The sequence below is a fragment of the Shewanella sp. GXUN23E genome (assembly GCF_050865035.1).
Classification (GTDB): Bacteria; Pseudomonadota; Gammaproteobacteria; order Enterobacterales; family Shewanellaceae; genus Shewanella.
Window position 1 is genome coordinate 1 of record NZ_JBOZWP010000028.1, and the last position, 57,671, is coordinate 57,671.

Here is a 57,671-nt window from a genome sequence, read left to right on the forward strand (position 1 = left end):
GTCAGCGTAGAAGCCTGGCAGCGAGTGTTCGGAGATCATACGGCCCATAAGAGTCATATGTTTCCAGCCCTGGCCCTGGACCCACACCATGTTGCCATCATCGGTCACGTTCATCCCCATGGCATACCCCGCCTTTTCATAAGACTTGGAGTCATGGGTTTTTTTGGCGTCCATATACCAGCGGACATCACCGGCGGTATCCAGAATATAGAAGCCTGGTACACCATCCCATGAAAACGCACCATGAGCCTCAGGAGTGTTATGGGTCAGTTGCGCTACCTTGCCGTCAGCCCCGGTCCAGTTGATGAAATACAGGCGGTCTTCAAAACCCTTATCAACTTTTTTAACGTTAATAACAGGGTGCTTAGCCCACTGATTGGCACCAAACACATTGACCACATCCGGCGTTAACATGCTGTAGGTATGAGACTTGGTCTTACCACCCTCTTTAAAGGTGACAGTGAATTCGTTCATATGGTCTGGGTACAGACCAAAAATAGGCACACCGCCCTCATCCTTGATACGGTTGTCAGCGACTTCATAATCCAGCTTGGCACCGCCTTTTTTGGGCTTGATGCTGACTTTAACATCGCTGATTTCTTGACTGGCAGACTTTAGGGTCACTACCGCAGTGAGAGGAGCGTTGTCATACGGGTCATGAATAATATAACCCAAGGGTTGGTTAGGAAGATTTTTCGGTTTCATGCCTTCCAAAGAGGCACTGGCATGCCCGGCCAATAAAACGGTAGAGACAGTAGTTGCAATCAATAACTTTTTAAACATCAACAATTCCTTCTGATTATATTTAGGAGGTATAAACAAACGCATTTACAATATATAAAGAAAACCAGCTATATAATCATGACGCAGTGGCTATATCATGATGTCAAGCAAACCTAAAATGCATAGCTTGCACTTAGAGTAAGATATTCACCGTCTTTACCATAACCAGCGAAATTGTGTCGGCTCGTACCGCTAATGCCGACATTGAAGTTTTTGGTAATAGCAGCTTTCATACCCAGCTGTATGTCATAGGCGTAATCATCTACAGAAAAAGACTCTTTAACATACTCATCATCATAGTTTCCATTATACGTAGCTTTCAACTCCGCTATTAAAGGAATGCCAACCATGAATACGCGTCTAATATCAATACCAGCTGACCAACCATTAAAATCACTAAATTCAGCTTTATGCCCGGTATTTTTTTCATATGGGGTAAAAGCCAGCAGATTAAAGTAGCTCACACCCAAACGCGGGCGGATAGAGAATCCAGCATAATTTAAGTCATAAGACAACCCGGCAAACATCTCATTCTCGACTATGACTCTATTAGCGACGGTAAAGTTTTGTACCCATAAATTCAATCCCTGCCCATCCTCTCCAACCAAATTATAATTAACATCGAATATAGTTCTGACTGTCGAGAATGGTTCACAACCTACTGGGTGATCTTTATTTCCATTACCACTGATAGTGTAATCATCAAGATGTAGGATAGCAGCGAAATCTCCCCAATCAGCATGAGTTAGATTTACCATTGAAGCCCAACCTCTATCGTACTTACCACCATTAGTCTCTGAAGTGGAATTACTGTGAAAATCGTAATGTACGCCGAATATCGTTTTATTTGAGACTACTTCTGCTTCTGCGCTAGCTACCCCCGTCAATCCTAATGATGACAACAACACAGCTAACGTTATCTTATTAAATTTCATCATCAACCCCATAGTATTTGTTGGCCTATATCCGTTTGGCAGGTTGATATTATTTACAATTTGAAATGATTTTAGTGAATACAGTCCACTTTAATGTGTAAAATTAATACTACTTGAAATGCGAGACTCAAAATCATACTCACAAAGAGTAATTTTACTATTGTGTTTACGCGACTGCCTCACATCCTTACAAATTATAAGGATTGCACTATCATCTAACAGATTTATTCAACCTATATCTAGTCTCACAATAGTAAGTTTTTTATTACGTCAACAATCACTAAAACACCGCTAGATAAGCCATTCGTCTCGTTTTCAACAATAATAAGCCCTGGTTGAATTAAATATTGACCTGTTGCACAAATTTCAAATACCTGATTGCAATAAACTCAAATTCGAATTCAATCAGATGGAGATATTTATGATGAAAAGGACAGTACTAGCAACTACCTTAATGTTAACAATGGGCACAGCAATCGCAGCCGGTTTCCCATCGGCACCACCGGCGGGCAATGCAATACTTGGTGCAATGCAGGTTGACCCTTATGGTCACTCGCCTTTGACTGCTCTGCTCGATCTAAATAGTAAAAGGCCTACAGATGTTCAGGTTACTGTCCATGGAAAAGGAAAGCAGGGTATTGATATTATCTATAATGTCGGTCAAGCGACTTTAAATACACATGATGGTATTCCTGTTTTCGGCTTGTATGCTGATCACGACAACAGTGTTACCGTTTCATTCACGCTGAACGGCAAGAAATACAAAGAAAACTATAGTGTTTTAACATCACCTATCACTAATAAATACCTGGACAATCGAGACAAATTTGCTATTCCAAAAGCTCAAGCGAAAATAGTCGCAAAAGGATTTGAAGACCGCCTATATTTGGTCAATACACATACCCATACGACTCAGGGTTCCGATCTGGGTTGGATGGCCGCGAAAAATAAAACTGATAATGGTTGGGGCGCTCCGCCAAGCGGAGGCTCCTTACCATTCGAAGCCGCTCCTCAAACCTATGTAGTCGACACCCAAGGAGAAATTCGTTGGTGGCTGGATCCTGACGCAGTATACGACGCGAAAGCAATTGATGTATCCAAGCGCGGCTATTTGATGGGATTCCATGACAATGGCAAGGGTGGGATCACCTTTGTGCAGGGCCAGCGCTACGGTACCTTTAATCTATTGGGGCAGTTCGACGCAAAACGCCTTCCCCGAGGCTACATTGATGCATCTCATGAACATAATCTAATGCCAAACGGTCACTCATTAATCCGGGCTGCAAAAGCAAACTATATCAATCAGGAAGGCGACAAAGTTCACACAGTTCGCGACCATATTTTGCAGATCGATGAAAAAGGCAACCTGATAGACGTTTGGAATCTTGGTGAAATTCTTGACCCCTACAGAGATTCCTTGCTCAAAGCCCTGGATATTGGTGCGGTTTGCGTAAACGTTGACCTGGAATCTCAGGGGCAAACAGCAACAATCGACAAGAACGAGCCATATGGTGATATTCCAGGTGTAGTGTCGGGCCGCAACTGGGCACACGTCAACTCTATCGAATACGATCCGAAAGATGATTCTATCATCCTGTCTTTCCGCCATCAGGGGGTCGCCAAAGTGACCCGCGATAAGAAAGTGAAATGGATTCTCGCTCCATCAGAAGGTTGGAACAGCGAACTATCCCATAAGCTACTTAAGCCGGTAGATTCAAAAGGTAAGCCTATAAAGTGCACGGAAAAAGGAGTATGCGAAGGCAACTTTGACTTTACTTACACCCAACATACTGCATGGCTGAATGATAAAAATGGCAGGCTAACTGTCTTAGATAATGGAGATGGCCGCGGTTACGAGCAGCCTGCACTGCCTACTGACAAATATACTCGCTATGTTGAATACAAAATCGATGAAAACAAAATGACCGTAGAACAAACCTGGGAATACGGCAAAGAGCGAGGTTATGAATGGTTCTCTCCGATCACGTCCAACGTAGAGTATCGTACAGACCGTGACACAATGTTTGGCTTTGGAGGCTCTACAAGTCTTTATGAACGTGGCAAGCCAACAATTGGCCGTATCAATGAAATTGACTACCAATCTAAACAAGTAAAGGTAGAAATTGATGTATTATCGACCAAACCAAACAGTACCCACTACCGTTCAATCATTGTAGAACCCAATAGTTTGTTCGGGTTTTAAATAACGATACTAAGGTTATGTAATTTATATTATTCAAATCTGATCTATGTCCAAAAAAATTCACTAGGTCAGATTTGAATCAACTTGTGCAACCGTTAAATTACCAATTTCAAATATAACTTAATGATAAGGACGACTTGAGGAATACATCACGGTCGCGTTGTTGCCTAAATCAGCGGAACCTTTTTAGTACTCCATGATCTTGCAGTAATATTACCTTCCCTCATTGCTATCTTCAGTCAACGCCATTCCCAAGAGGCACCATAATGGTCTGGATTTTCTACTCATATTTGGTCTGCACTGTTTATTACTTACCCGACCAAATGCCATCCCCCTGGAATGAGAGCCTGTTCTTTCCAATCAACACCGGTCTGCAATTATTACAGTTCAAAGCTCAGATAAATACATCCACTAGTTCATGTGACGAATCGCTCAAATAATTCGCCCTCCCAAAATCAACAGCAATGCAAAAGTGGTCATATATTAGCCTGTTTGCTTCTATCCCTCAACCAAACATTATCCTCTCACCCCGTATCCATTTTATCACGTGGATACTAGTCAATACATCAAACTAACTCATTTTCTGTTCGATACATCTATTTTTAAAAGAATTCATACAGTTCCACTTTTAAACTTTAGTCGCCATCACCATTTATATTATGATTTCAAATATTCAATTTTCATATTATTAATATCTTCAACTCTCACAATTCACCTCTACAAAACCACATGAAAACAAAATAGATAGCATATTGTAAGCTAAATTTAGGATATTATTATGTATAATAATAAGGACGGAATTCACAATTTTTACAAATGCAAATGGAAATAAAAATTTTATGACTGCATGATAATTAAAAATAAATGGAGGTTGCATATGACGAGAAGAACAATTAGTCGGGAAGAACGTAATCGCATTATAATAGAAAATGCTAAAAGCCTTATCAGGAACCAAGGTATTGTATCATTCAAGTTTTCAGATTTAGGGAGAATTTCAAACTGCTCAAATAGCACTGTTTATGACCTGTTTAACTGCAAAGAGGACGTGATAGTGACTATCTTCAACAATAATTTATCTCGTATGTATGACTTCAACTGTGCCTTAATGAAGTATCAGAAAGCATCACCTAAACAGAAATTGTATACTATACAATTACAAGAATTATTTAGCATAAGCTCCACACATAATGCCGATTCAATTTGTAATTTCTTTGGTGTCAGTCAATTCGTATCTGACCATGCGGATCCTTACCTCACTTCAGAAACTTTCAGGCTATTAAAAAGGCTGCGTAGTCAGAGGGAAAGCATTCTTAGAGAGGCCATCATCTCAGGTGACTTGCAGATGACAGAAGAAGATATTGAGAGTAGTGATTTTGAACTGCTGTCTATGTTGAGTTATCGAGGAATGGTGGCACTCTGCATGAATAAGTTCAGCAATGAGTTATCTCTGGATATTACCGAGGAAAAGATGCACAAGATAACTTCTAATAATATCGAAATGTTACCTTGGATAAGTAATGAAGTACCCAGTTTAGAACTGATTAAGGAAATATTTGAAGATCTTAATTGTGGACCTATAGAATCTTAAAATGAAAACATAGGACAACTAACACAAATGCTAGTTGTCCTATGTTTTTCAAATTAATGATAAATAGATAGTGTTAACTAACTCAACTACACTCACTACATTTACTTCTTTTTTGTCGCCATCAACTTTGGTCAAAGAAACATCTGGCTCAATATCGAATTGTTCAGCATCTTCTCTTGAAATATATTGTGGGACATCCAAATGATAAATATCTCCTGATTCTACATCAAAGCTGACGAATGCAGGTTTTGAACGATACCATGAGACTGAATCAGAATATTCATCACCGAATATTTCGGCATACCTGATCTGAATTATATTTTTACCAGGTCTCAGTTGAACAGCATCAACCTTATCTGCTCTTACACCATTAACAGCCAATATTTCAATGTCATCGCTATACGTTAAAGTTCCGGCGTGAGCATAAGAACTAAGAAGTACCACCAACCCTGCTATTAATTTTCTCATGAAAGTATACCTCACCATTATTGTAATTTAGGAAGAACAACATCCTTGTCGTATCTTCCCATTGGAAAGATAGGGAGCAATAATACCTTTCCAGTTTGTGCATCTCTGCCTGCACGGATATAAAAGTACCATCCTTAGCAATTTTTACAGTGATACCACTCAAGCAATACTGGTAGTAAAGAGTTTATTTAAAAGTAGCGTTTGTATTGGAGTAGTGGGCTCTTACACTAACAACATGTATGCCTGCATCCGGGATTTGACATGATTAATGAAAGGTTTGTGAAGGTTCAAAAAAAATCCCTATCTAAAATCTTGATAGGGATTTGTGTACGTCATTCATATCTTGTCTGGCAGGAACAAATCGCCAATCTTTCACCTCACCTTGTCTTTCAACCCGATATTATCCATCCAGCTGTCGAAATCGACCATGTTGGCGGGCAGGATCACCCGGTTGGAGTCTTTGGACAAGCCATCGAGTTGCTTGAGGTACTGCTCGGCGAGCTGCATCCGCAGGGCGTTTTGTCCGCCTGGGGCGGAGATCACTTCGGCCAGGGCTTCGATAGACTCAGAAGTGGCCTTGGCGATCGCTAAAATCTCCTCGGCGCGGCCTTCGGCTTCGTTGATGCGCTTTTGCATCTCACCTTCGGAGAGGTTGATCATCTCCGCCTTGATACCTTCTGAGCGGTTGATTTTACTTTGCTTGTCACCTTCACTTTTGGCCAGCAGGGCGCGGCGTTCACGCTCGGCATTGACCTGCATTTCCATGGCGTTTTTCACGGTTTCCGGCGGCGTGATGTTTTTGATCTCATATCTGTGTACCCGAATGCCCCAGGTAGCACCGGCGTGATCCAGTACCTCCACCACCTTGGCGCTGATGATGTCGCGCTCTTCAAAAGTGCGATCCAGCTCCAGGGTGCCAATCACCGAGCGGGTGGTGGTTTGTGCCAATTGAATGGCGGCATAGCGGTAGTCGGTCACGCCATAGCTGGCCTTGACCGGGTCGACCACAGAGATATAAATCACCCCGTCTACTTCCACGTTGACTTCATCGCTGGAGAAACACTCCTGCGGCGGCACATCTATGGTTTCCTCTTTGAGATCATGTACGTAAGCGACTTTATCGACGAAGGGCACCAGCGCATGAAAGCCCGCATCCAGGGTACTGTGATATTTACCCAAACGCTCCACCACATAGGCAGACTTGGTTGGAACCAGGCGGATGGACTGCAGCAACTTGATGACAAACACTGCGAAGATCAATCCCCAGATCGCCATCACAATCAGATCTTTATCCACTCCTGCAATCATTGCTGACCTCCTTTTGCTGCTCTGGTGACTTCACCCATTCCGGCAAAAAATCCTTCCAGTTTTGCCAGCTCAGCCGGCACCACAGACACATCAGCCTTTTCCAGCACTTTGCCGAGCTGATCGATAAACTGCTCTTTAAGCTGCATATTCATGGCATCCGTACCGCCTTTGGCCGCCAGCGCCTGCGCTACCATGGCCATGCCCTGAGCCTGCGCCCGGGCAACAATGGCAATCTCCTGGGCAGTCCCCTTGGCTTCGTTGATGCGCTTCTGCTTCTGGCCTTCGGAGATATTGATGGCCTCCTGCCGCTCCCCTTCGGAAAGGTTAATCATGGCTGCCTTCTCCGCGCTGGCCAGGGTGATCTCGGCACGCTTGCGACGCTCGGCTTCCATCTGCTTTTCCAGCGTGTGGATCACGTGATGAGAAGGCGTAATGTTCTTGATTTCATAGCGCAGCACCTTGATGCCCCATGGATCCGACGCTTTATCGATTTCCCGTACTATGGATTCGTTGAGTTTTTCCCGCTCAGAGAAGGTTTCACTCAGGGTCAGCTTACCTATCTCGGAGCGCATGGTGGTCTGCGCCAGATTCACCGCGGCCATGCGATAGTCCTCAATACCATAGCTGGCCAGCTGGCCGTCCATCACCTTGAGGTACACCAGTCCATCCACGGCCAATTGAGTATTGTCTTTGGAGATACAGCTTTGCGGCGGCACATCCAGTACCTCTTCGCGGGTGTCGTGGCGGTAAGCCACCCGATCAACGAAGGGAATGAGGAAGTGGAAACCCGGCTGCAAGGTAGCGCGAAACTTCCCCAGCCGCTCCACTACCGCGACTTCGCGCATGGGCACAATCAGCAGCAGTTTGTAGATCAGAAACAGCACAACCAGCAGTGCCAGTGTCAGTTCAAACATAGTTAGCTTCCTTCTTATTTTGCCGACCACTAAAAGCAGAGATCAGTATTCCTCCGGCTTCAGTGGCTCCACCACCAAAGCAATGTTTTCACGACAAATCACTTTTACCGGCGTACCGGGATGGATCTCGCTGCCATCCCCCAGCGCCGGCCATTCGGTTCCCTGAAACTCCACCCGTCCCTGTTGCTGCCCCGGGCCTATGGTTTGTTTTACCAGCGCGGGCTTTTCAAACAGGTCGAGTTCTTCATCGGTATTGTCCACATGGACATCACCGCCGATCAGCTTTTGTGTCAGGCTGCGAAACGCCAGCATCAGGATGATGGAGGAGATGAACCACAGAGTCAGACTCTGGGCCAGACCGCTGACCAGACCAATAGCCGTAGCCGCAGCCACAATCAGACAGGCCGCGCCGAGCAGCACCACTATGCCGCCGGGAATGATCAGCTCTGCCAGCATAAGGATCACGCCGGCAAGCGCCCAAACAAAGATAGGATTGGATAATGTCATAGTTCCCCCAAACCAGACCGGGCTGCTGCCCAATGAATGCGAACCAGAGAGTGAACTTAGTGCAACGTTTGTTACTGACTATCCGTTCGCCAATGGACATAATATGTCACATAAATTTCCACCCGCCTATCAAAATTTAATCAGCAGCAAATTTGTTCATCTTGTGCGAGCAAAAAACAAAAGGCGCCATTGGCGCCTTTTGCAATTAACTAAACTGACCTGTTAATTCAGAAGCTTACGTGCAGCATCTACCACAATGGAGACAGCGGTGGTTTCCGTTTGCTTCATCGCCGCCTCATCCGGGATCTCCTGCTGAGTACGGTTGACGATAACACCGGCTACACAGGCTGCGCGCCAGCCATTGGTAGCACACATAGTAAACAGGGTGGCGGACTCCATTTCATAGTTGAGTACGCCCATGGCCTGCCACTCTTTCATGGAGCCGACAAACCTGCGGGTCACACGGCCACTGACGGTATCGTAACGCTCCTGTCCGGGATAGAAGGTATCTGAAGAAGCGGTCACCCCGATATGGGGCTCAATTCCCGCGTCACGGCAGGCAGCAACCATAGCCGTGGTGCACTCAAAATTGGCGACCGCCGGAAACTCCATGGGCGCAAAGTGCAGGCTGGCACCATCAAGGCGCACAGAAGCCTGAGTCACGATCACATCACCGACTTTAACCTGAGGCTGAATCGCCCCCGTGGTGCCCACCCGCAGGAAAGTAGTAATGCCCAGTTGCGCCAGTTCCTCTACGGCAATGGATGTCGAAGGACCGCCAATACCGGTTGAACAAATCACTACAGGCTTACCATCCAGATATCCCAGATAACTGGTGTACTCTCTGTGACTGGCCAAAAAGGTAGGGTTATCCATCAATTGCGCAATACGCTCAACCCGCTTGGGATCGCCCGGAACGATTGCCAATGTGGCGCCATCCAGCATGGCCCTGGTTAATCCGAGATGAAAAACGTCAGACATAATACTTGCCTCTGTGAAAACACTCAGTGTCCTGACTCTAGCGATTTCAGCATCGCCTAATTGTTATTCAGGTCACATTTTGTGGGATGGAATTAACCCGCAGCCTATCAGACTCAACCGCAGCGGCACAGGCCTTTGGCGCTGTTTAGCGCAAATAGCAGGCTAATACGACATAACACTCGCCACACTTTCACCGAGTATTTTGATCATGATCACGTAAATCAACAGGATGGAGGCGTAGGGTAAGAGACAAGAAAGCATTGCAACAATTGTTAAGGGGAAGAACAATGTTTCCAGAATACCGCGGTCTGATCACCGAACTGAAGAATAAAGACCATCACTTTCAGCACCTGTTCGACAAGCACAATGAACTCGATGAGAAAATAACTGAACTGGAAAAGCATCCTGCCGAATTTACTGAAGAATTACATACCATGAAGCAGGAAAAACTGGCACTGAAGGACGAGTTATTCCAAATTCTGCAGAAATACGACAAATAAGCGTTTCCGCAAACCCAAACGACATACGCAAAGGGCACCATCAGGTGCCCTTTTTTCATTATGGCTGCAGCGCACTGGTCAACGCTTCGGCGGAATCAAAGTACTGAATATCTGTGACTTTCAAGCCATCCAGCTTAATCAGTGCAGCCTTATCCTTCTCAGACGGCAGCGCCGCCGTCGCTTCACCTTCGCGATCCAGTGCGATGGCAAATGGCAGTTGCTGCAACTGTGGGATAGCCACGAATTTGGCAATCAGTCCAGGCATACGGCTGATATCGGCCACATACACCAGATCGCCGGGGATCTTATCGCCCATGGCTTCCAGACTGGCCTGAATGATCTCACCGCCCTTCATATCGCGGCTGAACAGCAAAATGGCCGTATCGGCATTGACCTGGCGCATCTGCTCATGTTGATCAGCAAGTTCAATGGCTGTGACGCTCTGTCCCTGAGTCAGGGTCGCAGCATTGGCCGCCATGGCACACATCATTCCCATGGCCAACAGTAATTTCTTCATCAATTCCGCCTCCCGGGCGTAGGTTATATTTGTCTGTCCCAGACCACTTTATTGCGGTTGGCTGAAGCCAAGCTTATCCAAAACCCCCGACAGGCTCATCTGCATTACCCGGTAAACGGATCTGACTCACATTTCATGCCGTTACCGACCAGATCAATCAACAGAGTTGCGGGTGCACTTACCTCAAATTATGGGTAGAGTGTGTCGGCAACTTGCGGTGTAAAAAGGATGAAATTATGGACCAGGCAGGACTGGATAAGGAATTGGCACAACTGCAACAGGTTTACCAGATGGTGACCGAATTTTTGGTGAACTACAGCTTTCAGATGGTCGGCGCCGCCATCATTTTTGTACTGGGTCTCTGGGTCGCCGCCAAAGCCGGCAACCTGGTCAAAAAGAAATTCGAAACCCACAGGATAGACCAAACCCTGGGCAACTTTGTCTCCAATCTGGTCAGGGTACTGATTATCATCATGGCCGGGATCATTGCTCTGGGTAAACTGGGGATCAGCATCACCCCCATGGTCGCCGCCATCGGTGCTGCCTCTCTGGGGGCCGGTCTGGCCATTCAAGGCATGTTGTCCAACTACGCCGCTGGCGTCACCATCATAGTCACCCGCCCGTTTGTAATCGGCAATACCATTGAAATCAAAGGGGTATCAGGTGTTGTTGAAGACATTCATCTGGGCTTTACCGAACTGACCAACGAAGAAGGTGAGCGCATTACCATTCCCAACAAACACATAGTGGGCGAGATCCTGCATAACTCTCAGGCCTGCAAGTTGGTAGATACCCGCTTTACCATTAGCTATGGCACTGATGTCGAAACTCTTGTGGCACTTTTGCACGATCTGTTGCAAAACAGTCCGCAGGTAGCCAGAGAGCGAGGTGTTCAGGTGGGGATCAATGACTTTACGCCCATGGGCATGGAGATAGGGGTGCGCTACTTTGTGGCCACCACCCGTTATCACCAGGATAAATTTGAAACCAATATGGCGCTGCTCAAACAGCTGAAGCAGTCCGGCGTCGAGATGGCCTGTCCGCTGCGGGAAATTCATGTGGCTCCCGGGGCAAACCTGTGATCCCCTGGTCCGGCAAGAGTATCTGACGGCTAAGCAAACGGGAATACAAGCAGCTTCAGCACTGGATCACCAGCGACAGCCCTTCAGGCTGTCGCGGTAAATCACTTGCTGTAGATCATATCCAGATGAGGAATACCATCCTCCAGGTATTCCTCAGAGGCCCGGGCAAATCCCAATCCGGCGTAAAACCCCTGCAGGTAAGATTGGGCACCGATTTGAATGCCGGCATCCGGCCATAAGGCTTGAGTGTGGGTGATGGCTTTGATCATCAACTCCTGCGCCAATCCTTTGCCACGGGCGGGCATGGCGACCAATACCCGGCCAATGCTGGCCTGAGGATAGCTCAGCCCAGGCGGTAACAGGCGCACATAGGCCAGCACCTGCCCGGCGTCATCCTCGCACCATAAATGTCTGACCTGAGGCTGTTTATCCTTGTTATCCAGCTCGCTGTAGGCACACTCCTGCTCGGTAACAAACACATCCACCCTGGCTTTGAGGATGTTGTAAAGCTCATCCAGTGTCAGGTCATTAAAAGCTTTAAACTGCCAAATCATTAGGTTACTTCCAAAATTCAGGCCGGGATCAGCGCCACCCCGGTAATGTAAGGATGCAGGAAAATGACCACCAGCATGATCACCAGACTGATCACCAGCCCACGGATTTCACGCAACCAGGAGCCCACTTCCGGCTTGACCCAGGCACCATCGCGGCGGTTGATCAGCAGGATCTGCACCACAGCCCATAATCCCAACCCACCGAACAACACCAGCGAACGGCTTTCACCGTTGGACAGCAGATGAGCAATTGCCCACACCACCACAGACAGCAGCATAGGGTGACGGATAATTCGCTTGATGCGGGTAGGATACATGGACGCACCAAACAGGATAAAAGCAACCAGCATCAGCCCCATAGTGGCATGACGCATGCCCATGCCGCTGGCATACAGATACTCCACCGGCGCATGCCGCCAGCCGTACACAATCAATCCCAGCGACACCAGAATGGCAAGGGTAAACATGCCCTTGTACAAACCGGTACTATTTGCCATTTGTGCCTGACGCCAGGAAGGTGCCAATGAGGGAATAAAATGGGTAAAAGACCACAGCAACACCCCAAGGACCAAATAGATCATCTTGTTTTCCTTAATCGTTATGATTCGCCCGCCAAACCGGCGGGCGATATTTTTACAGGTAGGTTTGCAGGAACTTCAGGTACGCTTCCGAGGCCGCGATCCGGTTTACCTTCTTGGTAAAACCATGACCCTCGTCCTCAAACAACACATACTCAACCGGCACTCCATTCTGGCGTACTTTTTCAACTAATTCATCACTTTCTACCTGCAGCACTCTGGGGTCGTTGGCCCCCTGGATCACCATCAGAGGCTGGCTGATATTGCTGGCATGAAACAGGGGCGAAATCGCCCGGTGGCGCTCGCCATCGGTGGCCGGATCGCCCATTTCATCGTACAGGGCTTTTTTGAAGGATTCCCACCAGGGAGGAATTGACGTCAGGGTGCGAACCCAGTTGGTCACGCCAAAAATATCTATGCCTACCTTGAAGGTGCCCGGTTCAAACGCCAGCGCTGCCGCCGTCATATAGCCACCGTAACTGCCACCCATGATGCCGATCCGTTCATCGTCCACCCAGTCCAGCCCCTGCAGATATCGCTTACCCCACACCATGTCCTGCAGATCGCCCTCGCCATGCTGCTTGTCATCGAGATGGAAGAAGGTTTTGCCATAGCCTGAACTGCCACGGTTGTTGATGGCAAAAATGCCATAGCCCTGATTGACCAGATGTTGAATGGTGGGGTTATAGCCGCTGCGGCTCTGGCCGCCCGGGCCGCCGTGTACCCAGATCATCACAGGCGCGGGCTCATCCTTGCTGGCCCCTTTGGGCTGGTACAGCAACCCGGGGATCTCAAGCCCATCGAAACTGGCGAAACGCACCACCTCGCCCGGCACCAGATTGTCACTGCTCATGGCGGGATTCAGCGCTTCAGTCAGCTTGCGCGCAGCGCTCTCTCCCAGTGTCCATACGTACAGATTGGAGGGCGAGGTGTCGGAATTGAGATAGAAAGCCACCTGAGTCTCATCGTCGGAGAAATTCACCCCACGGATATCTCCGGCTGGCAGCGGTGGCAAGGCCAGCGGCTTGCCGGTGCTGGTATCCACAATCGATACTTTGCTGGAGGCATCGGCATTAACCCCGGAAACCCGATAACGGCCGGAGTCGGAAAAGGCAATAAACGTCACATCCCAGTCATCGCTGAGCACAGGTGAATGGCTGCCGGTAGCAATGTCGTACTGCCAAATCTGGTTGAACTCACCTTTGGCATCGGTGCCGTAATACAGGCTTTTGCCATCTACGGAAAAGCCTTCCGGGCCGTAGTTGGCAGGCTCAGTATGGGCCGAAATCAGCTCTGGCTCAGCCCGCTTGCGCAGATCCAGCAAATACACATCGCTGTCGCGGTTGGTATGGGTCTTCCCCAACGCCACCAAGTGACCTCTGGGGCCGACATCGCCGATATCAAATCCCCTATCATTGGTGAACACCCGCTGACGTGAATAGTCTTTGCTGTCGTAACGGTAGAGATCCATAAACCTGGGATCGCGCTCGTTGGTCGTCACAAAGAAGGCGCTGCCATCCCGGGTAAATCCCTGAAAGCCTGCACGGGTTTCCTCACCCGGGGTTAAGTCCCGGATGCTGCCATCAAGCTCCCTCACATACAGGTGATAACGCTCATTGCCACCACTGTCTTTGGTAAACAGCACGCGATTGTCATGGGGAAACCAGCCCACCGGATAACTGGTGTCGGTGGAATCGGTTAAGCGGGTCTTTTGCCCACTGGCCACATCCAGGCTGTAAACATTGTAAATACCGCTCTCATCTGAACCGAGCAGGATCAACCGGCCTTCATGGGAAAAGTCTGACCCAAGGTAACTGGTGGTTTCATAAAACGTTCTGGCATCATAGCCGGGAGGTTGCGTGGTAACCGGCGATGCAGCTGATGAATGCTGCGGCTGACTGGCGCAGCCTCCCAATAACGTGGCCAACACCAATACCGACAGTCCGGCAGCGACTGACTTGCTCATCTTTGATCCCTCAATGAATTTTTCCATCCCCAGTGTTCTTTGCCACGGTATGAAAAACAAGCATTAGTCCACAAAATTTGTAAACAAATTCAATGTGCCTGTTGAGCTATGGCTCATCGCCTGGCATGTATCAACGACAGCAAACTAAGTTAATGAATTTATTTCATTTTATAAGCGCTTTTGAGCTTGATGTGGATCAACACCGTGTAACCGCCGTGTACTACACTTAGCCGGCGAACTCCCGCCTTTTTGTCCTTTCGAAAAGTCACAACAATAAGAATCCATCATGACAATTAAGCCACTGAGCCTGCTGATCGCCGGATGCCTGCTGGGCAGCCCTGCGATGGCGGCTGATGTAAAAGACGAACTGTTTATCAACAAATTTGAACAGGCTAACTACAGCCAAATCGGCGCAGCCCAGTGCCGTGAATGCCACAAAGACGCCATGCAGGGCTTTTTAAGCTCTATCCATGGCAACAAAACTCTGGCAGGCTCTCCCGCCGCCGGCATTGAATGTGAAGCCTGCCATGGACCTTTGGGACAGCACGCGGATGAGCCACAGGCCAACCCTATGCTCAGACCCGGCCCGATGACTCAGGCCAATGCCAGTGCCAAACTGCAGAATCAGCTGTGCCTGCGCTGTCATGGCGATCAGTTCCCGCTGGAAACTACCCCCTGCGCCGCCTGTCACACCGGCCTGCACACGGACAACGCCATTCCTGACACCCAGAAACAAACCCTGGCTTGCCTGGAATGTCATCCCCAGCTGCAAAAGCAGGTACGGATGAAGTTCACCCATGGTCTGGTGGATGACCATGGCAACAATATCCAGCAGGGCTGTTCAACCTACTGCCATGCCGCCCATGGCAGTAAATGGGAGCCGGCCTATCAGACGCCGGCACTCAACGCCCCCTGTTTTGAATGTCATATCGACAAACAGGGACCCTTCAAAACCGAGCATACGGGATTCAAGGGCAACTGCAGCCACTGCCATGACCCGCACGGTACTGAAGATGAGCATTTGCTGCGCCCGAACATTGGCGAAATCTGCGCACAATGCCACGGTGAGCAGGCCGTACTGGAACAGGCCACCTCGGCACAGGTCCACGGTCACAACTGATCTTCCGCCCAAAAACACAAAAGGCCACATGATGTGGCCTTTGCTTGATACTGATGGATCACAGTCCTGTAAAATTGTAATGGGTATCTTCCCCGGCAACCACGGTCAGATTGCCGCTGGCCGCAAACATCTTGAATGGGGCATCAACATCATCCGCATTGTTGTCAGCGTCCGGATCATCATTCTGCGCCAGACAGGTATATCCCACAGTGTAAGTGCCGGCAGCCACAAAACCGAATTCATAGTCATAGCTGGTTGGCGTGCTGTCATCCTGCACCACCCGGGCAGAGGCCAGAGGTAATTGCTGCCCCAACTCCACGGCGCCACTGCGGAAGTCACTCATGCTGTCCAGACCTGTGTTCTGCGGATACAGATATACAGCCGGGCTGAACACTGAACCACCGGCATCGGCTTCGCACTGAGCCATAAATTCAGCGGTTACATCACCGTCAATGGAGCCTACCTCAACGGTATTTACCAGTTGAACTCCGGTGGGCTTGAGAGTGTAGTAATCCTTATTTCCATGTGGCGACTGCAGCACTTTGGCCAGATCAAACTCCACAACGAAGTTATTGTCCCCGGCAGCAATGGTAAATGCTTTATTGAAGAACAGACGACCGGTGCCGGGCTCATCGGCAGTAACACCCGCACAGCTCCCCTGACTGTTGGTATCCAGTCCCAAACCATTGCCATTTGCATCGATAACAAAAGAACTGGCAGCGTCATACTGCTCGCGGTTTTCCATGAAGATGCACATCTGGTATTCGCCAAATGGCAGCTCCTTGCCGTTTACCAGTGGCGCAATATCGCCCCCCTGATAGTTAAGCAGGTTGACCTGAAGCGCGCCGCCCTGATTACTGGCAACTTCGTAGTTGTAGGTTTCACCATTCTGGCCTTTCAAAACCACCTGCTTGAAGGCAATGGTAACGTTCTGAACTGACGCAGGACTATCTGACACGCCCAGACTGAAACGGCCTGATGTTTCTACCTGTGTATCGTTACTGCTGCCACCACAGCCAACCAACGTGACACTGGCAACCGCCAGCGCCGCAAAAGTCAATTTAGCGTTCATCTATTTCCCCACCCACTTTGTATAAACACAGCAGCTGATGATAATCCATGACACAGATGAACACAGCCTTAACAAAGATCACCCCTGGCCGTTCTGCCGACAGTGACCGGTTTAACGATATTGCCTCACAGGCGGCTCAGGAGCAGCAATCCCGCTTGGGCGCCCTGAATGGCAACATCTGCCACAGTACCCGGCCCATCAGGAAGGCCAGCAACAGCCCGGAAGCAGCAACCACCCAATCCGGCAACAGTTCATAGTGTTCACCAATTTGCGGCTTCACGATAAAACCAAAGGTTGCTACCAGATAATTCACCAGCACACCTGACACCAGCGCCACCCCCAGCACCCCACCGAGATAGCCATATAGTGCGCGTTTGCCAAGTTCTCTGGATACCACCCCCAGCGTCGCGATATTGGTGGCTGGGCCAGCCATCATAAACACCAGCACGGCGCCGGGAGATACACCAGCCAACAACAAGCCCGCCGCAATCGGTGTCGATGCCGTGGCGCAGATATACATGGGCACAGAGATCACCACCATCACCAGCATCGCCAGAATGCCATCGCCCCATTTAGCCAGAAAGTCACCCGGCACATAGGTTTGCACCAGCGCCGCAAAGAACAGTCCGATCAACAGCCAGACTGTGGTGTCTTTCACCAAATCGGTAGCGGCATAATGCAGCCCCCTGAAGATTCGGTAAGACACTGAGGTCCCCTGCAACAGGGTGGCGGTATCTTCAGTGCTGCTGCAACAGGCCCCCTGCTCATGGTTATGTTGTTGAGGACGATGACCCAACTGGCCATGACTGTGATGCTCCCCGTGATCGTCATGAGAATGCAGATCCGATGTCGCTGATTGACAGCAGGATGCAATCTGCGACTTTGTATCTGACTGTGCATTTGCGCTGCTTTTAGATGAGCAGCAACTTCCGCTGGCTGGCTCAACCGTGGCAACAGGGGCAACCAAAACTGATGACGAACTGCAGCAGGAGGTCACCGGCTTCATCACCAGCGCCGACTCAGGTTGGCTGCAACAGCTGCTCTGCGCTGTTAACCGGGGCTCACCGCCTGAATGAGATGAACAACAGGACGATAACTCGCTGCTGGCCTGTGTTGGAGAAGGTGACGATGTCTGCATCTGCGCCGGTTTGCCATCGTCATCATCCCGACCCACCAGCAATCCCGCAACCACAGCACTGATCACAGCAGCAATCGGGCGGACTATCGCCATAAAAGGCCCAAGCAGCACATAAGAAACACTGACCGAATCAATGCCTGTTTCCGGCGTGGACACCATAAACGACGTGGTCGCCGCCTTGGAAGCCCCGGCGCGGCGCAGCCCCACCGCCGCAGGAATCACACCACAGGAACACAGGGGCAGCGGCGCTCCGAACAGGGCCGCCTTGATGGTGGTCTTCAAACCATGACCACCTAGCTGCCTGTGCATCCAGGTCATGGGCACAAACACCTTTAGCAAACCAGCCAATACCAACCCGAGTAACAACCAGGGAGCAGACTCCAGAAACAGCTTTAAAAAATTCTCAAATAACATAGTGACTTCCAGCTTTCGCCTGGTTACTTATCATGATCACAGCCACAGCCATGCTCCTCACAGCGCACCTGAGTCAGGGATGACTCCAGCGCCTCCAGAATGGAGCAATGCTCGGCACTTTCATTGCCGCCGCAACAGGCGCGGGACAGGGTCTGCAAAGTAGTTTGAAAAACCGTGAGCTGAGCGATACGCGCTTCAACCTGCGCCAGTTTGTCATCCACCATGCCTTTAACGTCCGCACAGGCCCACTCAGACTTATTCAACTCAATGGACAACAGCTCGGTGATCTCCCCCAGGGTAAAGCCCACCGCCTTGGCCCGCAGAATAAACCTGAGCCGATTGGCGTCCTGCTCGGTATACAGGCGATAACCTGAATCGGTCCGCAGTGAAGGCGTCAGCAGCCCATGCTTTTCATAAAACCTCAGGGTATCGGCCTTGACGTCACACAAACTGGCCAGTTCACCAATGCGATACATGCACATCCTCCTGTATCCACTTAAGCCGGAGTATAAACCTTGGAGTTTAATCCAAGGTCAAGGATTCAGGTAAATAAGAATTGATCTCAAATCACATTTCCATGATTCATCCCCGACCAACGCCAGTGCAACGGCCTCACATCAGCAAACACTGCGCAGCAATCGGAGGCGGTGTTCGCCATCAGTCCCCCGGTGTTCGCATATCAATATTGTGAAATTACACATAAAAACCCTGAGCTCTGAGCATCTCATGTAAAATACGCCCGCCTGAGGAGGTCGTCACATGCACTCTCCTCTACCCCAGTGGCAATCTGTCCACTCCGGTTTGTCCCTGTTGGATAAGGGACTTTTGGAAAGCAGCGCCGGCTCTGTGTTTGAGTCCCAGCGCTGCTTTCCGAAAGATCCTTGAACTTAAAGGCATCAGTCTGCCTGCCTTAGGGCCGGAATAACTGACTGCGCCTCAAGAAAGACCACTACAAACTGGACCCTGTAAACCCATGACAACTCCAAACCCTATCCGCCGCGCGCTGCTCAGCGTGTCCGATAAAACCGGTATCCTCGAATTCGCTGCTGCCCTGCACCAACAGGGTGTGGAACTGCTGTCCACTGGCGGCACCGCCAAACTGCTGGCCGACAATGGCATTCCGGTTACTGAAGTGTCTGATTACACAGGCCATCCGGAAATCATGGACGGTCGGGTCAAGACCCTGCACCCCAAGGTTCATGGCGGTATTCTGGCCCGTCGCGGCATGGATGAAGCTGTGATGGCCGACAACCATATCAATGCCATCGATCTGGTTGCGGTTAACCTGTACCCCTTCGCAGCGACCGTTGCCAAGCCAGGCTGTACGCTGGAAGATGCCATTGAGAACATCGATATCGGCGGCCCGACCATGGTGCGTGCCGCAGCCAAAAACCACAAAGACGTCACTATCGTGGTGAACGCCAAAGACTATGATCGCGTGCTGACCGAAATGGCCGCCAATGACGGCGCCACCACCCATGCCACCCGCTTCGATCTGGCCATTGCCGCCTTTGAGCACACTGCCGCCTATGACGGCATGATCGCCAACTACTTCGGCAGCATGGTACCGGCCCACTCAGATGATGAGTGTGCCGCAGACTCCAAGTTCCCGCGCACCTTCAACACCCAGCTGCTCAAAAAGCAGGATCTTCGCTATGGCGAAAACAGCCACCAGACTGCGGCTTTCTATGTTGATACTCAAATTGATGAAGCCTCAGTGGCCACTGCCGTGCAGCTGCAGGGCAAGGCATTGTCTTACAACAATATCGCCGACACTGACGCGGCGCTGGAGTGTGTCAAAGAGTTCGACGCCCCTGCCTGCGTAATCGTTAAGCATGCCAACCCATGCGGTGTAGCCCTGGGCGACAACCTGCTGGACGCCTACGACCGCGCCTTTAAAACCGACCCAACCTCCGCCTTCGGTGGCATCATCGCCTTCAACCGTGAGCTGGATGCCGAAACTGCTGCCGCCATTGTTGAGCGTCAGTTTGTGGAAGTGATTATCGCCCCTGTGGTGAGTCAGGCCGCCCGCGATGTAGTCGCCAAGAAGAATAACGTGCGTCTGCTGGAGTGTGGTCAGTGGAACACTCAGACTAAATCACTGGACTACAAGCGGGTTAATGGTGGCCTGTTGGTGCAGGACAGAGATCAGGGCATGGTCGGCTTGGATGACCTTAAAGTCGTTACCAAACGTGCGCCGACTGCGCAGGAGCTGAAAGACCTGCTGTTCTGCTGGAAAGTGGCCAAGTTTGTGAAATCCAACGCTATTGTTTATGCCAAAGACGGTATGACCATTGGGGTCGGCGCAGGCCAGATGAGCCGGGTGTACAGTGCCAAAATCGCCGGTATCAAGGCTGCTGATGAAGGCCTGCAGGTTGAAGGCTCAGTGATGGCATCCGACGCCTTCTTCCCATTCCGCGATGGTATCGATGCTGCAGCGGCCGCAGGCATCAGCTGTATCATCCAGCCAGGCGGTTCGATCCGCGATGAAGAGATTATCGCGGCGGCCGATGAACATGGCATGGCCATGGTGTTTACCGGCATGCGCCACTTCCGTCATTAATCGCCATAAGGCAGTCGTACAGACTGCCTTTTACATTCAGGATTTAAGGAATTAGCAGATGAAGATTCTTGTAATTGGTGGCGGCGGCCGCGAACATGCACTGGCCTGGAAGGCTGCTCAAAACCCTGCTGTGGAAACCGTGTTTGTGGCACCGGGTAACGCCGGCACGGCACTGGAACCCAAACTGGAAAATGTCGCCATCGAAGCGACCGATGTGCAGGGACTGCTGGCGTTTGCCAAAGACAATAACATCGCGCTGACCATAGTCGGCCCGGAAGCGCCACTGGTTCTGGGTGTAGTCGATGCGTTTCGCGCAGCTGACCTGACTATTTTCGGCCCGACTCAGGCCGCCGCGCAGCTGGAAGGCTCCAAAGCCTTCACCAAAGACTTTTTGGCGCGCCACCAGATCCCGACTGCCGATTATCAGAACTTCACAGAGATCGAACCGGCCAAAGCCTTTGTTGCCTCACTGGCAGCCACAACCGGCTTCCCTGTTGTGATTAAGGCTGATGGTCTGGCCGCCGGTAAAGGCGTGATTATTGCCCAGAACCAGCAGGAAGCCGATGCCGCCATTGATGACATGCTGGCCGGTAACAAGTTCGGCGATGCCGGCAGCCGGGTGGTGGTGGAAGAGTTCCTCAGGGGCGAAGAAGCCAGCTTTATTGTGATGGTGGATGGCAGCAATATCCTCGCCATGGCCACCAGCCAGGATCATAAGGCGCGCGACAATGCCGACAACGGCCCCAACACAGGTGGTATGGGCGCTTACTCTCCGGCGCCAGTGGTCACTCAGGAGGTACACGACTGGGTGATGGCGAATGTGATCCGCCCAACCGTGGATGGCATGGCCGCTGAAGGCAACACTTACACCGGCTTTTTGTACGCAGGGTTGATGGTAGATAGCCAGGGCAAATCCAAGGTGCTGGAGTACAACTGCCGCTTCGGCGACCCGGAAACCCAACCCATTATGATGCGCCTCAAGTCAGATTTGGTGGAGCTGTGTCTGGCGGGCTGCCGCGGTGAACTGGATAAAGTGACCGCTGAGTACGATGAGCGCGCTGCCCTGGGCGTGGTACTGGCAGCCGGTGGTTATCCGGATGAATACCGCAAAGGCGATGTGATCGATGGCCTGGATCTGGGCGACAACAACGCCAAAATTTTCCATGCCGGCACCCAAATGCAGGACGGCCATGTGGTCACCAATGGCGGCCGGGTACTGTGCGCTACCGCACTGGGCCACACTGTCACCGAGGCGCAAAAAGCCGCCTACGCACTGGTCGACCAGGTTCACTGGGATGACGTGTATTTCCGCACCGACATAGGCTACCGTGCCATCGCCCGGGAAAATCAATAATCCCAAGCGCACTGCAGCACATATCTGATCGTCAGTTCTGGCGATCAGCGTCAACGCCCCGCCAACTTGGCGGGGCGTTTTTATTTTTGACACCCGCCAAAACAATGACGCATATAACATTGTTTTTATTGAATTTTTATTATTTATTTAACATCCAACACCGCTATAATAACCACTTTGCAGCAACAGCCAATTAACAAGGATGGCTCATGAAAAACTCTCTGATGTTCAGTGCAATCGCACTGGCACTGACAGGATGCAGTGGCGGCGGTTCAGAAGGGGATGGCAACACGACCGGGCCCACGCCTCCTCCGGTCAGTGTTTACCAGGCCAGTACCCAGACAGACAATGGTGGCAAGCTGGCCCCAACCAGCCTGAGTGTAGAAGCCGGCAAGCAGGGCAGCTTCAGCGTTGAAGCAGCAGCAGGCTATGTGCTCGACAGCATCAGTGGCTGTGGTGGCAGCCTGTCCGGCACCACTTACATCACGTCGGCCATCAATGCCGACTGCACGGTTTCGGCCAGCTTTATCACTCACGCCAGCCACGCCATCCGCGAGCGCGACCACAGCCTGGCCAGTGCCGATGAATTGATCACGCATGCCAGAGAGGCGATCGTCACCAGCGAGCAGACCCGCAAAGCCATGGTGGATCAGATTTTCAGCGGGATCAGCAGCTTAAGCTGGCATCCCAGCCATGACTCCATCACCTTCACCAGCTTTTTGCCGGAATCGACCCTGACCCTGCTGCCCTCCAACATCAATGGCAATGGCGATCCGGCCGTACGCGGCTTGGTGATGACCGCCGAGCAGCAGGACTATCGCTGGGCAGCCATGGGCTCCAACCTGTTTTCAGTCAGCACCAATGCCGAGACCGACAGTGTTCTCAAGGGGCTTATCAGCTGGCTGACCAAGGGCCAGGATAAGACAGATGGCCTGGTGCTGGTCACCGCTCAGGTGCCCAGTCGCGCCGACAGCTGGTACTTCCCCCACAATGAGGGGATACGTAACTGGCTCAATGCCCATTTTGCTGGCAGCCACAGTATCAACGAGGCCAACGCCTGTGACTACTCGGCGCTGAGCGAGTGTATCGACACCCTCAAGCCGGATCTGATTGTGATTTCCGACATCGATCGCCAGGGCCTGGGCTTTGCCGGTATCGAAGCTGCGGTAGCCAAAGCCAAAGCCGCTGGCATCCCCATTCTGCTGTCTAATTACCGCCGGGATGCCAGTGCCATGCTCACGCCGCTTTACCGGCAGATGGGCCTGGTCGCCTGGGGCAACTACTGGCAAAAATTGCAGGTCAGCGATCTGGCCGTCGCCACCATCAAAAGCGATGATGCCAACCTCAAAGCGGTCGACACTCTGCTGGCCAATCTTGCCAGTGGCAACTTCAGTACTGAACTGCTGAGCAGCTGTGGCGGCAACTTCATCAACTGTGGCGTGACCGGGTTTCAGGAAAACTTTAAACAGGGCGCGGATTGGCTGCGCAGCGCGCTGATCACCCTGGACCGAAGCGCAACTGACAGCTTCTCCCTTGACGGTGCCGATACCCTCAAAGCCAGTGTATTGTTGGCAGACAAATACCGTCAGGCCATTGATTACCCCATCGCCTGGGAAGATCACACTGCCTGGCAGCAGGCGCTGCTGGCCGACTGGCTGGTGAACTACGCCCGTGCTGATAACGCGGCCCAACCGGATCTGGGCGAGTTTGTCACCCACAGAAACAATCTTGCCAAGGGCAGCAATGCCGACTATCCGCATCCTGCAGTGAAAACTGACCGCAGGGCTATCTCAGTGCCCTACCCCAATCAGTGGACCACCACAGGCTGGTACGTATTGCCGGGACAAACCGTTACCCTGACCCGTCACGACAGCTCATCGGCCAGAGCGGAGGTGAAACTCAACTACCACAGACCCAACACCAATCGGGCGTTTGAGCAGAAGGTTTACCGTGGGCCACTGGAGCTGGCCACTCAGCGCCTGCCGCTGGCCGCCGGTGAGTCAGTCAGTTTCTCCAGCCCCTATGGCGGCCCGCTGTATCTGTATCTGGGTAACGGCGATGGCGAGCTGACGGTGGATGTCAGTGCCAGCGGTATTGTCCATCACCCGACTGTGATGGATTTTTCCGATCCGGCGCAGATCCTGCGCTTCAATCAACTGATGGCTGACACCCAACTGCCCCATGTGGATCTGCGCAACGACGGCGCTGAGCAACATATGCGCCGGGACAAGTTTGAAAACGCCATTGGTGGCTCAAATATCACTGCGCTGCTCAAAAGTGTGGCCGAGGATCATATCAATACCGTCTACACCCTGGCGGGCCTGAAAATCCAGGGCCAAACCCTGCAGCAATCGCTGCCGGCTGATGTGGCCAATAGTTGCAGTAACCTGCTGGGCGAAGAGTGCTTTGATGAGTCGCTGCACACCCGTCGTATCATCCAGCACGCCAACTATGATCAAAACGCCCATTGCGGCTGGGGCTGCAGCGGTAACCCCTGGGATGCCGGCTGGGATATCAGCCCGACCGGCTGGGGTGATAACCATGAGCTGGGGCACAACCTGCAAACCAATCGCCTGAACGTGCAGTATGCCAGCGCAGCTGATGCCGATAACTGGCCGGGCTATGGCAGCCGCGCCGGAGAAAACTCCAATAACATCTTCCCCTATGTGGTGAAGTGGCGAGCTCACTATGTGCGCGACGGCGCCACCAGCCAGATCACCGATGGTCACATGAACCACAAGGATCTTTTCTATGTGTTCATGTCAGATGCGGCCAATGTACAGGATTCGGCAGGCAACCGGGTCGTGCTGGGCGCCAGCTGTAATAAATTGGATAACGGCGCCAGCCGCTATGAAGCCCCCTGGGCAAGCAACGCCTACGCCACCCACAATGGCTATCGCATGGCATTTTATATCCAGATGGCGCTGCGTGCTCACGGCATGACACTGGCGGATGGTACCCGTCTGAGCAATGGTTTCAGCATCTTTACCTTGCTGTACCAGCATCAGCGTATTTTCGGCGCCGTCTCCGGCAGCGCCGCCGACTGGGATGCCAACAAGGATCGGCTGGGCTTTGGCCTGTTCCCCTATGAAGGTCATGCCGTTTACGGTGGCCGCAGGGTCAGGGACATTCCTGGCAATGATTTTATGCTGGTGTCTCTGAGTAAACTGACCGGGATGGACTGGCGCAGTCATTTCGACCTGCTGGGCCTGAGGTATTCCTCTCTGGCCGCCACTCAGGTACAGACCAATGCCACCCGCGGCAGCCTGCCAATGGGCATGTATATTCTGGAAACGGATCTGCCACCGGCGAACATGAGCGAAGGCCTGACCTTCCTGCCGCTGTCTCCTGCTGATGGTACAACCGTGTGGCGCGATGGCAACAGTCCAGCCGGTTGCCCTGTGCCTCAGGCGTGATTGTAGCGGGTGATTAATGGTTTGATGATTGATGTGAATACGCCCGCGCTTTGCGGGCGTATTTTTAACGATTGTTCACTTGCCCAAGACCCGCCACAGGCGGAGTATCAGCTTATCAGTTAACGATTTTGGGGAGGTTAAAGTCATGTCCAGAGACATAGATAATCTGATTTACAACGGCGAAAAAGATGGCATACATAACTGGGAAAGCATTTCCGGCATGCACTTCTACTGGCATCCTGACTGGCTGCATATCGCTGAGGATATGACAGGCCATAAAGCGGCGATCAGCATCAACAAAGACAATGCCACCCATCACGATGCAGCGCAGGCGCTGTCAAAACATCTGAGCAATCAGGCAAAAAAATAGGCTGCCCCAGGGCAGCCTTTTCTTTACCTTGCGTACACCAACCGAAGAGCAGTTACAGGCTCTTGGTGAAAGTACGGGTAACGACGTCACGTTGCTGATCAGGAGTCAGCGAGTTGAAACGTACCGCATAACCGGACACGCGGATAGTCAACTGAGGGTACTTCTCAGGGTGAGCAATCGCGTCTTCCAGCGTTTCACGCTTCAGTACGTTAACGTTCAGGTGCTGGCCACCTTCGCGGGCAACTGGCATCTCAACTTTAACTTCACGGGACTCAAACTCGCCCAGTTCAGCGTAAGCGGCAACGTTATCTACCATTTCCTGGTTCTTGGCAGCAACACAGCGCACAGTACCTTCTTGCTGATCGTGCAACCAGATGGAGTTGATCAGTTCTTCGGATGGTGATTGAGTAATTTGGAATGCAGAAATCATAATGAGTTCACCTAAATTAACCACAGAATAATGTGCTGGATTGTAGATGCTTTTAAGCAAACTCAACAGCTTTTTTTGTGTTAATTTTGCGATACACACACTACATCTTGTGTTTTGAGTGAAATTATTAATTTCAATTTCCAGCAGCAGACTATCCTGCAGATGCCAGTGATTACTTACTTGTATCACTGGCAAACAAATAAAATAAGGTGAGCAGTGATGCCCGCTGGCAGGCGGCGATGGCCCGATAGTGAGCCCGGTGCCGGGATCATTTACGCTGGGTAATCGCTTTCATGGCGACCCAGTCCAACATGGCTGGCCAGAGCATTTTCAGCCACTTGCCCAGCCTGCCGCGGGTAGAGGTCAACAAATCCCTGCGCCGTGCCAAAATAGCGGGCACCATTAAGTGTGCACACTGCTGCGCCGTCATCAATTTATCCTGCTGCATGGGTGAATGACCCAATGGATTGCCTCTGGCATCCAGCGCCCGTTTATGGATCTCTGACAACACAAAATCCGGATAAATCTGAGTGATGGCGACGCCATGAGCTGCCAGTTCAATCCGCAGCGAATCAAAAAAACCGGTGACCGCATGCTTGGATGCGCAGTAACCGCTACGCTCAGGCACACCGGTTAACCCGGCCAGCGAGGACACCACTACTATTTGCCCCCTGGCGGTTTTCAGAGCCGGCAATGCCAGCTTGGTCAACTGTACCGGCGCCAGATAATTCACCCTTATCAGCTTTTCCATCACTTCCAGATCTGCAAGTTGGTCGAATCTGGACCACATGGTAATGCCGGCGTTATGGATCAGAATATCCAGCCGCCCCAGTTCCACCTCGCACAGAGTCACCAGATCGGTACAGCTCAGGCGGTCGGTAATATCCATGGCAAAGGCCGTTGCCACTCCGCCCTGGGCATGAATCTCAGCGACCAGCGATTGCAGACGTTCCTGATTGCGGGCACACAGCACCAGGTGACACCCCAGCGGTGCCATCTCCAGGGCAAGTGCCCGGCCAATCCCCTCTGAAGCTCCGGTAATAACTACAACTTTATCTTTTAAGTCAGCCATTTAGTTTCTCCGACAAGGCGCATTTCAAACTCTCACAGCCGGACTATGAACGCAATCAAATGTGATAAATTTGTGAGATTTTGGCGATAACAGAGTGATTTCCCCTTGGCACAGTAGCAAACGCATATTTGTTAAAACCGTCCAGGAGAACCCCAATGAACCCAAGAGTCATCTCTGCCGCAGCACTGCTGTGTGCCCTGACAGGTCTGCCATCTCAGGCCGCCCAAATCGATGTACAGCTTGCCAACCTGTCCCACGGAAATTACTTCACGCCTTTGCTGGTTGCCGGTCACAAGAATGACATTGCCCTGTTTCACACCGGCGAAACCGCCAGTGCCGCGCTGCAGAAAATGGCAGAGGGCGGCGACATTGCAGATCTGTCTGCAGCAGTGACCGGTGCCGGAGGTGCGGTGCTGGAAAATCCGGCTGGCGGCCTGCTGGCGCCGGGCATGACAACCGAATTGAAGTCGCTGGATACCGGCGACAATGGATATCTGTCTGTGGTCGGCATGATCCTGCCGACCAACGATGGTTTTGTCGGTCTGGACAGCTGGAAAATACCAACAACCGCCGGAACTTATACTCTATATCTCAATGGTTATGATGCCGGTACCGAGGCCAATGATGAAATCGTCAATGGCGCCGGCGCACCTGGCATGCCGGGCATACCTGCCGCTCCGGGGGGCGCCGGAGGGGAAAATGCCACCGGCATCAACGACACGTCGACCAACGACAAAGTCCACATTCACCCAGGTGTGCTGGGAGATATGGACAGCACGGGAGGCCCAAGCGATCTGAACAGCCAGGTGCACCGCTGGTTAAACCCCATTGCCAAACTTACGGTCACAGTGAAGTAAGGAGTACGCCATGGCTATTTATCTTCAGCGTCGGAATTTCGGCATCCAACTGGCTTTGATGGCGTCTTTGGGGTTGTTGCTGGCTGCCTGCTCAGACAACAACAACGATACACCACCACCTGAACCACCTCAGCCGCCAGCCGCGATGTCACGCAGCTTTGAGGTGACTGTGACCAATCTGACCGCCAATCAGCCTTTGTCCCCGATAGGCACCTTCCAGCATACGGACAATGTGCAATTCTGGTCGGCAGGCCAAGCAGCCAGCGTCGCACTGGAAAAGCTGGCAGAAGGCGGTGATACCAGCGAGCTGGCGACACTGCAGGGCGTCACGGCGTCGACAACCGGCAACGCACCTGTTGGCCCCGGCGCCAGCGAGACACTTACCCTGGAAGTCCCTGAGGCAAAGGTTGCTAATCTGGCGGTCATGTCCATGCTGGTGAATACCAATGACGCTTTCAGCGGGGTGCAGAGTGTGGATGTCAGACAGCTTGGTGTTGACCAAAGCCTGAGTTTTAAAACCATGGCTTACGATGCCGGCACCGAGGCCAATTCTGAGGCCAAAGGCAGCATACCTGGCCCCGCTGACGGCGGTGAAGGTTTCAATGCCGCGCGCGATGATGTCAACAGGGTTCATATTCACCCCGGCGTGATCAGTGCAGACGACGGGCTCAGTGATTCAGTACTGAGCGCCTCACACCGTTTCGATAACCCGGTCATGATGGTGACAATAACACGCACCAAATAACCGCCGCAGGCGACGATGAAATATGTTCCTCTTTTCGCGGGTCAACTAACAGACCCGGCGAAGGGAGGAACCTATGAACACGCCTCACAAAGAAGCAACTCACAATCCCCAGTCCATCCTGTTGGTGGAAGATGAGCAGGACTTATCCCAGTTGGTACAACTCAATCTCAATGCGTTGGGTTTTCGGGTATTTCATGCCAGTACCCTGCAACAAGCCAGCCAGCTAATGACCGACACAGATATCGATCTGCTGCTGATTGACCGAACCTTACCCGATGGTGATGGTTTGATGCTGTGCCAGCAGCTGCGACTGCAGGGGGTGCAGCTGCCGATAGTCATGCTCACCGCCAAAGACAGCGAAGCCGACATAGTACTGGGGCTGGAAAGTGGTGCCGATGACTATGTCACCAAGCCATTCAGCGTGCTGGAGCTCAGAGCCAGAATCAAAGCACGCCTGAGATTCGTCGATAAACCAGAAGATAAGTCGTTACAATTCAACGGCATTACCATTAACTGCGACACCCGTGAGGTGATTGCTGACAATACTGAACTGCAACTCACTGCCAGAGAGTTTGATCTGCTGACGTTTCTGGCCAGCCACCCCCAGCAGGTATTCAGCCGAATGCAATTGCTTGAGGCAGTATGGGGCCTTAATTACGAAGGCTACGAACATACGGTCAACAGCCATATCAATCGACTGCGCAGTAAACTCGCCCACCGTCCACGTCTGGCAGACACAGTCAAAACCGTCTGGGGGGTAGGTTACAAATTTTCCCCCCCGGGGAAAGAGGTACATGCCTGATGACCAGTATGTTCAGCCGACTGATGCTGACATCCTGCCTGCTGGTGCTGGCATTGCTTATGTTGCTCTGGCAGTGGCTGGAGTACAGCCATGAGGCCAATGTAGATCTGGTGCAGCAGTCTTTACACCGGGAACTGGCGGAGCACATGGTACACCTCAATCCCATGCTGTCCCGGGGAGTGACTTCCAAAGAGGCGCTAAAGGAAGCTTTTCACGATTTTATGTTGCTGGGCCCCAGCTTCGAAATCTACACCCTGGATCCCGGCGGACGGGTCATCGCCTATGATGCACCATCGGAAAAAATACTGTCTCCCCAGGTTGATCTGGTCCGGGTTCAGGCCTTTCTCAATGGCCAGCCTCTGCCGCTGTTTGGCACAGATCCCCGCGGTTCAAAAACTGAAAAAATATTTTCTGTCAGCGAGTTACGCGACAGTGCTGGCTCGCTGACCGGCTATTTGTATGTGATTCTCGGCGGCGAATCATTTGACCATTGGCAGGCATCGGCACAGGCGCTGCATCAACAACGAACCTGGCTGGTAAATCTGCTTATCTTCGGACTGTTTACGCTGCTGCTGTTGGCGTTGATGTTACGGCTGCTGACCAGACCGCTGCGTCGCCTGTCCGGTGATCTGGCATCACTGAGCCAAATGCAGCTCGGCGACAGGCCGCCACAACTTCCCGGACACTATGCTGGTGCCAGTGAAGTGAGCGTTCTGGCCGGTGAAATCAATCAACTGCTGACTCAGCTTGCCCGTCAACATCAGCTGCTGAAGCAGCAACAACAGGCCAGACAGGACTTTTTGCTGCATCTGTCCCATGATCTGAAAACACCACTGACTTCCTTGCTGGGTTTTATCGAAACCTGGCGGCTCAGTCCCAATGACAGTAACCGGGATCACATGATTGATATGGCAGCCAACGCCGGTTATAAGCTGCAGCAATTGCTGGCACAGCTGTTGGAACTGTGTGCCCTGGAAAATCAGCAGCTCAGTGCCCACAAAACCAGAATCGATCTCGACAGCTATTTGCAGGAAATACAGCAGAGCTTCGTCGCCAAAGCCAGGCAGGCAAAAATCACCCTCGAATTTTCCGGTGCAGGCGCCGCGGTTAACAGTGACCCTCAGCTGCTGATGCGCATTCTCAACAATTTGCTGGACAATGCTCTCAGATATACGCCTGCCGGCGGTCGCATCACAGTGAGTTCGGTCTGGAAGGAAGGTAAATGGCAACTCAAGGTGCAGGATACCGGAGCCGGGATGCACCAGCAGCAACTGGTGGCACTGTGCACACCACAACCCAAAGCCGCGAGTTTTGAGCAGAACAGCCCGCTGCCACAGCTGGGTGTCGGGCTGGCCATCGTTCGCAAGCTCACCTCAATATTGAAATGCAGCCTGAGCATCGACAGTCGCCCCGGCGAAGGGTGCAGTGTCTATCTGGCACTGCCCTTTATTCTGCCGCCAAAAGCAATAGGGCACCGCCAAGCGGTGCCCTGAAAGTCGAATAACGGACGACTTACTTGTGGTACTGAGCAGACAGCTCGTGTACCGACTTGATGAAGGCGCCTGCGTGCTCTGGATCCACGTGCTGGTGAATACCATGACCCAGGTTGAACACGTGACCAGTGCCTTCGCCGTAACCGGCCAGAATAGAAGCTACTTCTTCGCGAATACGCTCAGGAGATGCATACAGCATGGAAGGATCCATATTGCCCTGCAGTGCCACCTTGTGACCAACGCGACGACGGGCATCGGCGATATCCACAGTCCAGTCCAGACCCAGCGCGTCACAACCGGTTTCTGCCATCGCTTCCAGCCACAGACCGCCACCCTTGGTGAACAGAGTCACAGGCACCTGACGACCTTCGCTGTGACGGGTCAGACCGTCTACGATCTTCTGCATATAGCGCAATGAGAACTCGCGGTAAGCCGCATGAGACAGCGCGCCGCCCCAGGAGTCAAAAATCATCACAGACTGAGCACCGGCCGCGATCTGGGCATTGAGGTACAGAGTCACGGAATCAGCCAGCTTGTCCAGCAGCATGTGCAGAGCAGCAGGCTCAGAGTACATCATACGTTTGATCTTCTCAAACGCTTTGCTGGAACCGCCTTCAACCATATAAGTGGCCAGCGTCCATGGAGAGCCGGAGAAACCGATCAGCGGCACTTCGCCCTTCAGTTCACGACGGATGGTACGCACAGCGTTCATCACATAACCCAGCTCATCTTCCGGATCAGGAATAGCCAGCTTTTTGATGGCTTCAATAGTGTCAGTTGGACGCTCAAAACGTGGACCTTCGCCCGCTTCGAAATACAGGCCAAGACCCATGGCATCAGGAACAGTCAGAATGTCAGAGAACAGGATAGCGGCGTCCAGTTCGTAGCGACGCAGTGGCTGCAGGGTGACTTCACAAGCCAGATCGGCGTTACGGCACAGAGACATAAAGTCACCAGCCTGGGCGCGGGTGGCACGGTATTCAGGCAAATAACGACCGGCCTGACGCATCATCCATACCGGAGTCACGTCTACAGGTTGCTTCAATAACGCGCGTAAATAACGATCATTCTTCAATTCTGCCATTTGGCTATTCCTACACTTGTTAATTTCCGGCACCTGGGAGGAGTACTGGATGACCGGCAAAGCACCGGGACAAATTCAGGCCTGCGAGTGCAGGCAGTACTCACCCCTGAATCGAGGTTATTCTCGGTTCCTTCAGAGAGCGCCTAGTTTAGCATTTGCGCGATTAAAATAACGATCCTGACGCAATTTCTGTGAACTTATCCCTATCATCTTGACAAGGTTTATAAAAGTTTTCACAAGTTGCAAAAATTCCTCAGATTTTGCGAACAGTCGCACACAGCCAGTTCTGTGTGACAAAAAAATGTTGCATGGGTTCCGCCCCTTTGGTATAAAAACTCTGCGCTAGCAAGAACAATCAAGAAGCTCGCCACATCGAGCCCTGAAAAACTTCATTTACCCGGTTGCAGTTACTGCCACCGGGTTTTTTATTTTCCGCGCAATAACAGTGCGTTTTTATTCACCCGTCACAATATTTAATTCATCAACAATTAGTGATGAACCTCATACTTTTGAATGAGTAGATTCACAAGCCACTATTTATCATCACTTTTCATCTGGTAGCAGCACTCAATTCTGCTGCACTTTCAAAACAACAGAGTGGTAGACCTATTCTCACGCTTTTGCTACCAAAAACAGCAAAATCGACTGAAATCATACAAAGCGTTGAACTGCGTAAAAACAGTTGATCGATCCTTTGCGGGTGGCCTACATTAGTTTCAGGGATGCTGAAAACTACGAGGCTTGCCATGCTGATCAATTTGGAACAGGCGCAACAAAAATGGGGTGGCTCCAACAAGTTAATCGACCAATGGTTGAACAATCGCCGGGTTTTGTTGGTGCAGTACTGTAAAATTGCCGGATTGGCACCTTATGAAGCACCAAGTCGCACACTTCCCCCATTGGAAGAGGTCAAAACCTTCTGCGATCTTCTGGTTGATTATGTTTCTGAAGGCCATTTTGAAATCTATGATCAGGTGGTCAGCGCCTGTGAGAATATTTCAGAAAACTGCCGTACCAAGGCTCATCAGGTCGTCCCCCGCATCAGTAAAACCACAGACGCCGCGCTTGATTTCAACGATAAATATTCCGAATCCGATGACGACGAACTGTTGTACGATTTGGACAAAGATCTCGGCACGCTGATGGAAGCCATGGAAACTCGCTTCGAGCAGGAAGACGAGTTATTGGAGATTGTTTATAGCTACTCCGAAGAGGTTGTTGAAGTTCAGTGAGCTCAACACGTTCAGTGTATAAGGTCGGTAATATGCTGACCTTTTGCGTTTCCGGCATCACCGTCATGCTGTTGACAGAAAAGTCACTTCACCCACTTTACTGATACTGAAATCAAATCTGATCCAAATTCTGCCCGCGACAATTTCAAGCCGCATCAACCTCGAGTCACTAATACCTCCAGCGCGCTATCAAACACCATTGTGATCAATGGAAACAGAGCCCTTACCAGCGACCGCTAAACATATTCACCGGAACCAGCCTCCACCGAACCGCCACTTACACTGTAAATCAAACTGATGACAGATTATTGAACTGCAAGTCATTTGCAGGCACCATCAAACATGTTGCAATTAAGTTGCTGTATTTATGGATTGCGGCAACCAACCACAACAGACACAGCTTCGAAGCCGGACAGTGACGCAACCACAGAGAAATAAGTCAGGGTCTTCACAGCGCGTCTGCATGTAAAGAAATCATTGAGCTCCATCGAACCCACAAAAAATCGGGAGAACAAATGCGCACGACTCTATTTCTGATATCTGGCCTGTGTTTGATGGCATCGCTGCTGATCCTGGCAAAACTGTTCAGCGAGCACTTTCGTTCGGCGCCAAATTGGGCTCTTGGTTTAGCGTCAGTAGTTTGGTTGGCGGCCACCCAGGCAAACATGTGGACGGGTGTGGTTAAGGCAGGCTACTCCGTTATGGAAGAGCTTCCTGTCATGCTGCTGTTGTTTCTGGTACCTGCAGCAATAGCCGTGCTTGTGCGCTGGCGGTATCTGTAATGGAGGGTTTGCATATGGGTAAAGGCAGATTAGAAGCCTTCAGTGACGGGGTACTGGCAATTATCATCACCATTATGGTGCTCGAAATGAAAGTGCCCCATGGCGATACTATGGGCGAGTTATTGCCTCTTGCACCTGTGTTTTTAAGTTATGTGCTGAGCTTTATTTACGTGGGTATTTACTGGAACAATCATCACCACATGCTCCATGCCTGCAATAGGGTCAGTGGCGGGATCCTTTGGGCCAATCTTCATTTACTGTTTTGGCTGTCGCTGTTCCCATTTGTTACCGGCTGGATGGGGGAAAACCATTTTGCTGCTGTGCCTGCAGCACTTTATGGCTTTGTGTTGCTGGCGGCTGCACTTGCCTATTGGCTGCTGCAACAAACCATCATCAAATCCCAGGGCACAGATTCCAGGCTAAAAGTGGCAATTGGCAACGACTGGAAAGGCAAGATATCGCCGGTGCTGTATCTGCTCGGCATTGTATCTGCATTTTGGTGGAACGGAGTTGCGCTGGCGTTTTATGCCCTGGTCGCGCTGCTGTGGCTGGTGCCGGACAGAAGAATAGAAAAATCTCTCGAAATGTAGCCAGGTGTCGGAAGCTATTCTGGATGTCACCACTCTCAGATACGACCGCCTAAACAACATCAGATTGTTGAAAACAAAAAAGCCGGCTTGCGCCGGCTTTTCAACTCACGAAGCGACAGTACTTAGACCGCAGATTGGAAGATCACTGCACCGGCTTTCTTGGTGTAGGACTCAATCTCATCGAAGTTCAGGTAGCGGTAGGTATCGGCCGCAGTAGCGTCGATTTCCTTGGCGTAAACCTGATATTCCTCTGGCGATGGCAGACGGCCCAGCAGGGCGGCTACGGCGGCCAGTTCGGCTGAGGCCAGGTATACGTTCGCACCGGTACCCAGACGGTTCGGGAAGTTACGGGTAGAGGTAGACACCACAGTGGCACCATCGGCTACGCGAGCCTGGTTACCCATACACAGAGAACAGCCCGGAATTTCGATGCGGGCACCGACGCGGCCGAAGATACCGTAGTAACCTTCTTCGGTCAGCTGGTCCTTGTCCATCTTGGTTGGCGGGGCAATCCACAGACGGGTTGGCAGGCTCTTGGCGAACTTGTCCAGTACCTTACCGGTAGCACGGAAGTGACCTATGTTGGTCATACAGGAACCGACGAACACTTCGTCAATCTTGGTGTTGGCAACGGCAGACAGCAGCACGGCGTCGTCCGGATCGTTAGGGGCACACAGGATTGGCTCTTTGATTTCGTTCAGGTCGATTTCGATAACCGCTGCGTACTCGGCATCCTTATCAGCTTCCATCAGCTCTGGGTTCTTCAGCCACTCTTCCATGCCCTTGATGCGGCGCTCGATGGTACGGCGGTCACCGTAGCCTTCAGCGATCATCCACTTGAGCATGACTATGTTGGAGTTCAGATACTCGATGATAGGATCTTTATCCAGCTTGATAGTACAACCGGCGGCAGAGCGCTCGGCAGAGGCATCAGACAGCTCGAACGCCTGTTCAACTTTCAGGTGTTCCAGACCTTCGATTTCGAGAATACGGCCAGAGAAGATGTTCTTCTTGCCCTTCTTCTCAACAGTCAGCAGACCCATTTCGATGGCCTTGTGCGGGATGGCATGCACCAGATCACGCAGGGTGATACCAGGCTGCATTTTCCCCTTGAAGCGCACCAGTACCGACTCAGGCATATCCAGTGGCATTACGCCGGTGGCTGCGGCGAAGGCTACCAGACCGGAACCGGCCGGGAAGGAGATACCGATTGGGAAACGGGTGTGCGAGTCACCGCCGGTACCTACGGTATCGGGCAGCAGCATGCGGTTGAGCCATGAGTGGATAACACCGTCACCTGGACGCAGCGAAATACCACCGCGGTTCATGATGAAGTCAGGCAGGGTGTGGTGGGTGTTCACGTCCACTGGCTTTGGATAAGCAGCGGTGTGACAGAATGACTGCATGGTCAGATCGGCGCTGAAGCCCAGACACGCGAGGTCCTTCAGCTCATCACGGGTCATAGGACCTGTGGTGTCCTGAGAACCAACGGAAGTCATCTTGGGCTCACAGTATTGACCGGGGCGAACACCGGCCACGCCACAGGCTTTACCCACCATCTTCTGGGCCAGGGTGTAACCCTTACCAGTGTCGGCCACGTCCTGAGGACGAACGAACTCGGCAGACGCGCCCAGACCCAACACTTCACGGGCCTTGTCGGTCAAACCACGACCGATGATCAGCGGAATACGGCCACCGGCGCGTACTTCATCGAGCAGCACGTCGGTCTTGAGTTCAAACTCAGAAATCACTTCATCGCTGCCATGGCGACGTACCTTGCCCTCGTAAGGGAAGATATCAATCACATCGCCCATTTCCATCTTGCTGACGTCCAGCTCGATTGGCAGAGCGCCGGCATCTTCCATGGTGTTGAAGAAGATAGGGGCGATTTTGCCGCCCAGACAGAAACCACCGGCGCGCTTGTTTGGTACGAATGGGATGTCATCACCCATGAACCACAGCACTGAGTTGGTGGCAGACTTACGCGAAGAACCGGTACCGACTACGTCACCCACGTAAACCAGTGGGAAACCCTGGGTTTTCAGCTCTTCAATTTTCTTGATTGGGCCAACTACACCTGGCTCATCGGGCACAATGCCGTCACGGGCGTTTTTCAGCATTGCCAGGGCGTGCAGCGGGATGTCCGGACGAGACCAGGCATCCGGTGCCGGAGACAGGTCGTCGGTGTTGGTTTCACCGGTGACCTTGAATACGGTCAAGGAAATCTTGTCAGCCAGTTTTGGACGGCTCAGGAACCACTCGGCGTTGGCCCAGGATTCAACCACTTGTTTGGCGTGAGCATTGCCAGCGTTCATCTTCTCAACCACATCGTGGAAAGAATCGAACATCAGCAGGGTGTGTGACAGGGCTTTTACAGCCAGCGGGGCCAACTTGTCGTTGTCCAATTGATGGATCAGCGGCTCGATATTATAGCCACCCTGCATGGTGCCCAGCAGCTCAACGGCACGCTCAGCGCTCAGGATGGGGGAAGTGGCAGTGCCCTTGGCGACGGCATCCAAGAAACCGGCCTTCACATAGGCAGCTTCGTCAACACCGGGGGGGATACGGTTTTCCAGCAACTCAAGAATAAAGGCTTCTTCACCGGCAGGTGGGTTCTTAACCAGTTCAACCAGCTCGGCAACCTGTTGTGCATCCAGTGGTTTAGGGACAACGCCCTCGGCAGCACGTTCTTCGACGTGTTTACGATATGCTTCTAGCACGGCAACATTCCTCTCTGTTTTGGCGCGCTGCGCCAATCCGTTTCTTTACCGGGACCATCAGCAGGGGGATCGGGTTCATCAATGAACCCCAAACACTTTCGGTCTGCAGCCTGTAGGGCACAGCTGCCACCATCCGTGGCACTCAGAGATGAATGCTTCTGGGTACTTATCAGTTAAGTAAAAAGTGTTTTAAGACCCGTCCTACCTGAGCACAATGGGACTCGCCGGGTGAATTTACCGCCGGCCACACCGATTGGGACTCCGTCAGGTCACACTACTCACACTTTGATTGCTCTTTCACCGCCCCGGAGAATCCGGGCTGGCAGTGGTTCGACCATTCTTGCGGTCGCAGTATACAATAATCCGGGAAAAGTATGAATCAGATCACAACCTTGCGCGAATAAAAAGCCACTGCCGCTGCAAAAATACTCTTTCGCCTGCACAGCGAACATTAGACCATAGTGGCAAACACGCACAAAATTCATTCAATACAAGCCTCTGAATGAGTTCATTACTGTCTTGTGCCCGGACTTTCATGGCATGATGACGGCCTCTTTGGCCACCGGGAACTCAGTGTGACTATTGCATTATCTGCCGTCATCTTCGATATGGACGGTGTATTAATTGATTCAGAACCTTTATGGCAACTGGCTGAGCTGGATGTATTCCATGCACTCGGCCTGCCACTGACACTTGAAGAGACCCATCTCACGACAGGATTGAGAGTCGATCAGTTGGTTGAATACTGGTATGCCCGTATGCCCTGGCCTGACTATGACAATGCCGCTACTGCAAATGCCATAGTGGATGCGGTGGTGCAGCGAATAATGCTTGAAGGCGACGCCATGCCCTTTGTCATGGAAGCGCTGCAGGCTTGCCGGCAAACGGGGTTAAAGATCGGCCTGGCCACCTCGTCACCGATGAAATTGGTCAATGCTGTGCTCGATAAACTGGCAATACGTCACAATTTCGATGCCATTGAAAGCGCAGAGCGGCTCAAGTACGGCAAACCACATCCAGAGGTCTACCTCAACTGCGCAGCCAAGCTGGGGATTGCTGCCACCCAATGCCTGGCAATTGAAGACTCCTTCAATGGTTTGATTGCCGCCAGAGCGGCCAATATGCAGACACTGGTGATCCCACCGGCCGAGCAGGCCTCACAGCCCAGATGGGCCGCCGCTCATCACCAGTTTGAGTCACTGAAGCGGTTACCCGAGTTACTCAACGAACGCTGAACAGACAAAACAATAATGCCGGGCAGTTGCCCGGCATTATGATTCTGAATCAGACCCTTACCAGATCTTGACCCGCTCTTCAGGTGGCAGGTACATCTTATCCCCTTCCTTCACCTCAAAGACTTCGTAGAATTCAGCGATGTTTCTTGGGGTTCCCATGGCACGGAAATGACTGGGTGAATGCACATCTGTCAGCAGACGACGACCCATTTCTTCATCCCGGTATGCCCGGCGCCAGATCTGTGACCAGCCAATAAACAACCGTTGCTCGCCATTCAAACCATCAATGACAGGACTTGGCTTGCCATTCAGGCTCATCTCGTAAGCCCGCAGTGCGACAGTCAGCCCGCCCAAGTCACCGATGTTTTCACCCAGCGTCATATCGCCGTTGACAAATTTGCCGGGCAGCGCTTCATATTGACTGTACTGCTGACTGAGTTGCTTGCCACGCTTCTGAAACTCCTGCTTGTCCTTGTCTGACCACCAGTTGCGCAGGTTACCATCGCCATCGTACTTGGAACCCTGATCATCGAAACCATGACTGATTTCATGGCCGATCACCGCGCCAATACCGCCATAATTCACGGCATCATCAGCCTCCATATTGAAGAATGGCGGTTGCAGAATAGCTGCCGGGAAGACAATTTCGTTGTTGACCGGATTAAAGTAAGCGTTGACCGTTTGCGGAGTCATGTGCCACTCAGTTCGATCAATGGGTTGCCCAAGTTTCGCCAGCATCTCCTTGTATTCGAAACGGGCATGGCGCTCATAGTTACCCACCAGATCGTCGGCTTTGATCTCCAGATCGCTGTAGTCACGCCATTTATCGGGGTAACCAATCTTGTAAGTGAACTTGGCCAGTTTTTCCTGAGCCGCCACCTTGGTTTCAGGGCTCATCCATTCCAGCTCATCAATGCTGACTTCAAAGGCCTTGATGAGATTCTGGATCATCTGCTCCATCCGCTCTTTGGCCTCGGGCTTGAAATGCTCAGCCACATAGGCCTCACCCACCAGCTCACCGATGACCTGATCCGCGGCATCCACGGCATTCTTCCAGCGTGGATTCTGGGCTTCAATTCCCATCAGTGTCTGGCTGTGGAAGGCAAAGTGCAAATCAACAAATTGTTTGCTCAGCAGTTCGGCATAGCCATCTACCAGATGGAAAGTCAGGTAGTCCTGCCACATGCGCACCGGGAAGTTGCCGAACTTCTTGCCAAAAATATCCATGTAAGAGGGCTGACGAACAATCACATCCTGAGTTTTACCCGCCAGGCCAGTTGCCTTGGCGAATGCCTGGTAATCAAAGGCGCCCAGCATTTCAGCGAATTTCTCGACGCTGACCTTGTTGTAACTCTTGTTGGCATCACGGGTTTCAGTGCGACTCCACTGAGCCTGTGCCAGGTGGGTTTCAATCACCTCAACACTGAGCGCTGCGCGGCGGGCGCCATCATAATCCGCGGCGTCGAGCAGCTCTGCGACATACTTGCCCAGCGCGGCACGGGCATTTTTAAACTTCTCATCTGACTTCAGATAATAATCACGGTCCGGCAGCGTCAGCCCGGACTGATTGAAATACACCGCATACTGGCTGGAGTTTTTGGCATCATTGTTGACGTAAAAGCGCAGTGGACCGCCGGTGCCATTGATCAGCAGTTTGCCCATTACCGCAGCGATATCGTCATGGGTTTTGGCTGCAGCAATGTCATTCAGCAGAGGTTTCAGCGGCGCGATCCCCAATGATTCGACCAGCCCTGTATCCATATAACTGGTATAGAAATCACCGATCTTCTGCTCAGTACTGCCGACCTTTTTGTTTTCTTTGGCAGCAGCCTGCTCGATGATTTGCTTCAGGGCATTCTGACTTTGCTCATACAGTTCGGTAAACGTCCCGTAATTGGACTTATCTGCCGGAATGGGAGTATTGGCCAGCCACTTACCGTTGACGCTGTAATAAAGATCATCCTGATGACGCACTTGCGGATCGAAGTGCTGACTGTCTATTCCGGAAACCGGCTCGGCAACGGATGTAGTGGAAGGTTGGGTACTGCAACCTGCAATGCCCAATCCCAGGGCAATAGCAAGCGCCAGATGACTGACTTTCTTCATGAATCTCTCCATATTCTGGATCATTTTTATTATCTGAACGGTATTTTTTATCAGGATTGGCTACCGCTGACAGCAGTAACTGGTCTGGACGCGACAGAGATCACGCCAGACCATTGAATTACTGAATCTTTAAAAGTTTTTGCCGAGGAACAGATAGAAGGCCTTATCCCCGGTATCTGCCAGACCTATCCCCAACGCGGCAGGCCCCAGCACAGTATCAGTGCCCAGATACAGACTGGATGCGTAAATGAGGTCATTAAGCTTTATTTGCTCCGCCAGCTGCCATACATTGCCGGCCTCCAGACTCACCCCCAAATACAGAGGGAATTCAGTCATCCCCAACGCATCACGGCCCAGATCGTACTGATAAATCATCGCCCCAAACAGCATATGAGGCCCCAGCAGTGCATTCTTGTTGTAACCGGACAGATTGAGGAAACCACCAAGTTCAGACTGGTGCACTGAATACACCCCATCCTTGCTGATGGTCGAAAACGCCAGCTTGCCCACAAAGGCATGACTGTTCACGCTGACAGCCCCTTTCCAGTCGCCATCGATCTGCAATGATACATCTGAGGACTTATCAACCAGGTCACCACTGAGCTCGTCACGGCGCCAGTACACATTCATGTTGAAACGATTGCCACTGGTGGGAAAGCTGATGGAATCGAGCGTGTCATACCCCAGCGACAGATACCCCCCCCAGGAGTTGTAGTGGAAGGTTTCCCGCTGCAGACTTTCGTTTTTAATCTCTCCCCACTCCGACAACACACCCAGTTCCAACTGCCCGGCGGTAGCATAGTTGTAACCAAGGCCGGCAAAGAGCTCAAAGCTCAGCTTGTCGAACTTGGCAATCCGTACATTGTCTTCATACAGTTCCCAGTTGTTGATGGCATATTCGGCGGTAGCCTGGGTATAAAATAATTGCTCAGACTCCAGTGGCTGATAGAACTGGGTACCGATCAGTTTTTCAGAACCCAATCTGAGTTCATTGTGCCATTGCCCACCATTTTGAGTGATGTCCGTCAGGGTATACGCCATATCCAGAGTAATGGTCGAGTTCTGGGTAAAATCATCTTCCCAGTTCAGGCCAAGTTTGAAATAGTCCGGTCCCCAGGATTTTGCCCGGGTCACCATCACTAACTCCCGGCCGCTGGGAGTGTCCCTGAATTCAGCATTCACCCGCTCAAAATGATTCAGGGCATAGACCCGCTCGATACCCGCATCGAGCATGGATTTGTCAACCACCTGCCCCTGCGTCAGGCCCAGAGTATCCAGGATCAGCGTGTCACTGACGCGGGAGTGATTCTCCAGCACTACCCGCACCAGCGGCAGTTTCAAATCCCGCTGCCACTGCGCCCTTCGCTGCAGCTTTTGCTGCAAATATTGCTGATAGTCTTCGTCAGATACGCTCAGCGTCATTAACTTCCTGTGCTCGGCAAGTGCGGCAGTAATCCCCATGGGCAATACCTGCGGCATGATGGTGAAGTCAGTGGTACTCATTTGCCCCACATCCGGGCGTATCAGAATATCCCGGTCGGTCAGTAATGCCTTTTGCCGCTCGGTACTGGCATTGGTCAACATAGTGGAAAGCTGGTTAAGCACTGCCACTGTACTGTCCAGTTGGTTTTTGCCCACCAGCGCAGAGCCGATGTCCACCGCGATAACTATATCTGCGCCCATGGCTTTCACCACATCCACCGGCATGTTATTGGCTATCCCGCCATCCACCAGCAGATGACCATCGACCTCCGCCGGCTGCAGCGCACCAGGGACGGTGGCAGATGCCTGCATGGCCGCTACCACACTGCCCCGTGACAGCACGAAAACGTCGCTGGTCACCAGATCGGTTGCTACTGCCCGATAAGGGATCGCCATATCACTGAAACTGGTGTATTCAGGCACCAGATTGGTGGCATTGCGCAGCAGGATCGACATGGTTTGCCCCTGCAACAGACCATTGGGCACCTTCACTTCACCGTCGCTGTAGCCGACATTGATAGGGATGTTGTACTGATCGCGAAACTGTTTGTCGCGGTAACTGAGGTCCTGTCTGGGAATGGTGTCTGAGTAGCCCTCTGCCCAGTCAGTCCCCATCATGATGGCTTCAATCTCGGTCGCACTGTATCCCAGTGCATACATGCCACCGACGAAAGCGCCAATACTGGTACCGGCGACATAGTCCACCGGGATCTGGTAGGCTTCCAGCACCTTGAGTACACCTATGTGAGCGGCACCTTTGGCACCGCCACCGCTGAGTGCCAGGCCTACTTTGGGGCGCTGGTCCTGAGCCAGGGCTGGCAGAACCTGTACCATAACCAGCAACGAGACAATAAACCGGCACAAATACTTCATAGGGGCTCAACATTGGGTGGAAGAATAGTCAGGCATTGTAACGACTTGCCATCGGTGCGCAAATAAGATGCAGCAACTTTGCACTATGCCCGGTCAGACAGGGAAGAAACCGACAACCGTTTCAGATAAGCATCCATCTCTATGGCTGGCATGGGTTTGGAGAAGTAATAGCCCTGAATCGTGTAACAACCGCGAACATAGGCCTGCTCCAGCTGTTCATGAGTCTCAACCCCCTCAGCCACCACATCCAGCTTCAGGTTACGGGCCAGTTCCACAATACTGGATACAATCGCCTGATCCGACACATTGTGGACAATATCGATAAAGAAAGTACGGTCAATCTTCAGGCTATTAACCTCAAAATGCCGCAGGTAAGCCAGCGAAGAGTAGCCAGTGCCAAAGTCATCAATCGCCACTTTGACCCCAATCTCAGCCAGCTTGCGCAAATGTTCCTGAGCCAGCGCCACCTCTTTCATCAACACCCCTTCGGTGATTTCCAGTTCGAGGTTTTCCGGCAACATGCGGGTTTCTTTGAGAATACGTTTGACCCCCTCCACAAAATCCGCTGAACGGAAATGAGCAGCCGAGATATTCACTGCCACATACAGGGGAACCGCCAACAATTCACACCACTTCTGTCCCAGCGTGCAGGCTTCCCGCAGCACCCATAAATCCAGTTGTTTCACCAGGCCACAGGACTCCGCGATGGCAACAAAGATATCAGGCCGGATAAACCCCTCTGTCGGATGCTGCCACCTGAGCAGAGCCTCAATGCCCACCAGCTGCTCCTGTCCGTCACGAATATTAATCTGGGGCTGAAAGTACAACTCAAAATCGGCGTTTTCCAGCGCGCGCCTGAGTTCAGCTTCAAGCCGCAGATGATAAAGCGCCTCGGCATTGCGCTCGGAAGAAAAATACTGAAAGTTGCCCCGGCCTTCTTCCTTGGCGTGATACATGGCCTGATCCGCGTATTTGATCAGCGCCTCCGGCTGGGACGCATCGTCCGGCCAAATACTGATACCAATACTGGCTGACAGGTAAAACTCTCGACCATAAAGCTCAAACGGCAACGTCATTTGCTGCAATATGGTTTCCGCCAGCCGATTGATCCCGTCCAGGTTACCCGCATCCCGTGCCAGCACCACAAACTCATCACCACCAAAACGACACAGGGTATGCTCAGATTCCATGCATGCCTGCAACCGCGAAGCGGCCTCGACCAGCAACGCATCTCCCATACCATGCCCATAGGAGTCGTTAACGTGTTTAAAGCGGTCAAGGTCTAGGAACAGCAGCGCCAGTTTCTCATCTGTCTGGCCGGCCTGCAGCATGGCCTTCATCAATCTGGCACCAAACAACGTGCGGTTGGGCAACCCGGTCAACATGTCGTAATTGGCCAGGCGGCGAAGGTCTGCCTCACTGCGCTTGCGCTCACGAATATCGGAAAAAACCACGACATAATGCACTGTGTTTTTGCTGCCATCACTCATGGCTGAAGCGTTCAGCCACACAGGGCAGGCACCATCCGGCACCGCCAGTTCAAGCTCACCGCTCCAGCCACGCTGCCCATTCACTTCACGGAACAATTCGTCATCCAAATTGGCGATCGTCAGCAAACTGCTGAAACTGCGCCCTTCCAGTCCTTCCCCCAGCAAACTCAGCGCCGAGCGGTTGGCTACCGTAATATCCCGTTTGTCATCCAGAATAAGCACACCTTCTGCGGTGTATTCAAAAGCACTGGCCAGCAGTTTTGCCTTGCTCTGTAAATCACGGATAGCACTGATATCACTGTAAATACCGACAATCCGCTGCAATTGTCCCTCATCATCAAGCAGGCTTTTACCCCGGATCCGCATCCATCCGGCACTGCCATTGCTCTGCATAAACTTGAACTCAGACTCAAACTTGGAAAGCTCACCATCGCGTAAACGCTGACATAACTGAAGAAACTCCTGCTGATCATCCGGATGCAATCTGAGCGACTCGGGACGAATCTCGATGGTTTGCTTCTGGCTGCCCAACAAGCCACTGCGATTGCTCACAAACGCCTTGTCGACATCTGCATGCCATTCCCACAATTCTGAGTCGCTGCCATCCAGCGCCTGCAACAGCTTCTCTTCACTGGCTCGCAATCTGGCGTTCAGGGATCTTGCCCGGTTCAATTGCTGTTGCCGCACCCATCCCAAAGAACCGAGCAGCAGCAGTACCACTGCCACCACCAGCACTCTGAACCAGAATGACTGCCACCACTTAAACCCAATACTGAAACTGAACAACTGCGGCTTATCAGACCATACGCCATCCAGCCGTTGCAGCACTTCCAGTTGATAGTCTCCTGGCTGCAGGTTATTCAGGGTCAACTGAGTTTGTCCATAAAGGGGCAGATATCCGCCCTCCCCCTGATTGCGGCGACTCAACAGACGATACTTCAACTCCAGTGGCTGAGCATTCCAGAAATTATCACCCGTCAACTGGATACGTACGACCTGAGTACCGGGCGCCAACATAACCGGTTGGCGGGGCAAAAACTGCATTTCGCTGCCATCAGCCCCCAGCACCTGCACAGACTCAAGCAAAAGACGGTTATCCCGGCTTTGTACCGGCATGCGATCCAGATCCATCAGCATGACGCCATCAGTGGAACCTACATACACCTTGTCATCTTCAACGTGCGCCAGCGCTCCCTGATTAAACTCGGAAACCGGCAGGCCATTCCTGGGACTGATATTCATAAACCGATCGCCCCCCTTGCGCTGCCATACCAGCGTCCGGGTACAACCAATCAGGTTGTAATTCAGGGTTTGCCCCATGAATAACACTGAACTGCAGGGAATAGCGGCAGCCAGCGGTGTCAGGCGTTGTCCATCAAATACCTGCACACCTTTCTCATAGGTTCCTATCCAGAGTTGGCCGGGCGAAGGCTCCAACAGCGCAGAAGGCGTCAACTCCTCATCCCGCTCAAGCAGTGTGCGCAAAGAGGTAAACTGAGTCAGTTTGCGATCAAAATAGCCAAGCGTTTTTTCACCACCTATCCAAAGCCGTCCCTGACTGTCACGGTTGATGAAATGAATTGTCAGGCCGGTAAACCCCTTGGGATCATCTGCCAGCTCATAACGCATAACCTGATTGGATGCCGTGTCCCAATAAAACACACCATCAAAACTGCCAATCCATATCCGTCCGGGAATCACAGGATCGTTATAGAGCAAGGCGGACGCCTGCAGCCCATCAGGCATATCGGTCTTGAGCCAGGACGCCAGCCTCTGCCCCTGATAAGTAGCCTCATCAACCCGGTACAGCCCCTGAGTGGTTGCCAGCAGCAGTGTCCAGTTATCCAGGCGGGTAATACCGTAAACCGAATCCTCCCGGGACAAATCCGGCAGACTTATGGATAGCCGCTGGCGTCGCTGGCGGTCTACGTAATGAGCACCGCCTTCGGTGCCAAGCCACAGATTCTGCCCCTCAGGCAGGATCCACCAGGCCGTATTGTTGGGCAATTCATAGGGAGTCTGATTGTTAATACTTTCAAGCAAATAATCAGGTTCAGGTGCCATCAGCACCACTCCGTCGCCATTGCCTCCTGCCCAAATCAACCCTGCCGGGTCCCGCGCGATGGCGTATACCGAACTGATTCCAGCCCGGCTGACCGCCAGCTCGGCATAATCCCGGGCAACCTCCTCACCGGGACGCCAGGTGAAAAGGCCATTGCCTGAGGCCAGCCAGATTTTGCCTTCCCGATCCTGGGTCACCCCATACAGGCTATCCTGAACCTCGGGCTGAAACTCCAGCGCCTGACTGCCGGGATCCAGCCTCGCCAGCCCCACAGAGGTGGCAATCCAGACAGTACCGTCGGCGCCCTGATACAGGCTGCGCAGACGAACCTCCTGAGACTGCCACAGTGTTTTCTCAATCTCGCCCTCAGCCGATACCAATTGCAGATGGTGTTGACTGGCCATCAACCAGGCCCCTTGCCACTGTTCCACATCCAGCCAACGCTCATAGGGATTGACCGCAGGCAGAGTGAAGCCTGAGTCCAGAGATAGAGTCATCAGATCCAGTTGCCAGAAATGTCCATCTTCAGTGATCAGCGCAAATCGCCCATCGGCGAGCACTTCCACATCGGCCAATACGCGTTTGCCAAATTCAGGCAGCAGTGTTTCCCCCAGTGGCACGAACTCGTTGCGATCGACATGAAACAGCAGAGTCTGTTCGTTGGTCGCCACCAGCAATGTTGAAGGGGTCAGCGGAAATACCCGCCAGAAGATATCACCACCAAAGGAGTACAGCTTGTCACTGCTTTGCTGCCGGTCAACCCGGCGGGTTTGAGTTTGACTGACCCTAAACAGGCCATATTCAGAGGCGATCCAGGCATAACCCTGCTGATCGAAGTTGATATGCTGCACTATGCCATTGAACAGCAAGCCATCGCGGGGCCCTATCACCCGATGCACTTTGTTGTACGCCCATACCTGGGCTGAGAGGATACTTGCCAGAACAAGAATGAACAGTGGCAATCTGGAAAATCGCATAGTGTCCGGTCGTGGTTATTCGAGTCCGTGCCGTCAGGCATTGTCTTTGGGTTCGGCAGATCTAAGCCAATAATCGCTTTAACCTGTAAAACCTTACTCACTAAACATTAGGCGATAATTCAAAGTTTTTCTGAAAAAAAAGACGCTCAAATGAGCGTCTTTTCAAAGTGTGCAATCAATCGATTACTTGTTCTTTTTAGCCTTTGGATTCGGCAGATCGGTAATCGAACCTTCATAGATTTCAGCGGCCAGACCCACAGACTCATGCAGCGTTGGGTGAGCATGAATGGTCAGAGCGATATCTTCGGCATCACAGCCCATTTCAATCGCCAGACCAATTTCACCCAACAGCTCGCCACCATTAGTACCGACGATGGCACCACCAATGATGCGATGGCTGTCTTTGTCGAAAATCAGCTTGGTCATGCCGTCAGCCGCATCAGAGGCGATGGCGCGGCCACTGGCAGCCCATGGGAAAGTCGCGGTTTCATAGGCAATGCCCTGCTCTTTGGCTTCCTTCTCAGTCAGACCCACCCAGGCCACTTCAGGATCGGTATAAGCAATGGATGGGATAACCTTAGGATCGAAGTAATGCTTCATACCGGCAATCACTTCTGCAGCCACATGGCCTTCATGCACACCTTTGTGTGCCAGCATTGGCTGACCCACGATATCGCCGATAGCATGGATATGAGCCACATTGGTGCGCATCTGCTTGTCTACCTTGATAAAGCCACGCTCATCCACGTTAACACCGGCTTTTTCGGCGTCGATCAGCTTGCCATTTGGCGTACGGCCAATGGCCACCAGCACGGCGTCATAACGCACAGGCTCTGAAGGGGCTTTCTTGCCTTCCATCGACACATAGATACCGTCTTCTTTGGCTTCAACCGCAGTGACTTTGGTTTCCAGCATCAAGTTGAATTTCTTGCTGATCTTCTTGGTGAAGGTGCGAACCACATCTTTGTCGGCAGCCGGGATCACCTGATCCAGCATTTCCACCACGTCGATCTCAGTTCCCAGAGCATGGTAAACAGTACCCATTTCCAGACCGATAATACCGCCACCCATCACCAGCAGCTTGCCAGGTACTTCTTTCAGTTCCAGCGCATCGGTAGAGTCCCAGATACGTGGGTCTTCATGAGGAATAAATGGCAGTTGGATTGGACGGGAACCGGCAGCGATAATAGCGTTGTCGAATTTCACTGTGGTCACAGTGCCGTCTGCAGCAGTCACATCGATGCTGTTGGCACTGGAAAACTTACCCAGACCGTTGACTACTTTGACTTTACGCATCTTGGCCATGCCACCCAGACCACCGGTCAGCTGACCGATAACCTTTTCCTTATAAGCGCGCAGCTTATCCAGATCGATTTGCGGTGCACCGAAAGTCACCCCGTGCTCGGCCATCACATGGGCTTCTTCAATCACTTTGGCAACGTGCAGCAACGCCTTGGAAGGGATACAACCCACATTCAGGCACACACCACCCAGAGTGTTGTAACGCTCAACGATCACAGTCTCCAGACCGAGATCCGCCGCGCGGAATGCCGCAGAATAACCGGCAGGACCGGCACCCAATACCACTACCTGAGTTTTGATTTCGTTACTCATGATTTCCTCTAATCTTTATTCATTCCGTTTAGCGGCAGCACCTTAGTCACTGATTTGCCTGCTGGTAAGGTGTCCGCATTTTAACCCTTGTTTGATGCCGATCACAATCATTGCCGGAGTGCATCGGTCAAACAAATGGCTGCCATTACTGGCAGCCATTGGAAGGTCACGGTTACAAAACGAGCTTGCGTATGTCTGAAAGTACACCGCTCAGGAAGGTGACAAACTTGGCACCCTCAGCACCATCAATCACTCGGTGATCATAGGACAGGGACAGCGGCAGCATCAAACGAGGCTCAAACTCTTTACCATTCCACTTGGGTTTGATGTCTGACTTGGACACACCCAGAATGGCTACTTCGGGCGCATTCACAATCGGCGTAAACGCTGTGCCACCCAAACCGCCCAGGCTGGAGATGGTAAAGCAACCACCCTGCATATCTGCCGCGGTCAGCTTGCCGGCACGGGCCTTTTTGGAGATTTCCATCAGCTCGCGCGACAGCTCGTGAATACCTTTCTTGTTCACGTCACGCACCACAGGCACAACCAGGCCATTGGGCGTGTCTACCGCGATACCTATGTTCACGTACTTCTTGAGGATCAGGTTTTCACCATCTTCAGACAAAGACGCATTGAAGGATGGGAAAGCTTCCAGACCTTTAGCCACTGCCTTCATGATGAACACCAACGGGGTGATCTTCATACCGGAATCCTTTTTGGCTTCCGCGGCATTTTCAGACTTGCGGAAGTCTTCCAGTTCGGTAATATCGGCTTCATCGAACTGGGTCACATGAGGGATCATCACCCAGTTGCGATGCAGGTTGGCACCACTAATCTTTTTGATGCGTGACAGTGGCTGAACTTCGGTTTCACCAAACTTGGCAAAATCGACCTTAGGCCATGGCAACAGCCCCAGACCAGCACCGTCGTTACCTGAGGCAGACGCAGCGCCGGATTCCAGACGCTTGAGCGCGTCTTTGATGTAGGTCTGAACGTCTTCCTTCACCACCCGACCTTTGCGACCGGTACCTTTGACCTTCGCCAGGTTCACCCCGAATTCACGGGCCAGACGACGGATAACCGGCGAGGCATGGGCATACTCAGTATTGGCCACAAAGCCTTCATCGCCCTTGGCCGCACCGGCAGCCTGAGGAGCTGCGCTCGCCTGTGGGGCAGACGCAACCACAGGTGCGCTGACAACAGCCGCAGGAGCGGCCGGCGCACTGCCTTCAACGGTAAAGGTCATGATCAGTGAGCCGGTTGACACCTTGTCACCTGTGCTGACTTTAATCTCTTTCACTATGCCGGCAAATGGCGCGGGAACTTCCATCGAAGCCTTGTCACCTTCCACAGTGATCAGCGATTGATCGGCTTCGACCCGATCCCCCACAGCCACCATCACTTCAGTCACTTCCACTTCATCGCCACCGATATCAGGCACATTCACATCCTGAACACCGGCAGCCACCGCAGCCTGAGCCACTGGCGCAGGGGCTTGAGCGGAGGCGGCAGCTGGCGCAGCGCCTGCCACAGGGGTGCCTGCCACTTCAAATACCATGATCAGCGATCCGGTAGACACCTTATCTCCCGCCGCGACCTTAATCTCTTTCAGCACGCCGGCAAACGGTGCTGGCACTTCCATTGAGGCTTTATCGCCCTCAACAGTGATCAGCGACTGATCCGCGGCAATGCTGTCGCCAACGGCCACCAGCACCTCGGTCACTTCCACTTCATCGCCGCCGATATCTGGCACATGCACTTCTTTTTGCTGCGCAGCCACTGGCGCTGCGGCTTGTGCAACCGGAGTGGCCGTCTGTGCCACAGGGGCCGCCTCAGCGACAGCGGCACCTGCCACGTCAAACACCATGATAAGAGAACCGGTAGCGACCTTGTCACCCAGATTCACTTTAATTTCTTTTACAGTCCCGGCCACGGCGGCAGGAACTTCCATGGAGGCCTTATCACCTTCAACAGTGATCAGCGGCTGCTCCAGTGCAACCTGGTCACCAACACTGACGAGGATCTCAGTGACTTCAACCTCATCACCGCCGATATCAGGTACAAAAATTTCGATAGCCATGAATGTGCCTCTTATGCGTACAGTGGGTTCATTTTCTGAGTGTCGATACCGAATTTGGCGATGGCATCTGCCACAACCTGCCTGTCGATTTCGCCACGCTTGGCCAGTTCAGTCAGGGCGGCCACCACCACATAGCTGGCGTTCACCTCGAAGTGACGACGCAGATTCTCACGGCTGTCACTGCGACCGAAACCATCAGTACCCAGTACCCGGAATGATGCTGCCGGTACAAACGCCCGCACCTGCTCAGCATAATTTTTGATGTAGTCAGTCGCCACGATGGCAGGCTCAGTACCCATCACAGTAGCGATGTAAGGCACCTGCTCAGCAGCCAGCGGATTGAGCATGTTGTGACGCTCACAGGCCTGACCGTCGCGGGCCAGCTCGTTGAATGAGGTGACGCTGTACACATCACTGCCCACACCATACTCTTCGCTGAGGATCTGCGCAGCCTTACGCACTTCATTCAAAATAGTGCCTGAGCCCATCAGCTGTACCTTGCCCTTACCACCGGCCAAAGTTTCCAGCTTGTAGATACCCTTACGGATACCCTCTTCCACACCCTCAGGCATAGCAGGCTGGGCATAGTTCTCATTCATCAGCGTCAGGTAGTAGAACACGTTCTCCTGATCCGGGCCGTACATGCGGCGCAGACCATCCTGCACAATAACGGCCACTTCATAGGCATAAGTCGGGTCGTAAGAGATACAGTTAGGGACGGTACCGGCCAGAATATGGCTGTGACCATCCTCATGTTGCAGACCCTCACCATTCAGCGTGGTACGACCGGCGGTGGCACCCAGCAGGAAGCCGCGGGCCTGTTGATCACCCGCCATCCACGCCATATCGCCCACACGCTGGAAGCCGAACATGGAGTAGTAGATGTAGAACGGGATCATCGGCAGGTTGTTGGTGCTGTAAGAGGTCGCAGCAGCCACCCATGAAGACATGGCACCCAGCTCGTTAATCCCTTCCTGCAGTACCTGACCTGAGGTCGCTTCTTTGTAGTAAGAAACGATATCGCGGTCCTGCGGCGTATAATTCTGACCGTGCGGGTTGTAAATACCAATCTGACGGAACAGACCTTCCATACCGAAGGTACGGGCCTCATCGGCAACGATTGGCACTATGTGCTTACCCACGCCCTTGTCTTTCAGCAGCACATTCAGTGCCCGCACAAAGGCCATGGTGGTGGAGATTTCGCGCTTCTGCTCTTCCAGCAGCGGCTCGAACACTTCCAGCTCAGGCATCACCAGTTCCTGGGAGAAACGTGGCAGACGCTTGGGGGTGTAACCGTGCAGCGCCGCGCGGCGCTCATGCAGATACTTGTGCTCGGCACTGCCCTCTTCCAGGGTCAGGTAAGGCAGATTGTTCACGTCTTCATCGGTCAGCAGATCCTGCAGACCCAGACGGTTACGCAGCTGCAGAACATGGCTCATGTCCATCTTCTTCACCTGGTGAGCAATGTTCTTGCCCTCTGCGGCATCACCCATGCCGTAACCTTTCACGGTTTTCGCCAGGATCACGGTTGGACGATCTTTGGTATCCTGCGCGGCCTTGAAGGCGGCAAACAGCTTGGATGGCTCATGACCACCACGCTTGAGCGCGAAGATCTCATCATCTGTCATGTCGGCAACCAGTGCCGCCGTTTCAGGGTACTTGCCGAAGAAGTGTTCACGCACGTAAGCGCCATTCTTGGACTTGTAAGTCTGATAGTCACCGTCAACGGTTTCGTTCATCAGCTGCAGCAGCTTGCCAGTGGTGTCTTTGGCCAGCAGCTTGTCCCAGCCACGGCCCCAAACTACTTTGATCACGTTCCAGCCGGCGCCTTTGAACAGACCTTCCAGCTCCTGAATGATCTTGCCGTTACCCATTACCGGGCCGTCCAGACGCTGCAGGTTACAGTTGATCAGGAAGCACAGATTATCCAGCTTCTCACGGGCGGCAAAAGAAATCGCGCCACGGCTTTCCGGCTCATCCATCTCGCCATCACCCAGGAAGGCATATACCCGCTGGTTGGAGGTGTCTTTCAGACCACGACCATTGAGGTATTTCAGGAAACGGGCTTGATAAATAGCAGAGATAGGACCCAGCCCCATGGATACGGTCGGGAATTGCCAGAATTCAGGCATCAGCTTGGGATGCGGATATGAAGGAATCCCCTTGCCATCCACTTCCTGACGGAAGTTATCCAGCTGCTCAGCGGTCAGACGACCTTCCACAAATGCGCGGGCATAAATCCCCGGAGCGATATGCCCCTGGTAATACACCAAATCACCGCCATCCACGTCATTGGGGGCGCGGAAGAAGTGGTTGAAACAGGTCTCATAGAAAGCAGCTGAAGACTGGAACGAAGCCATGTGGCCACCCAGTTCAAGATCTTTCTTGGAGGCGCGCAGCACTATCATGATGGCATTCCAGCGAATGATTGAGCGAATGCGGCGCTCCAGATTCACATCACCGGGATAAGCGGGCTCCTGCGCAGCAGGAATGGTGTTGACATAATTGGTGGTAATGCCGGTAGGCATATCCACACCGTCAAGGCGGGCCTTATCCAGCACCTGCTCCAGCAGATACTGGGCACGCTCGACACCTTCTTCACGGACCACGGATTCAAGAGCGGCCAGCCACTCCCGGGTTTCAGTTGGATCAAGATCTTGCAGCAAATGTTCAGACATGAGACTGTCCTTATTTACACGTATTAAGTGGAATTGACGACTGCCCTGCTTCCCGGCGGATTACACACCGCCCTTCATGCGACGCAAACTGCGCTGCAAACGACTGTCTTCTTCTCTGACAGCGAGCATCACCTCTTCGATGTAGCTCAGGTGTTCGTTTGACGCTTCACGTGCCGCATGGGGGTCACGACGAACAATCGCTGCCAACAGGCCGCGACGGTGTTCATTGGCAATGGTGGAAGCTTCCTGGCGACGGCTCAGAAGCTCCAGGTTCTGCGCTATGTTCTTTTCAAGCACAGTGGATAAACTCAATACCAGATGCAACATGGCCACATTGTGGGAGGCCTCGGCAATGGCGCGATAGAAACGCACAATCGCTGCGGCTTGCTCCTCAATACCCTTGGCCGCTTCCACTTCGAGGATCATCCGCTTGATATTCTGCATATCGGCATCAGTTCCCCGCAGGGCAGCAAAGTAGGCCATCATACCTTCAGTGGCATGACGGAACTCCAGAAGGTCATACTGACTCTCAGGATCGTTGTGCATCAGTTCTACTACGGGATCGGCAAGACTCTGCCAGAGCTGTTCCTTAACATAGGTACCACCACCCTGGCGACGACTTAACAAACCTTTGGCTTCCAGTTTCTGGATGGCTTCGCGCAGAGAAGGACGGGATACTTCGAACTGAATGGCTAACTCACGCTCAGGCAAGAGTTTTTGCCCTGGCTGCAAGCTGCCTTCGAGGATCATCCGCTCCAGTTGCTGCATAATCACATCTGAAAGCTTGGGTTGGTTAATTTTGCTATAAGCCATTTGGGCCTCAGCTCCTTTGTCAATTGGTCTTACCAATTTATATGAGTGAGCGCACTTTATCAAATCACACTTTTACTGTCCATAGCGTGACGCTGGTCAAACCAAGCTGCAAACCGTGAATCACACCAAACAAATCAACAAAGGCGGGCGAACAACACCAAAAACAATGACCAAAATCAATGCTCGATTATTTTTCAACCAAAAACCATCAAACATTGGCAGAATCTGGCCTGTTATGCCAATAAATCGGCTGCTAAGGCGCGTGACAGAGGGGAAGAAGTGAACAGTCGGATACCTGCTTGTAATCGATTTGTTCCCGGCAAGGTTAACTGAAAAATAATTCATTTGCAGCGCTCGACCGCTGTTTTTTTGACCAAACAATCCTCGCTTGTGTAGCGATTCAACCGGTCACTGACATCCCGTCTTAACCGGCCTTGTCTTCAGCCTGAAGGCAGCCGCAGCGTCGCGATTCAGGCTCAGGGATTACCCGGCCTCAGAGGATGGCATCAGCGCTATTGCGCCAACGGCCGCTAAAGAGTCATTGACGATATCAATGATATCAATGAAAAACAGGGACAGGGCAGCTCTCATCGCTCAGAGCTGCCTTGTTATAACTCAGCTGACCACGCCAAAGATAGTTGCCAACGACAACACACACACCAGCAAAATGAAGTTGCGTTTACTCAGCGCCAGCATGGCGATAGTGGGTTGCAGACTGATACTGTCATTCTGCTCACAGGACTGAGGCTCCGCCGCCATCGCGGTCTGCACTATGATCTCCCTCGCAGAGCAGCCCGGTTGCATCACCAGTTTACGCCACACCTCAATGGATTTGCTGAATTCACCACACAGCACAAAACCAAAGGCGAACAGGCGCGCGGGGATCCAGTCCAGCAGAAACAGCAGCTCATCCACCAGAGGCAGCTCCAGCTTGCGCTTGAGTTTCTCCTCGCTGTAGTAACGCACAGTACAATACAGCACTGCGCCAATGGGACCAGCAAGAATGAAGTACAGCGCGACCGCACCGTAATAACGATAGTTGGTCCAGGCCACGCTCTGCCCCACTCGATTGGCAAGCTCACAGGGATCAACGGCATCCAGACAATCGCTGCACTCCAGCTGCCCGGCGTAATGGTAGCAGGCCTGGGTATCTCCCCGGCAGGCCGCCTGCACATAGCGTTTAAACGCATCCCGCTGCGCTTTGTGGGTAAAACACAGCACTGCGACCGCAACCCACAGCATCAATGAAAAAGCGCCCCAGAATAGCCCGGCCACAATCCAGCTGAGCAGGTACAGCGCCAATGCAGGTAACAGCAGCGCCAGAGCCATCATCCCGGCAGACTTTATCTGTTCATCCCGAAACAGGTTGCGGTGATACAGTCCCAGTAAATGATCAAACTGCAGATTGGCGGGCAGCACCTTGAGGCGCTCCACCAAAATCGCGATCAACAGAGAAAACAACGCCATGTGTTATTCATCCTTACTCGTTGCGCCGGGCACCGCCCCGGCAATTGCGGCCAGATAACCTGACCAGTCAAAACAGGGCCCCGGATCTGTCTTTCTGCCCGGAGCGATATCACTGTGACCCACAATCCGCGAGGCGGTAATCTGCGGATAACGGCCCATCAACCAATCGGTCAAACCAACCAGCTGCTGATACTGCTCTTTGGTAAACGGCAGATTGTCCGTCCCTTCAAGCTCAATCCCCACCGCAAAGTCATTACAATGACTGCGTCCCTGAAAGCTCGATACCCCGGCATGCCAGGCGCGTTCATCGCAACTGACATACTGCACCAGCTCGCCATCCCGCCGGATCAGAAAGTGGGCGGAAACCTCCAGTCCCTGTAAATCGGCAAAGCTCTCATGGGCATGACAGTCAAGCGTGCCGCAAAACAACGCATCCACATACGGCGTACCAAACTGACCTGCCGGCAAACTGATATTGTGGATCACCAGCAAACTCACCTCAGCCGCAGGACGGGCGTTAAAGTGAGGCGAGCGCACCACTTTTGCCTGCGGATACCAGCCACAAACCTCGTTCTCTGCCACCAAGCGCAGTCCTCATCGGGATGAAGTCTAAATTAATTCAATACTCTACCAGTTTTATGACAGCGACAATAGCC

At 52.2% G+C, this 57,671-nt stretch carries 44 protein-coding genes; 17 read left to right on the plus strand and 27 right to left on the minus strand.

The window, feature by feature from the left end; all coding sequences use genetic code 11:
- Nucleotides 1–783, minus strand: a 783-nt coding sequence (locus ACRRUX_RS18770) for an aryl-sulfate sulfotransferase (RefSeq protein WP_432533336.1), incomplete at its 3' end; no start/stop codon positions are given.
- A 113-nt stretch (nucleotides 784–896) separates the two neighbouring features.
- Nucleotides 897–1,721 (minus strand): hypothetical protein, encoded by an 825-nt coding sequence (locus ACRRUX_RS18775; protein ID WP_432533339.1) that lies wholly within the window; start codon nucleotides 1,719–1,721, stop codon nucleotides 897–899.
- Nucleotides 1,722–2,139: 418 nt separating this feature from the next.
- Between ACRRUX_RS18775 and ACRRUX_RS18780 the strand changes: the two genes are divergently transcribed.
- Together ACRRUX_RS18780 and ACRRUX_RS18785 are read left to right on the plus strand one after the other, a co-directional pair.
- The gene (locus tag ACRRUX_RS18780; RefSeq protein WP_432533342.1) at nucleotides 2,140–3,921 is read left to right on the plus strand and encodes an aryl-sulfate sulfotransferase; all 1,782 of its coding nucleotides are present in this window, start codon (nucleotides 2,140–2,142) and stop codon (nucleotides 3,919–3,921) included.
- Between the two features lie 877 nt (nucleotides 3,922–4,798).
- Nucleotides 4,799–5,509 (plus strand): hypothetical protein, encoded by a 711-nt coding sequence (locus ACRRUX_RS18785; protein ID WP_432533345.1) that lies wholly within the window; start codon nucleotides 4,799–4,801, stop codon nucleotides 5,507–5,509.
- A gap of 48 nt (nucleotides 5,510–5,557) precedes the next feature.
- Here the strand turns inward: ACRRUX_RS18785 and ACRRUX_RS18790 are convergent, their stop codons facing one another.
- The 5 genes from ACRRUX_RS18790 to udp form a co-directional block, all read right to left on the minus strand.
- Nucleotides 5,558–5,977, minus strand: coding sequence for a DUF2057 family protein (locus tag ACRRUX_RS18790; protein WP_432533348.1), 420 nt, complete (start codon nucleotides 5,975–5,977; stop codon nucleotides 5,558–5,560).
- A gap of 372 nt (nucleotides 5,978–6,349) precedes the next feature.
- Nucleotides 6,350–7,285, minus strand: coding sequence for an SPFH domain-containing protein (locus ACRRUX_RS18795; protein WP_432533351.1), 936 nt, complete (start codon nucleotides 7,283–7,285; stop codon nucleotides 6,350–6,352).
- Entirely contained in the window at nucleotides 7,282–8,199 is a 918-nt protein-coding gene (locus tag ACRRUX_RS18800; protein ID WP_432533354.1) for an SPFH domain-containing protein, read from the minus strand. Before ACRRUX_RS18800 ends, ACRRUX_RS18795 begins: the two co-directional genes overlap by 4 nt.
- A gap of 42 nt (nucleotides 8,200–8,241) precedes the next feature.
- Entirely contained in the window at nucleotides 8,242–8,706 is a 465-nt protein-coding gene (locus ACRRUX_RS18805) for an NfeD family protein (protein ID WP_432533357.1), read from the minus strand.
- A 222-nt stretch (nucleotides 8,707–8,928) separates the two neighbouring features.
- Nucleotides 8,929–9,687, minus strand: a complete 759-nt coding sequence (gene udp / locus ACRRUX_RS18810; protein ID WP_432533360.1) for a uridine phosphorylase — start codon at nucleotides 9,685–9,687, stop codon at nucleotides 8,929–8,931.
- A gap of 287 nt (nucleotides 9,688–9,974) precedes the next feature.
- Between udp and ACRRUX_RS18815 the strand changes: the two genes are divergently transcribed.
- Nucleotides 9,975–10,187, plus strand: a complete 213-nt coding sequence (locus ACRRUX_RS18815; RefSeq protein ID WP_432533363.1) for a YdcH family protein — start codon at nucleotides 9,975–9,977, stop codon at nucleotides 10,185–10,187.
- Nucleotides 10,188–10,245: 58 nt separating this feature from the next.
- Here the strand turns inward: ACRRUX_RS18815 and ACRRUX_RS18820 are convergent, their stop codons facing one another.
- The gene (locus ACRRUX_RS18820) at nucleotides 10,246–10,704 is read right to left on the minus strand and encodes a hypothetical protein (protein ID WP_432533366.1); all 459 of its coding nucleotides are present in this window, start codon (nucleotides 10,702–10,704) and stop codon (nucleotides 10,246–10,248) included.
- A gap of 236 nt (nucleotides 10,705–10,940) precedes the next feature.
- Here ACRRUX_RS18820 and ACRRUX_RS18825 point away from each other — a divergent pair, with 236 nt between their 5' ends.
- Complete coding sequence (locus ACRRUX_RS18825; protein ID WP_432533369.1) at nucleotides 10,941–11,786, plus strand: mechanosensitive ion channel family protein; 846 nt, start codon at nucleotides 10,941–10,943, stop codon at nucleotides 11,784–11,786.
- Nucleotides 11,787–11,887: 101 nt separating this feature from the next.
- Here the strand turns inward: ACRRUX_RS18825 and ACRRUX_RS18830 are convergent, their stop codons facing one another.
- The 3 genes from ACRRUX_RS18830 to ACRRUX_RS18840 are packed head-to-tail and all read right to left on the minus strand — an operon-like array spanning nucleotide 11,888 to nucleotide 14,884.
- Nucleotides 11,888–12,340, minus strand: a complete 453-nt coding sequence (locus tag ACRRUX_RS18830) for a GNAT family N-acetyltransferase (RefSeq protein WP_432533372.1) — start codon at nucleotides 12,338–12,340, stop codon at nucleotides 11,888–11,890.
- 17 nt (nucleotides 12,341–12,357) lie between these two features.
- Nucleotides 12,358–12,921, minus strand: a complete 564-nt coding sequence (locus ACRRUX_RS18835) for an NnrU family protein (protein WP_432533375.1) — start codon at nucleotides 12,919–12,921, stop codon at nucleotides 12,358–12,360.
- 52 nt (nucleotides 12,922–12,973) lie between these two features.
- Entirely contained in the window at nucleotides 12,974–14,884 is a 1,911-nt protein-coding gene (locus ACRRUX_RS18840; protein ID WP_432533378.1) for a prolyl oligopeptidase family serine peptidase, read from the minus strand.
- Nucleotides 14,885–15,170: 286 nt separating this feature from the next.
- Here ACRRUX_RS18840 and ACRRUX_RS18845 point away from each other — a divergent pair, with 286 nt between their 5' ends.
- Complete coding sequence (locus tag ACRRUX_RS18845) at nucleotides 15,171–16,004, plus strand: cytochrome c3 family protein (RefSeq protein WP_432533381.1); 834 nt, start codon at nucleotides 15,171–15,173, stop codon at nucleotides 16,002–16,004.
- Between the two features lie 58 nt (nucleotides 16,005–16,062).
- On the opposite strand, the gene ACRRUX_RS18850 is transcribed toward ACRRUX_RS18845, so the two are convergent.
- The 3 genes from ACRRUX_RS18850 to zntR form a co-directional block, all read right to left on the minus strand.
- Nucleotides 16,063–17,076 (minus strand): DUF4382 domain-containing protein, encoded by a 1,014-nt coding sequence (locus tag ACRRUX_RS18850; protein WP_432533384.1) that lies wholly within the window; start codon nucleotides 17,074–17,076, stop codon nucleotides 16,063–16,065.
- A gap of 136 nt (nucleotides 17,077–17,212) precedes the next feature.
- The gene (locus tag ACRRUX_RS18855) at nucleotides 17,213–18,628 is read right to left on the minus strand and encodes an SO_0444 family Cu/Zn efflux transporter (RefSeq protein ID WP_432533387.1); all 1,416 of its coding nucleotides are present in this window, start codon (nucleotides 18,626–18,628) and stop codon (nucleotides 17,213–17,215) included.
- A gap of 23 nt (nucleotides 18,629–18,651) precedes the next feature.
- Complete coding sequence (zntR, locus tag ACRRUX_RS18860; protein ID WP_432533390.1) at nucleotides 18,652–19,104, minus strand: Zn(2+)-responsive transcriptional regulator; 453 nt, start codon at nucleotides 19,102–19,104, stop codon at nucleotides 18,652–18,654.
- A 497-nt stretch (nucleotides 19,105–19,601) separates the two neighbouring features.
- Between zntR and purH the strand changes: the two genes are divergently transcribed.
- The 4 genes from purH (at nucleotide 19,602) to ACRRUX_RS18880 (ending at nucleotide 26,331) form a co-directional block, all read left to right on the plus strand.
- The gene (gene purH, locus ACRRUX_RS18865) at nucleotides 19,602–21,191 is read left to right on the plus strand and encodes a bifunctional phosphoribosylaminoimidazolecarboxamide formyltransferase/IMP cyclohydrolase (RefSeq protein WP_432533393.1); all 1,590 of its coding nucleotides are present in this window, start codon (nucleotides 19,602–19,604) and stop codon (nucleotides 21,189–21,191) included.
- Nucleotides 21,192–21,249: 58 nt separating this feature from the next.
- A complete protein-coding gene (gene purD / locus ACRRUX_RS18870) occupies nucleotides 21,250–22,545 on the plus strand; it encodes a phosphoribosylamine--glycine ligase (protein WP_432533396.1) in 1,296 nt (431 codons plus the stop codon).
- A 209-nt stretch (nucleotides 22,546–22,754) separates the two neighbouring features.
- Nucleotides 22,755–25,961 carry an ImpA family metalloprotease gene (locus ACRRUX_RS18875; RefSeq protein ID WP_432533399.1) on the plus strand — a complete coding sequence of 1,069 codons (3,207 nt, stop codon included), beginning with the start codon at nucleotides 22,755–22,757 and terminating at the stop codon, nucleotides 25,959–25,961.
- A 145-nt stretch (nucleotides 25,962–26,106) separates the two neighbouring features.
- Nucleotides 26,107–26,331 (plus strand): hypothetical protein, encoded by a 225-nt coding sequence (locus ACRRUX_RS18880; RefSeq protein WP_432533402.1) that lies wholly within the window; start codon nucleotides 26,107–26,109, stop codon nucleotides 26,329–26,331.
- Between the two features lie 52 nt (nucleotides 26,332–26,383).
- On the opposite strand, the gene grcA is transcribed toward ACRRUX_RS18880, so the two are convergent.
- Both grcA and ACRRUX_RS18890 read right to left on the minus strand, forming a co-directional pair.
- Complete coding sequence (gene grcA / locus ACRRUX_RS18885) at nucleotides 26,384–26,761, minus strand: autonomous glycyl radical cofactor GrcA (RefSeq protein ID WP_432533405.1); 378 nt, start codon at nucleotides 26,759–26,761, stop codon at nucleotides 26,384–26,386.
- 268 nt (nucleotides 26,762–27,029) lie between these two features.
- Nucleotides 27,030–27,833, minus strand: a complete 804-nt coding sequence (locus ACRRUX_RS18890; RefSeq protein ID WP_432533408.1) for an SDR family oxidoreductase — start codon at nucleotides 27,831–27,833, stop codon at nucleotides 27,030–27,032.
- Between the two features lie 155 nt (nucleotides 27,834–27,988).
- Between ACRRUX_RS18890 and ACRRUX_RS18895 the strand changes: the two genes are divergently transcribed.
- The 4 genes from ACRRUX_RS18895 to ACRRUX_RS18910 all read left to right on the plus strand — a co-directional run bounded on the left by ACRRUX_RS18895 (nucleotide 27,989) and on the right by ACRRUX_RS18910 (nucleotide 31,730).
- A complete protein-coding gene (locus ACRRUX_RS18895; RefSeq protein ID WP_432533411.1) occupies nucleotides 27,989–28,690 on the plus strand; it encodes a spondin domain-containing protein in 702 nt (233 codons plus the stop codon).
- 10 nt (nucleotides 28,691–28,700) lie between these two features.
- Nucleotides 28,701–29,435, plus strand: a complete 735-nt coding sequence (locus ACRRUX_RS18900) for a spondin domain-containing protein (protein WP_432533414.1) — start codon at nucleotides 28,701–28,703, stop codon at nucleotides 29,433–29,435.
- 73 nt (nucleotides 29,436–29,508) lie between these two features.
- Nucleotides 29,509–30,237 (plus strand): response regulator transcription factor, encoded by a 729-nt coding sequence (locus ACRRUX_RS18905; RefSeq protein WP_432533417.1) that lies wholly within the window; start codon nucleotides 29,509–29,511, stop codon nucleotides 30,235–30,237.
- Nucleotides 30,237–31,730, plus strand: coding sequence for a sensor histidine kinase (locus ACRRUX_RS18910; protein ID WP_432533420.1), 1,494 nt, complete (start codon nucleotides 30,237–30,239; stop codon nucleotides 31,728–31,730). The genes ACRRUX_RS18905 and ACRRUX_RS18910 overlap by 1 nt, the downstream gene beginning before the upstream one ends.
- A 19-nt stretch (nucleotides 31,731–31,749) precedes the next feature.
- On the opposite strand, the gene hemE is transcribed toward ACRRUX_RS18910, so the two are convergent.
- Complete coding sequence (gene hemE, locus ACRRUX_RS18915; RefSeq protein WP_432533423.1) at nucleotides 31,750–32,814, minus strand: uroporphyrinogen decarboxylase; 1,065 nt, start codon at nucleotides 32,812–32,814, stop codon at nucleotides 31,750–31,752.
- A gap of 746 nt (nucleotides 32,815–33,560) precedes the next feature.
- Between hemE and rsd the strand changes: the two genes are divergently transcribed.
- From rsd to ACRRUX_RS18930, 3 genes are all read left to right on the plus strand, one after another.
- Nucleotides 33,561–34,046, plus strand: coding sequence for a sigma D regulator (rsd, locus tag ACRRUX_RS18920; RefSeq protein WP_432533426.1), 486 nt, complete (start codon nucleotides 33,561–33,563; stop codon nucleotides 34,044–34,046).
- A gap of 554 nt (nucleotides 34,047–34,600) precedes the next feature.
- Nucleotides 34,601–34,828, plus strand: a complete 228-nt coding sequence (locus ACRRUX_RS18925; protein ID WP_432533429.1) for a hypothetical protein — start codon at nucleotides 34,601–34,603, stop codon at nucleotides 34,826–34,828.
- Between the two features lie 14 nt (nucleotides 34,829–34,842).
- The gene (locus ACRRUX_RS18930; RefSeq protein ID WP_432533432.1) at nucleotides 34,843–35,418 is read left to right on the plus strand and encodes a TMEM175 family protein; all 576 of its coding nucleotides are present in this window, start codon (nucleotides 34,843–34,845) and stop codon (nucleotides 35,416–35,418) included.
- A gap of 122 nt (nucleotides 35,419–35,540) precedes the next feature.
- On the opposite strand, the gene acnB is transcribed toward ACRRUX_RS18930, so the two are convergent.
- Nucleotides 35,541–38,138: a bifunctional aconitate hydratase 2/2-methylisocitrate dehydratase gene (acnB, locus tag ACRRUX_RS18935; protein WP_432533435.1), complete on the minus strand. Its 2,598-nt coding sequence runs from the start codon at nucleotides 38,136–38,138 to the stop codon at nucleotides 35,541–35,543.
- Nucleotides 38,139–38,713: 575 nt separating this feature from the next.
- Between acnB and hxpB the strand changes: the two genes are divergently transcribed.
- Entirely contained in the window at nucleotides 38,714–39,373 is a 660-nt protein-coding gene (hxpB, locus tag ACRRUX_RS18940; RefSeq protein WP_432533438.1) for a hexitol phosphatase HxpB, read from the plus strand.
- A 57-nt stretch (nucleotides 39,374–39,430) separates the two neighbouring features.
- On the opposite strand, the gene ACRRUX_RS18945 is transcribed toward hxpB, so the two are convergent.
- The 9 genes from ACRRUX_RS18945 to ampD form a co-directional block, all read right to left on the minus strand.
- On the minus strand, nucleotides 39,431–41,479 hold the full coding sequence (locus ACRRUX_RS18945; RefSeq protein ID WP_432533441.1) for a M13 family metallopeptidase: 2,049 nt from the start codon (nucleotides 41,477–41,479) through the stop codon (nucleotides 39,431–39,433).
- A 129-nt stretch (nucleotides 41,480–41,608) separates the two neighbouring features.
- On the minus strand, nucleotides 41,609–43,834 hold the full coding sequence (locus ACRRUX_RS18950) for a patatin-like phospholipase family protein (protein ID WP_432533444.1): 2,226 nt from the start codon (nucleotides 43,832–43,834) through the stop codon (nucleotides 41,609–41,611).
- 83 nt (nucleotides 43,835–43,917) lie between these two features.
- The gene (locus ACRRUX_RS18955) at nucleotides 43,918–48,363 is read right to left on the minus strand and encodes an EAL domain-containing protein (protein ID WP_432533447.1); all 4,446 of its coding nucleotides are present in this window, start codon (nucleotides 48,361–48,363) and stop codon (nucleotides 43,918–43,920) included.
- Between the two features lie 183 nt (nucleotides 48,364–48,546).
- Nucleotides 48,547–49,977: a dihydrolipoyl dehydrogenase gene (gene lpdA / locus ACRRUX_RS18960; protein WP_432533450.1), complete on the minus strand. Its 1,431-nt coding sequence runs from the start codon at nucleotides 49,975–49,977 to the stop codon at nucleotides 48,547–48,549.
- A gap of 172 nt (nucleotides 49,978–50,149) precedes the next feature.
- Nucleotides 50,150–52,057 (minus strand): pyruvate dehydrogenase complex dihydrolipoyllysine-residue acetyltransferase, encoded by a 1,908-nt coding sequence (gene aceF, locus ACRRUX_RS18965; RefSeq protein ID WP_432533453.1) that lies wholly within the window; start codon nucleotides 52,055–52,057, stop codon nucleotides 50,150–50,152.
- Nucleotides 52,058–52,068: 11 nt separating this feature from the next.
- Nucleotides 52,069–54,735 (minus strand): pyruvate dehydrogenase (acetyl-transferring), homodimeric type, encoded by a 2,667-nt coding sequence (aceE, locus tag ACRRUX_RS18970; RefSeq protein WP_432533456.1) that lies wholly within the window; start codon nucleotides 54,733–54,735, stop codon nucleotides 52,069–52,071.
- A gap of 60 nt (nucleotides 54,736–54,795) precedes the next feature.
- Nucleotides 54,796–55,548, minus strand: a complete 753-nt coding sequence (pdhR, locus tag ACRRUX_RS18975; RefSeq protein WP_432533459.1) for a pyruvate dehydrogenase complex transcriptional repressor PdhR — start codon at nucleotides 55,546–55,548, stop codon at nucleotides 54,796–54,798.
- A 615-nt stretch (nucleotides 55,549–56,163) separates the two neighbouring features.
- Nucleotides 56,164–57,015, minus strand: a complete 852-nt coding sequence (ampE, locus tag ACRRUX_RS18980; protein ID WP_432533462.1) for a beta-lactamase regulator AmpE — start codon at nucleotides 57,013–57,015, stop codon at nucleotides 56,164–56,166.
- 3 nt (nucleotides 57,016–57,018) lie between these two features.
- Entirely contained in the window at nucleotides 57,019–57,600 is a 582-nt protein-coding gene (gene ampD, locus ACRRUX_RS18985) for a 1,6-anhydro-N-acetylmuramyl-L-alanine amidase AmpD (protein ID WP_432533465.1), read from the minus strand.
- Nucleotides 57,601–57,671: the final 71 nt, after the last annotated feature.

What these genes read in the sequence shown, in the direction of transcription:
- grcA (WP_432533405.1), bottom strand. Translation starts at nt 26,761, where the DNA reads ATGATTTCTGCATTCCAAATTACTCAATCACCATCCGAAGAACTGATC.
- ACRRUX_RS18880 (WP_432533402.1), top strand. Translation starts at nt 26,107, where the DNA reads ATGTCCAGAGACATAGATAATCTGATTTACAACGGCGAAAAAGATGGC.
- ACRRUX_RS18900 (WP_432533414.1), top strand. Translation starts at nt 28,701, where the DNA reads ATGGCTATTTATCTTCAGCGTCGGAATTTCGGCATCCAACTGGCTTTG.
- ACRRUX_RS18955 (WP_432533447.1), bottom strand. Translation starts at nt 48,363, where the DNA reads ATGCGATTTTCCAGATTGCCACTGTTCATTCTTGTTCTGGCAAGTATC.
- ACRRUX_RS18945 (WP_432533441.1), bottom strand. Translation starts at nt 41,479, where the DNA reads ATGAAGAAAGTCAGTCATCTGGCGCTTGCTATTGCCCTGGGATTGGGC.
- hemE (WP_432533423.1), bottom strand. Translation starts at nt 32,814, where the DNA reads ATGGCAGAATTGAAGAATGATCGTTATTTACGCGCGTTATTGAAGCAA.
- ACRRUX_RS18890 (WP_432533408.1), bottom strand. Translation starts at nt 27,833, where the DNA reads ATGGCTGACTTAAAAGATAAAGTTGTAGTTATTACCGGAGCTTCAGAG.
- ACRRUX_RS18905 (WP_432533417.1), top strand. Translation starts at nt 29,509, where the DNA reads ATGAACACGCCTCACAAAGAAGCAACTCACAATCCCCAGTCCATCCTG.
- ACRRUX_RS18895 (WP_432533411.1), top strand. Translation starts at nt 27,989, where the DNA reads ATGAACCCAAGAGTCATCTCTGCCGCAGCACTGCTGTGTGCCCTGACA.
- ACRRUX_RS18840 (WP_432533378.1), bottom strand. Translation starts at nt 14,884, where the DNA reads ATGAGCAAGTCAGTCGCTGCCGGACTGTCGGTATTGGTGTTGGCCACG.
- ACRRUX_RS18925 (WP_432533429.1), top strand. Translation starts at nt 34,601, where the DNA reads ATGGCATCGCTGCTGATCCTGGCAAAACTGTTCAGCGAGCACTTTCGT.
- purH (WP_432533393.1), top strand. Translation starts at nt 19,602, where the DNA reads ATGACAACTCCAAACCCTATCCGCCGCGCGCTGCTCAGCGTGTCCGAT.
- lpdA (WP_432533450.1), bottom strand. Translation starts at nt 49,977, where the DNA reads ATGAGTAACGAAATCAAAACTCAGGTAGTGGTATTGGGTGCCGGTCCT.
- ACRRUX_RS18805 (WP_432533357.1), bottom strand. Translation starts at nt 8,706, where the DNA reads ATGACATTATCCAATCCTATCTTTGTTTGGGCGCTTGCCGGCGTGATC.
- ACRRUX_RS18780 (WP_432533342.1), top strand. Translation starts at nt 2,140, where the DNA reads ATGATGAAAAGGACAGTACTAGCAACTACCTTAATGTTAACAATGGGC.
- ACRRUX_RS18775 (WP_432533339.1), bottom strand. Translation starts at nt 1,721, where the DNA reads ATGATGAAATTTAATAAGATAACGTTAGCTGTGTTGTTGTCATCATTA.
- ACRRUX_RS18850 (WP_432533384.1), bottom strand. Translation starts at nt 17,076, where the DNA reads ATGAACGCTAAATTGACTTTTGCGGCGCTGGCGGTTGCCAGTGTCACG.
- aceF (WP_432533453.1), bottom strand. Translation starts at nt 52,057, where the DNA reads ATGGCTATCGAAATTTTTGTACCTGATATCGGCGGTGATGAGGTTGAA.
- rsd (WP_432533426.1), top strand. Translation starts at nt 33,561, where the DNA reads ATGCTGATCAATTTGGAACAGGCGCAACAAAAATGGGGTGGCTCCAAC.
- ACRRUX_RS18830 (WP_432533372.1), bottom strand. Translation starts at nt 12,340, where the DNA reads ATGATTTGGCAGTTTAAAGCTTTTAATGACCTGACACTGGATGAGCTT.
- ACRRUX_RS18845 (WP_432533381.1), top strand. Translation starts at nt 15,171, where the DNA reads ATGACAATTAAGCCACTGAGCCTGCTGATCGCCGGATGCCTGCTGGGC.
- ACRRUX_RS18790 (WP_432533348.1), bottom strand. Translation starts at nt 5,977, where the DNA reads ATGAGAAAATTAATAGCAGGGTTGGTGGTACTTCTTAGTTCTTATGCT.
- ACRRUX_RS18950 (WP_432533444.1), bottom strand. Translation starts at nt 43,834, where the DNA reads ATGAAGTATTTGTGCCGGTTTATTGTCTCGTTGCTGGTTATGGTACAG.
- zntR (WP_432533390.1), bottom strand. Translation starts at nt 19,104, where the DNA reads ATGTATCGCATTGGTGAACTGGCCAGTTTGTGTGACGTCAAGGCCGAT.
- ACRRUX_RS18820 (WP_432533366.1), bottom strand. Translation starts at nt 10,704, where the DNA reads ATGAAGAAATTACTGTTGGCCATGGGAATGATGTGTGCCATGGCGGCC.
- ACRRUX_RS18910 (WP_432533420.1), top strand. Translation starts at nt 30,237, where the DNA reads ATGACCAGTATGTTCAGCCGACTGATGCTGACATCCTGCCTGCTGGTG.
- ACRRUX_RS18815 (WP_432533363.1), top strand. Translation starts at nt 9,975, where the DNA reads ATGTTTCCAGAATACCGCGGTCTGATCACCGAACTGAAGAATAAAGAC.
- ACRRUX_RS18795 (WP_432533351.1), bottom strand. Translation starts at nt 7,285, where the DNA reads ATGATTGCAGGAGTGGATAAAGATCTGATTGTGATGGCGATCTGGGGA.
- ACRRUX_RS18835 (WP_432533375.1), bottom strand. Translation starts at nt 12,921, where the DNA reads ATGATCTATTTGGTCCTTGGGGTGTTGCTGTGGTCTTTTACCCATTTT.
- ACRRUX_RS18930 (WP_432533432.1), top strand. Translation starts at nt 34,843, where the DNA reads ATGGGTAAAGGCAGATTAGAAGCCTTCAGTGACGGGGTACTGGCAATT.
- pdhR (WP_432533459.1), bottom strand. Translation starts at nt 55,548, where the DNA reads ATGGCTTATAGCAAAATTAACCAACCCAAGCTTTCAGATGTGATTATG.
- aceE (WP_432533456.1), bottom strand. Translation starts at nt 54,735, where the DNA reads ATGTCTGAACATTTGCTGCAAGATCTTGATCCAACTGAAACCCGGGAG.
- udp (WP_432533360.1), bottom strand. Translation starts at nt 9,687, where the DNA reads ATGTCTGACGTTTTTCATCTCGGATTAACCAGGGCCATGCTGGATGGC.
- ACRRUX_RS18875 (WP_432533399.1), top strand. Translation starts at nt 22,755, where the DNA reads ATGAAAAACTCTCTGATGTTCAGTGCAATCGCACTGGCACTGACAGGA.
- ACRRUX_RS18855 (WP_432533387.1), bottom strand. Translation starts at nt 18,628, where the DNA reads ATGTTATTTGAGAATTTTTTAAAGCTGTTTCTGGAGTCTGCTCCCTGG.
- ACRRUX_RS18825 (WP_432533369.1), top strand. Translation starts at nt 10,941, where the DNA reads ATGGACCAGGCAGGACTGGATAAGGAATTGGCACAACTGCAACAGGTT.
- ACRRUX_RS18800 (WP_432533354.1), bottom strand. Translation starts at nt 8,199, where the DNA reads ATGTTTGAACTGACACTGGCACTGCTGGTTGTGCTGTTTCTGATCTAC.
- ampE (WP_432533462.1), bottom strand. Translation starts at nt 57,015, where the DNA reads ATGGCGTTGTTTTCTCTGTTGATCGCGATTTTGGTGGAGCGCCTCAAG.
- purD (WP_432533396.1), top strand. Translation starts at nt 21,250, where the DNA reads ATGAAGATTCTTGTAATTGGTGGCGGCGGCCGCGAACATGCACTGGCC.
- ACRRUX_RS18785 (WP_432533345.1), top strand. Translation starts at nt 4,799, where the DNA reads ATGACGAGAAGAACAATTAGTCGGGAAGAACGTAATCGCATTATAATA.